The organism is Nocardioides pelophilus (assembly GCF_014180685.1).
Classification (GTDB): domain Bacteria; phylum Actinomycetota; class Actinomycetes; order Propionibacteriales; family Nocardioidaceae; genus Nocardioides; species Nocardioides pelophilus.
Map to the genome: position 1 here is coordinate 1 of NZ_JACEHF010000007.1, position 57,671 is coordinate 57,671.

The following is a 57,671-nucleotide window of genomic DNA, read 5'->3' on the forward strand; positions in this document are numbered from 1 at the left end:
CGACATCGCCCACCAGATCGGCGCCGTCACCCTCAGCGAGGTACACCGCTTCCGCAACCCCGACGGCAGCCTCAACCACGCCGAAGCGGCCGCCACCCTCGCGCTGCGCGAGGGCGACCCGTCGGCGATCGCGTTCTACGCCGACCGCGGCCGCATCCACGTCGGCGACCTCGGCGCCTGCGCCGACCAGGCCTACGCCGCCTGGGCCACCGACCGGGCCGACGGCACCGACTCAGTCCTGATCGCACCCACCCGAGACCTCGTCGCCGAGCTCAACACCCGCGCCCGCAACGACCGCCTCGCCGGACTCGACGACGCGGAGATCGGGCGCGTCTTGACGCTGGCCGACGGCACCAAGGTGTCCGAAGGCGACCGGATCATCACCCGCGAGAACGACCGCCGCCTGCGCATCAGCCGAACCAACTGGGTCAAGAACGGCGACCGCTGGCACGTCACGAAAGTCAACGCCGACGGCTCCCTGCTCGTCGTCCACGACCACCTCGGCAACACCATCACCCTGCCCGCCGACTACGTCTCCAAGACCGTCCAGCTCGGGTACGCCACCACCGTTCACGGCGCACAGGGCATCACCACCGGCACCTGCCATGTCGTCCTCACCGGTGACGAAGACCGGAACCTGCTCTACGTCGCGCTCTCGCGTGGCAAGTTCGCCAACCACCTCTACCTCAACGTCGCCAGCGACGGCGACCCGCACAACCTCATCAGGCCGGAGGCACTCATCCCGCCCACCGCACTCGACCGGATCGCCCAGATGCTGCGCCGCGACGGCTCGCCGGTCTCCACGACCACCGCGCTGCGTGAGCAGACCAACCCGCACCAGCTGCTCGGCGACATGGCCGCCCGCTACCACGACGCCGTCACGACCGGCGCCGAGACCCTCATCGGTCCCGTCGGCATGGACAAGATCGACGCCCACGCCGAAGCACTCCTCACCGGGCTCACCGAGGCCCCCGCCTGGCCGACACTCCGCTCCCACCTCGCGCTCATCGCACTCGACGAACACAGCCCTCTCAAGCTCCTGACCGCAGCAGTCGGCGTCGGGTCGCTCGCCGACGCCCGCGACCCCGCCGCCGTGCTCGACGCCCGCATCGACGACCTCGTCGCCGAACTCACGGCCGCCCGGCCACACGATCCCGACACTCCTCCGCCCACCGACGGGCCACTGCCCTGGCTGCCAGCCATCCCCGCCCGGCTGGCCGAGGCCCACGACTGGGGTCCGTTCGCAGCCACCTACCACCAGCTCGTCCGCGAACAGATCGACGCAGTACGAGCACAGGCCCACGGATGGACCGGCGCTACCGCGCCCGTGTGGGCACAGCCCTTCCTCGAGGACGAGGACGCCGAACTGCGGGCCGACCTCGCCGTGTGGCGGGCAGTGGCCGGGACCGATGAGAACGACCTGCGCCCCACCGGCGATCGCACCATCGGCGCCCCCGGCGCCCACCAGACCAAGCTCAACCGGGCCGTCCGCTCGGCACGTCCGAGCTACCCCTTCTCCCAGCGCACCTGGTACCAGGTGCTGCCCGAGGCTGTCCACGCAGACCCGTGGATCACCCCGCTGTGCCAGCGACTCGCCCGTCTCGAGCGCGCCGGGCTGCCCGTGACCGACTACATCAAGCAGGCGCTCGCCACCGATCCATCGCTCTCCGGCTGCCACTCCGCCACCGACACGGACACCTCCGTCGCCGCGCGGCCCCTCCCCGACGAGCAGCAGGCCGCCGCGCTGTGGTGGCGTCTGGTTCCTCACCTCGGCCCGGCCGCACTCGGAGCCGACGAGCATTCCGCGAACCTGCTGCAGCCCACATGGCGCACCGCGCTGGCCGAACTCGTCGGCACAACCAAGGCCGACTACCTGCAGAACGCGCCCGCGTGGCCCGCGCTCGTGGCCGCGGTCGACGAAGCCTGCGAACACCACGGCTGGACCCCGACCGAGATCCTCTCCAGCGCCCTGGCCGGCCTCCCCCAAGACGGCAGCCTCACCGGCGTCGAGGTCGCCGACGCACTCGTGCTGCGCATCGCCATGCTCACCGACCAGCCCACAGAACCCCCTATCCACGGCGCCCAGCCAGCGCCGTACGGCGACGACGACGTTCCCCCGGACCCGGACATGCTGCCCCCCGAGGACGCCGACGCATTCATGGCCGCCTTCTACCGCGACCTACCCGACGACGACAACACACCTGCCCTCCACTCCCCCGGCCCGGGCGAGTACCGCGACCTCGCGACCGAGCCGAGCGACTGGGAGCCGCCCATCGACGCCAACGAGCCACCGGCGTACGACGACGTTGCCGTCAGCGGCTACCCGTACGTTGACGACCCGTACGCAACGCCGCTGCCGTGGGAGCAGGCCGCCAACGTCACCCCCGAGAACGCCTTCCCAGACCCGAACCAGCTCCCGGCCGAGCGGATCCACGAGCTCAACCAGCAGGCTATGGCCTACTTCGAATCCTGCTCCCCGCGCTCCTGGGCGCCGGGCTATCTGCGGGAGCGGCTGGGAACCGACCTCGCCGACGACCCGAACTACGCCGTCGGATACGCCCCCGGCGGTGGCCGCAGCCTAATGCGCCACCTCACCGACCAAGGCGCCACCCTCGACGAGCTCGAGCACGCCGGCCTCATCTCCCGGCGCGAACGCGACGACGGCACGACCTACTACCGCGACTTCTTCCGCGACCGACTCATCATGCCCATCCGCGACCCCCACGACCCGAGCGGGCAGGCCATCCTGGGCTTCGTCGGCCGCCGCAACCCCACCAAGACCGACGACGACTACGCCGGACCGAAGTACCTCAACACCCGCACCACCTCGGTCTTCACCAAGGGCGAGGCACTGTTCGGCTACGCCGAAGCGCGCGACCTGCTCGCAGCCAGGGCGCTCCCGGTCATCGTCGAAGGCCCCATGGACGCGCTGGCAATCACCCTAGGAAGCAACGGCGACGCCGTCGGCATCGCGCCGATGGGCACCGCGCTCACCGTCAACCAGATCCGGCTCCTACGTGCCCACATCGACACGGTCAACGGCCGCGACCGCATCGCCGTCGCCACCGACTCCGACCCCGCCGGATGGACGTCGGCACAGAAGGCCTTCTGGCACCTCACCGCCGCAGACCTCGACCCCACCCACCTCGACCTACCCGACGGACTGGACCCCGCCAACCTGTTCGAGACCCAGGGAGCCGCCGCGATCACTGCTGCCCTCGAGAATCGAGCCCCGCTCGGCGACGCGATGATCGACCACCTGCTCCGCACCGCCGGGCACTGGACGGAGACCGACGTCCGTCAGCAGGTCATCCACCAGGCTGCCCGCATCCTCGCCTCCCGCGGGTCCGAACACTGGCTCGACGGGTTCGAGCATCTGCGCTGCAAGCTCCACTTCGCCCCGGGCATCCTCGAGCACCAGACCGTCACCGAAAGCATCGAACGCGACCGCAACCGCCCGACCTACGCCCAAGCCCGGATCGACGAGATCAACGCCGAAGAGCGCAAGAGGACCGCCAAGACCAGCCCGATGTCACGGCGCCGGGCAGCCGAGAAACGGCTCGCAACCACAGCCAGCACGCCCCGACCCGCACCCGATGAAACACCGACTTCCAGTACCGATCACCAAGGCCCGGCGCGTTGACGCGACGTCGCTCAGAATCGCTCTGAGCGAAGGAACAACACCCGCGTGTCGCAATTTGCCCGATCGAAGGCTCCCAGGGTTCGCCAGAAGGCGTTCTGAGAGCCCGCGTGGACCATCCGGCCCTCCTGCAGGGGTGCGCGCGGCCCCATTCCCGCTCCCCCGATGATGCTGTCGAGATGCAGCGAATATGAGGCGATCGAAACTTCGCCTCAAGAAGACTGAATCGGTAGACATTGACGCGTCGGGCGTCCGCGGGAGAGTCCACCGGATCCGAACTGAGCCGAGCTCGGACGGTGGCATCTGCGCGGGCGCAACGAGTTGTGTCGGATGGTGGGCGGAGTGTCCTCGGAGGAGGTGACCACGATGACGGTCAGGCAGCACAGACCCTGCGGCAAGGTGCGCTACACCAGCGAGCGCACGGCGATCCGGAGGGCGATCGCCTCGTCGCGGCACGCGGGCCTGGCGCTCCGCGTCTACCGGTGTCCTGATTGCAAGGGATGGCACCTGACCAAGAAGCCGACGTGGACCGCCACACATCGACCGCAGCCGGCGGAGTCGAGCCGGGGACGCAACGCGCTCGGGCACCGGACCGGGTGCTCGTGTGGCCAGTGCGCCTGGCTCGACGTCGAACTCATCGCCTGACCGACGCAGACCCACTGGCGTTCCCTCGCTGAGAGCCGCAACCCGCATGGGGAGCGGCGGAGAACCTGGGATGCTTCAGTGGACGATCCGGTCGTCGGTGGCAAGAATTCCTGGGAGATGGTGTTAAGGGTGTCCAACTACAAGTCGGCGGCCACGGAGAGGACCTCCAACGCCCTGCTGATCGTCATTCTTGTCATGGTTGTGGTGTTTGCGGGTTGGCTCGCGAGCACCTCGAGCAAGGGTGTCGGCGGGGGCGTCGTGCTCTTCATTTGCGGTCTGGTGGGAGGCGCGATCCCCGGTACACTCATCTTCGCCGGGCTCGATCATGTCCTCGGCGCCAGCGGGCAAGGCGCGAAACCCGATGCTTCAAGGAAGTCGGGCTCGCCGACATCAGGCATTGCATTGGCAAAGCGAATCCCTCAGACGAACCCGCGCGTCTGCCCGCACTGCGGACGCGCATCGGCTCGGCGGCTCTCTGGCTTCTGCGAAGGCTGCGGGAGCCTCCTCTACGAGGATGGAATCTGGGTAGCAGGAGACATGCGGGACCCAGTAGCGACCTACGTGTGGGACAAGCAGAAGAGGGAGTGGTGGATCCTCACGACCCGAGAGAGGCGGGTCGAGGACGAGCGCAAGGCAGCCGAGGCGCAGCGCGTGGCGGCCGAGGCCGAACGCGCGAAGTTGGCATCGCGACCTGCCATCCCCACACCTCGCCTCATCAGCAGGGCCGCCGAGGCTGAGGAACTCGCTGCCGAGTGGATCCGCTGGATGGGGTTCCCAGGGGCGGCGGTGACACCGGCAGGGACAGATGGCGGAATCGACGTGATCGGTCCCGGCGCGAACGGGGTGATCGCCGCACAGGTGAAGTTCGAGGCGGTGCCGGCCGGCCGTCCCAAGCTGCAGGAGCTCTATGGGGCGGGCCTTGCCGCTGGCGCAACGGTCACTGCGTTCTTCTCCTCGGCGGGGTTCAGCGCGCAAGCGCAGGCGTGGGCGGATCAGGTCGGGATGGCGCTATTCGAGTTCGCCGTCGACGGCTCCGTCGTGCCCGTCAATCAACGCGGCAGGGGAATCTTCGAAGCGTGAGTGCTGTCGCCGAGGCCGACTACAGCGAGGGATCGTCCGCCGAACGCTGGCCCGAGGAGGGAGGCCTGATCGTGAAGCGGCCCGGAAGCAACGTGCCGATCCATGAGTCCCGCCGAACCTGCGCCGCGGGAACTTGACCAGCACCGAACTCATCACCGTCACGGCCACGGGCGCCGGCAAGGGCGATCCGTCACAAACGCACAGGGAGAGAAGTCCCTGCCGCTTATGGCTGCTGCGACCATCCTGGCCAGTTGTCGAACCACCGGAACTCCATCGGCGTGAGTTCCTGTTGGGCATGCTCGGCTTTCGCGCCGCCGCGGTCCAACAGGTCGAGAAGAGAGTCCAGGCGGTCGCTATGCGACGCGATCACCTGGTCAGGGCCGAGTTGCTCCACGGTCACTCGTGCAGTCGACCAGATCGCGGCGACGAACTGGTGGGAGAAGAGGGCGAGCGGCACCACGTCCATGCCGCTGAAGTGGAACTGCAGCGAGTCGTTCCCACGCGAATCCCTAAAGGTGAGCTCATCGTCGCCGCTGAAGAACCACTGTTCGGCGAGGTCAAGCTCATCAGTTTGCATGGACGCGCGACGGACCCGCACAGCGAGGAGGCACTTGCTGATGTCCGCACTCTCACCCTTGTAGAGCGACGGCCGATCCTGACCGCCGGTCACGAATGCCAGCAAGTCTGCGAACTGCCCGAAATCGTTCGCCCTGATCCTCCAGCCCTGGTTCATCAGGTCGAACAACTGCCACGCGCCGCAGATGGTCGTCAGCCGGACGATCGGGTTCAGACCGAAGGACGCGCCGGTCGCGCCCGGACCGAGGTCAATCAGCCGACCGAGCGTGTCATAGCGGTATCGCGGCGGCAGACGGTCGATGACCCCGGGCGCGGACGGGGCGTGAGGCGACAACCTCATGCGCTCCTTGAGTTCGAGCGCCCACGCAAGTGTGAAGCCAGCGACGAGGTCCGATGGCGTCTGCCAGCCTCTCGGATGGTCTGAGAACACGGGCGAACCAAAGATGCCGTCGGCCTTGCGCGTCAAAGGGCCGGTCTGCGCCAGCTTGGCCGGGGGCGGCGCTGCCGCTTGGGTGGACCGCTCGGCGCGACGGGGAGCAAGATCGTGAAGCGCCTTCGCGAGGTCGCTGCCCGGTTGGATCGAGAACGTCTCGTGCTCGCCGGTCTTGAGTTTGATCGACAGCTCATCCGAAACGACGCCGCCTGACACCTCGACGAGATCAGCCAGCCAGAGTTGAAGCTCAGTGCGCCGGCTGAAGATCCCGCTCGGAGTGAACGTCAGTGTCCGAGCAGGCCAACTCGTCAGCGCAAGCGTTCCGCGGATGGTGCGCCCGTTGGCAACGTGACTGGCCGCGACCCTGTGCACGGGCTGGTTACTCGACGTCACGACGCAGAACCCTATTCTCGCGGGGCGGTTACCGCGGGGGATTTGGCTGACACCGTTCGTAAGAGTCCCCGGGAGTGGTGGGGTTTGAGGGGACCACGGCGGGGCTGCCTAACGTAGGCGGCCATCGGCGGGATCTTCGGTGTGTACAGCGGAGCCGCCGGATGGGCAAACTCGTCGGATCGAACCGGCAGACTGAGTCTCGTGGCCGAGTACTTCGACGGATGGTTCCGCCCGACCGAGGTGAACCCGCTGCCGGCGGTCGCGTCGAAGCGCACACTTACCGCTGCGATCTGCGACGCGCTGATCCAGCGTTATACCCGGGTCGCGTTGGAGTCTGTCCTCCCTGAGGAGCTCCGACTGGAATGGCGGCGCGCTGGTGCAGAGCCCGGCCAGGCCGACACGAAGCGCGACCTCATCACGGGCTACATCGAGGACTGGTCGATCGCTCAGTTGGCATCCCTCGCGCAACAACTCAGCACCTACGCCGACATCTACAAGCTCAATCAGGAGCAGTTGGCTTCGCTGGTGGAGGCGTACGAGCAAGGGGACGGCGTACAGGGCAGAACGAAGAACCTGATCTTCGCCAGCACCGGCCCGAAGCCTGACCTGGTGCTCAGGGATGCGGTCAGCAACGACATCGAGGTCGTCGCGAACGGCGACGCCTGTCTGATCTACGACCCGCTCCATCGAGTCGGGGCCGAGCTGCCACTGGGCGTAGTGGACCAGCGAGCCAGCAAGGCCGGCGTGAACCACGATGCGGTCGGCGTCGCGCTCGACAACGCCACGCCACGCCCGGCCGGCCGCGGGCGCGATGTAGCTGATCGCGACCAGGACGCCGCTCGCAACCCCGAGTGCGGGGTCGCCGCCGGGCTGGAAGCCCTGCACGACCACGATCACGCCAACCACGGCCCGCAGATGCCAGGCGAACCCCGCCGCCGGCACCCACGAGAAGGCGTGCGCGATCTGCCGAACGACGACGTACAGGAGCGTCCAGGGAAACGCCCACAGCCGCGCCGCGAGGTCGAACCGGGCCGGCCCGACGCGCTGGCTGGCCACCGCGTGACCGATCGCCGCAGCAGCGTCCTCGCGGGTGAGCCGCCGCTCGTAGAGCCCCTGGACCACGTTCGGCTCCACGATCACGGTGCGGCGCCCGCTGGGGGAGGCGACCAGACCGCCGGTGTCGATCCCGCGCATCAGCACCCGGCCCGGGGCCAGGTCGAGAGCCTTGAGCAGGGCCAGCGTCGGCGCGAGGGTTGCGCGCTCTCCGGGGCGTAGACCGCGGGCGAACCCGAAGACCCGCGCAGCGGGGGGCTCCCACAGCCCTGTCGCCAAGACAAGTGAGACGACGAGCGTGGCCGCGAACGCGGCAACCAGGCCGGCGCCGGGCAGGAAGCCAAGGCCGATGATCGCGAGGAAGCTTCCGGCGAGCGCGGCCGGGACGACCGCGAAGAGGCGGAGGATCTTGGTCGACGTTCGCATCCGTCCTCACCTCCCTTTCCGTTGGGGGAGCCCCTGTCGTTTGAAGCTCGGCCCCTGGTCGGCAGCACCCGATCGTGCCGACACCTCAGTCCTGAGTGTGCGCCGATCCACCGACAGCGCAACCGAACCGCCCCGATCCTGTGGATAGCCGCTCGCTATCCACAGGCAGTGGGTCGGATGCTTGACAAACAGCGGCCGCCGCTACTGGCGGACGGTGTCGTCGAGCCGGTCTTGGTCCGCCCCGGTGAGGTAGACGAAGTCGACCTTCGCCCTGGGCTGCAACGGGTTGCGGCCGACCGTGGGTGGGGGAGTGGTGGGGAGGAGCCGCGCCAGGTGCTGCTCCAGCCGCGACGGCGTGCTGTTCATGTGATTCACCTCCAGTCCTTGGGTCAGCGGCCCGGCGCCGACGATGCTGGGCCGGTTTCTTCGATGCCCGGCCCCCGCCGGCGGTGGTCGTGACTGCTGCGCTCGTGTGCGGTGGTGTCGCGCAGCGCCGCGTGCTGCATGAGCGCCTGTGCTGCGACTGGGGCTGCCTTGTCCCATACGGCCGGGTCGATGGCCTGCTCCAGGGCCGTGGCGACCATGTCGGCCAGCCGGTCGCCCTCAGTCATCTGGTCGAGCGCGGTCCAAGCCTTGGCCCCCTTGCCGTCCAGGAACGAGCTCAGCGCGAGCATCGTCGCCGGGCTGTCGCGAACCTCCTCGGGGGCCCGACGTACGAGGTCTTGCCAGAAGTCGGAGAACGCGGGCGCGTTCTCTCGGCTCATCCTGAACACGGCGGCGTCGCGGGCGCCGCTGTCGTGGATGATCGCCAGTACGCGAGCAGCAGCATCGTCCTCGAGGTACTTCCCGGTCTCGAGGAACCCGTCGAGGCACGACCTCAGCCACCTGACCTCCGCGACGTTGGCGGAGGTGTCCATGTCGAGAACCCGCGCCTCCGCTGCGACCAGGTGTTCGGCTACTCCCGACGGATCACCTTGCATCGCGGCCGCGAGGTCCTCCCGGCGGCCGGTGGGGATCGCTCGGCCCATGAGCGCGAACTCCGCGTCCACGCGGTCACGCACGACCGGATCCACGGTTCCGCGGGAGTCGTTGAGGACGTCGTACCACTGGTCGCCCTTGACCCACAGCATCGGACCGATCTCCGGCCCACCGCCGCCGTAGTTCAGAGTCGCGCTCAGCGACGTCAGTGCCTCGAGGCAGTCATAGCCCTTCTCGCCGTAGGCGACCAACGCGAGGCGGCGGACCGGGTGGCGGTGGAGGTAGACGTCGGAGAGCTGCTGGAGAAGCTGCTCCATCCCCTCGGGCGAGTGCGGGAGGTCGATCCGGGAGTGCGGACCGCCGCCGACGCTCACGCAGACCAGGCTGGATTCCGGATGGAACCCCATGAGGTGACGGATGTAGGAGATCAGCTCGTCGTGCGAGCGGATCGTGCGCGTGTCAGTCATCGAAGAACCACCTACTCACGGTTGGGAAGGGACTGACCCAAGAAGCAACCGCGCATCCGGCGAATCGGACACCTTGTCTGTGACTGATCTGGCGTTGTGGTCGACCGTGCCTGTCCGGGCGCGTCCTCGGCCATCCACCGTGCGGGCCCGCCGGCGAGGTGACCCAGTGCGAGCGCCTGCAGGGTGCTGAGGCCGGGCGAGCCTCGGCCTTCAGGACGATCCCCCTGTTGGCCTGGTCGAGTTGTTCGAGCGCGATCTCCCAGGTGCGGCCAGTGAGGTGCACGAGTTCGCCCCGGCCTGGGCCGGTGCGCTCGACAAGCGCGTCGACGCACCGTGCGGAAGAAGTTCGGCTCCAGATGTCCGATCCACCCGCCGGTCGGTTGCCTCTTCGGTCATCAGAACATCTGCATTCACAACCACCAGGAAAGGAGGTCGGACGATGACCACCGCTCCGATCGATATCCCCACCGAGTGGGACGACAACGACATCGTCCTCTTCGAGGAGTTTTGCTCCTTGATCCGCACTCCCCAGCGAACGGTCAGGTGCTGGCGCGTCGAGGAGCACGGCCCACAGTGGTGGCGCTTCAACGGGACCGGGCGCCTCTACACGACCGTCGCCGAGATCAGGCGCTTCATCCGGGCCGGTGAGTGACGTGACCTCTGCCCACCCGCAGACGTCCGGCACCGAGACCATCTGGATGACCCTCCAGCAGGCCGCCGTCTACATCGCCGCGTCCGTCAAGACGATCCGCCGGCTGATCGCCGCAGGCGACCTGCCGGCGTACTTGTGCGGCAAGCGGGGCCTGCGCGTACGCCGCGAGGACCTCGACAATCTGATGAGGCCACTCTGATCGGCAGCGTCTTCCCCCCACCAATTCCCGTGACAGCGTCACGACAATCCCGATAGTGATTGGCGGGGCGCTGTCGCCCTACACAATCCGTTCGCCCCTGGCGGCTACGCACCTGTGGCAGCTGCGGCACGCACACCAAACCCCTGCTCGAAGGCGATCCGCTGTCTTTGCGACGGCCGCTGGCACCCCCGGCCGGCGGGGTTCTCGCACCTCGCCGGGCCTGCGGATTTCTGCGCGACGCTTCCGCTGGGCGTAGGCCAGGAGGACGATCTCGGTCTCGCGGACCAGGTAGGCGATCCGATACGGATACCCCTTGACCAGCACGAAAAGGTCTCGTCGCCTGTCCAGCCTGGGAATGGCCTGTGCGACCGCCGGCCAGGCACTGATGTCAGCGCGCGCCGCTTCCGCCCGGTCGATCAGGGCCGGACCAAGACCCGTCTCGAGGTCCTCTCACCAGCGCACAGCCGCGTCGAACTCCGCGCCCGCCTCCGGGTGCTCACGTTGCGGAAGACTCACGCGGGCCGAGCGGCCAGTTCGCTTCGGAGCCGTGCGTAGTGCTTCGTCAGCGTCGATCAGCTCGCCACGATCGGCCAGCACGTCATCAACGTGCCGCGCGATCTCAGTCGCCCAGGCGCCATAGATCGCTGTCTGGTCCTCGGCTGATCCCGGCAGACTGGCGGGCAGGGCGCGCGCAGCAGCGGCTCGATCGTCCAGATCGAGAGCACGACCCGCCTCGAGGGATCGCGGCTGCGTCCGTTGCCATGCGTCCCAATGTACGGCTCGCCCGGAGCCGCGGAACTCTGACATTCCCACCGTCAATCTGGCACCAATCTGGCACCACGGCTCCGTTCTGGCACCACCGATCGCCACTCAAAACGAAAGAAACCGCAGTCTGACCTGCGATTTCTCGTGGTGGAGCCTAGGGGACTCGAACCCCTAACCCCCTGCTTGCAAAGCAGGTGCGCTACCAATTGCGCCAAGGCCCCGAGAGGGAAGCTTCAGGACTCGGGCAGCTGGTCGGTGGCCTCGGCCCAGAGGGCCTGCTCGGCCTTGCTTTCCTGCAGCTTCTTGACCGCGAACGCGACGCCGGCCGTGGCGAGTGCGGTGAGCACGAGCTTCTTGATCACGCGGTCCTCCGTCAGTGGTGGCATGCCCGATCGGGCGTGTGCGTGGAGTGGGCCTAACAGGACTTGAACCTGTGACCTCTTCCTTATCAGGGAAGCGCTCTAACCGTCTGAGCTATAGGCCCGGGTGGCCTGCGGCAGGGTGGAAGCCCCGAACCGCAGACCGAGGAGGAGGTTACCCGACCGCAGCCGGGCCCAACAAAACGGTGACCGGTCGGCTCAGGCGTCCTCGGCCAGCGTCACTTCGACGCCTCCGAGCAGTGCCGCGGCCATGTTGTAGAGGAACGCCGTCAGGGTGGCGCTCGCGGTCATCAAGATGACGTCGATCGCGGCCACGAGCATGGTGAACCCGAGCACCCGGCTGGTGCCGACGTAGTCCTCGATCTGGAAGGTGGAGACGTCCTCGCCGCCGATGCCCTCCTGGATCGTGCTGTTGATCGACTCCCACACGCCGGCGGCGCCGAGCACCTGCCACACCATCGCCACCGACACGACGGTGACGACGGCGAACGCGATCGACAGCAGGAACGCGGTCTTCATGACCGACCAGGGGTCGATCCGGGTGAGACGCAGGCGCGCGCGGCGCGGGCCGCGCGGCCGGCCGGCGAGCGCCTGGGCAGTCGCCGCTGTGGGGGCAGCAGGGGTCGGTGCGTTCGCCGGGGGCGGCGGCAGGTCGGGCAGCGCCTGGGCGGGCTTCTTGCCGAACCGCGGCCGATGGGCCTTGTCGGCCTTGTCGGCCTTGCTCACGGGCGCGCCCGAGGGGGCTGGCCCCGGCCCAGCGGGCCCCTGGTCGACGGGCCCCTGGTCGACGGGAACAGTGGTCGGCTCCCTGGTGCGGTCCGACATCAACTCTCACTCTCCCCGAGGCCTTGGGCGTCCCCGCTGTCGCCCGACTCGCCGGGCGCTTCCGCGTCGATTGTTACATCCGGTTCCCCAACCGACCCATTGCTCGGCCCATCATCCGGCCCAGCATCCGGCTCACCGCCGTCGTCGGGAGCGGTGGTTGCCGCGTCGTCGTCGTCGACCTTCGACTCGACCGACCGGGCCACCACGGCGACCATGTCGCCGGCCTTGGGCGACACGAACTTCACGCCCTGGGTCGACCGACCGACCGACGGCTTGAAGTTGCCGTCGATGGGGCTCCGGACGACCTGGCCCGCCTGGGTGATCGCGAGCACCTCGTCGCCGTCCTCGACGATGAAGGCGCCGACGAGCCCGCCGCGCTCCTCGTTGGTCAGCTTCATGGTGGTGATGCCGACGCCGCCGCGGCCGGTGAGGCGGTACTCGTTGATGCGGGTGCGCTTGGCGTAGCCGGCGTCGGTCATCGTGAAGACGTACTGCGCCTGCACCGCGCTGACCTGCTCGTCGGTCGCCTCGACCGCGGCCGCCTCGTCGTCGTGCTCGGCGAGACCTGCGGCCTCCTCCGCGGCGACCTGGGCGGCCCGGATCACCGACATCGACAGCACCGCGTCGTCGTCGTACTTGAACCGCATGCCGGTGACGCCGGACGTCGCGCGACCCATCGGCCGCAGCTGGTCGTCGCCGGCGCGGAACCGGATCGCCTGTCCCTTGCGCGACACCAGCAGGATGTCGTCCTCGGCGTTGACCAGCTCGGCGCCGATCAGCTCGTCGTCGTCCTCGCGGAAGTTGATGGCGATGACACCGGCCTGCCGCGGGCTGTTGTAGTCGCCGAGCCGGGTCTTCTTCACCAGGCCGTTGCGGGTCGCGAGCACGAGGTAGGGAGCTTGCTCGTAGTCGCGGATCGCGAGCACCTGGGCGATCGACTCGTCCGGCTGGAAGCTGAGCAGCCCTGCGACGTGGCCGCCCTTCGCGTCGCGCTGCGCCTCGGGCAGGTTGTAGGCCTTCGTCCGATAGACGCGGCCGGCCGTCGTGAAGAACAGCAGCCAGTGGTGGTTGGTGGTCGCGATGAAGTGCTCCACCACGTCGTCGCCGCGCAGGGTCGCGCCGCGCACGCCCTTGCCGCCGCGCTTCTGGCTGCGGTACTGGGTGGCGAGGGTGCGCTTGGCGTAGCCACCCCGCGTGATCGAGACGACCAGCTCGTCGTCGGGGATCAGGTCCTCCATCGAGAGGTCCCCGTCGGCCGCGATGATCTGGGTGCGCCGGTCGTTGCCGTACTTCTCGACGATCTCGGTGAGCTCCTCGGAGATGATCGAGCGCTGCCGGGTCTCGTTGGCGAGGATGTCCTCGAGGTCGGCGATGAGCTCCTCGAGCTCGGCCAACCGGTCCATGATCTTCTGCCGCTCGAGCGCCGCGAGCCGCCGCAGCTGCATGTCGAGGATCGCGTTGGCCTGGATCTCGTCGATCTCCAGCAGCGCGATGAGGCCCTGGCGGGCGTCGTCGACCTCGGGCGAGCGCCGGATCAGCGCGATCACCTCGTCGAGCATGTCGAGGGCCTTCACCAGGCCACGGAAGACGTGAGCCTGACGCTCCGCCTCCGCCAGCCGGTAGCGGGTGCGCCGCTGGATGACGTCGACCTGGTGGGCGATCCAGTTGCTGATGAACTGGTCGATGCTCAGGGTGCGCGGCACGCCGTCGACGAGGGCGAGCATGTTGGCGGAGAAGTTGGTCTGCAGCTCGGTGTGCTTCAGCAGGTTGTTGAGTACGACGCGCGCGACCGCATCGCGCTTCAGCACGACCACCAGTCGCTGGCCGGTGCGCCCGGAGGAGTCGTCGCGCACGTCGGAGATCCCCTGGACCTTGCCGGAGTCGGCGAGCTCGGCGATCTTCAGCGCGAGGTTGTCGGGGTTGACCATGTAGGGAAGCTCGGTGATCGACAGGCAGGTGCGTCCGCGCGCGTCCTCGTCGACCTCGATCACGGCCCGCTGGGTGACCGAGCCGCGGCCGGTGCGGTAGGCCTGCTCGATGCCCTCCCGTCCGACGATCAGTGCGCCGTTGGGGAAGTCGGGGCCCTTGATCCGCTCGATCAGCGCGTCCTGCAGCTCCTCGCGGGTCGCGTCGGGGTGCTCGAGCGCCCACTGCGCGCCGTCGGCCACCTCGCGCAGGTTGTGGGGCGGGATGTTGGTGGCCATGCCGACCGCGATGCCGGCCGACCCGTTGACGAGCAGGTTCGGGTAGCGCGCCGGGAGGACCGTCGGCTCCTCCGAGCGACCGTCGTAGTTGGGCTGGAAGTCGACGGTCTCCTGCTCGATGTCGCGGACCATCTCGAGCGCGAGCGGCGCCATCCGGCACTCGGTGTAACGCATCGCGGCCGCGGAGTCGTTGCCCGGCGAGCCGAAGTTGCCCTGGCCGTGCACCAGCGGGGCGCGCATCACCCACGGCTGGGCGAGCCGGACCAGGGTGTCGTAGATCGCGGTGTCGCCGTGGGGGTGGTACTGACCCATCACGTCACCGACGACGCGCGAGCACTTGGAGAACCCGCGGTCGGGGCGGTAGCCCCCGTCGTACATCGCGTAGAGCACCCGGCGGTGCACCGGCTTCAGACCGTCGCGCACGTCGGGGAGCGCGCGCCCCACGATCACGGCCATCGCGTAGTCGATGTAGGCGCGCTGCATGGAGGTCTGCAGCTCGATCGGCTCGATCCGGCCGCCGGGCCCCGGCGTTGCGGTGCTGTCCGTGGGAGTCTCAGTCACGATTGCTCTCTCTGGCGTTGTCTATTGAAATCTCTAGATTCCTGGATACTGGCCTTGGTCTCGAGGCTCGCTGCACTCGGACCTCGACCAGCGGCGAGCTAGATATCGAGGAATCGGACGTCCTTGGCGTTGCGCTGGATGAAGGAGCGTCGCTGCTCGACGTCCTCCCCCATCAGGATCGAGAAGATCTCGTCGGCCTGGGCGGCGTCGTCGAGGGTCACCTGCAGCATCAGCCGCTGCTCGGGGTTCATCGTGGTCTCCCACAGCTCCTCGGCGTTCATCTCACCGAGACCCTTGTAGCGCTGGACCGGGTTCTCCTTCGGCAGCTTCTTGCCCTCGGAGAGGCCGTGGTTGGTGAGCGCCTCGCGCTCGGCGTCGGAGTAGACGAACTCGTGCTCGTGCGGCTTGTTCCAGCGGATCCGGTAGAGCGGCGGCTGGGCCATGTAGACGAAGCCGTGCTCGATGAGCGGCTTCATGAACCGGAAGAGCAGGGTCAGCAGCAGGGTGTTGATGTGGTGGCCGTCGACGTCGGCGTCGGCCATCAGCACCACCTTGTGGTAGCGCAGCTTGTCGAGGTCGAACTCCTCCTGGATGCCCGTGCCCAGCGCGGAGATGATCGCCTGCACCTCGGTGTTGGCGAGCACCTTGTCGATGCGGGCCTTCTCGACGTTGAGGATCTTGCCGCGGATCGGGAGGATCGCCTGGACCCGCGGGTCGCGGCCCTGCCGGGCGGAGCCGCCGGCCGAGTCGCCCTCGACGATGAAGACCTCGCACTCCTCCGGGTTGGTCGACTGGCAGTCGGACAGCTTGCCCGGCAGGCTGCCGCTGCCCAGCAGTCCCTTGCGGGAGCGGGCCAGCTCGCGCGCCTTGCGCGCTGCGTTGCGCGCGGTGGCTGCCGCCTGCGACTTGCGGATGATCTCCTTGCCCTCGCTGGGGTTCTGCTCCAGCCAGGCGCCGAGCTGATCGTTGACGACCCGCTGCACGAAGCCCTTGGCCTCGGTGTTGCCGAGCTTGGTCTTCGTCTGACCCTCGAACTGCGGCTCGCCCAGCTTGATGGAGATGATCGCGGTCAGGCCCTCACGGATGTCCTCGCCGCTGACCCGGTCCTCGCGCTTCTTGATCAGGCCCCACTGCTCGCCCCACCCGTTGACCAGCGAGGTCAGCGCCGAGCGGAAGCCCTCCTCGTGAGTGCCCCCCTCATGGGTGTTGATCGTGTTGGCGAAGGTGTGGACCGACTCGTTGTAGCCGGTGTTCCACTGCATCGCGACCTCGAGGCTCATGTTGCCGGCGTCCTCGGGAGCGTCCGCCTCGAACGAGATGATCGTCGGGTTGGCCGCGGTCTTGGTGCGGTTGATGTGCTCGACGTAGTCGACCAGGCCGCGCTCGTACTTGAACACCTGCTTGAGGCCCTGCCCGGAGCGCTCGATCGCGCCGGCGGTGGCCTGGTCCACGCTGCTGCCGACCGTGTCGTCGGCGACCGCCTCGGCGAGCTCGCTGGCCGCCGGACGCTCGTCGTAGACGACGATCTCGAGGCCCTTGTTGAGGAAGGCCATCTCGCGGAAGCGGTTGGTGATCGTCTCCAGGGAGTACGTCGTGGTCTCGAAGATGTCCGGCGAGGCGTACCAGGTCACCGTCGTGCCGGTGCCCTCGCCCTCCTCGAGGTCGCGCACCTCGCGCAGGTCGTAGTCGGGGTCGCCGAGCGAGAACTCCTGCTCCCACAGCTTGCCGCGGTTGCGCACCTCGACCTTGAGGTTGCGGGAGAGCGCGTTCACGACCGACACACCCACGCCGTGCAGACCACCGGAGACCTTGTAGCCGGAGCCGCCGAACTTGCCGCCGGCGTGGAGCACGGTCAGCGCGAGCGTTACGGCCGGGAGCTCCTGCCCGGGGGCGGTGCCGGTCGGGATGCCGCGGCCGTTGTCCTCGACCCGCACCCCGCCGTCGGCCTGGAGAGTGATCACGATCCGGTCGCAGTAGCCGGCCAGCGCCTCGTCGACCGCGTTGTCCACGATCTCCCAGATCAGGTGGTGGAGTCCGCGCTCACCGGTCGAGCCGATGTACATGCCGGGGCGCTTGCGGACCGCCTCGAGGCCCTCGAGGACCTGGATCGAGGAGGCGTCGTAGTCGCCGGCCTGGCCCGTGGGGGCCGCCGCGTCGGTCGGGGTCGAGGTCGGCTCTTCGGCGGTCACGGCACCTCATCGGTCGGAGCGGGTGGGGCATGAAGTCGCTTTCCGCGCGCACGCGCGCGGGCAAGCAGAAGGCCGACGCTCACGCTTGTGGGGCGTGCGCCCGGCCTGAGGGCCATGATACCGCCCAGAGGGCCCCAGAACACGTCAGCGTCCCCTCCGGCAGGGGGTCTGTGGACGAAAAGTGGCCCTGAGCGCCCCGTTAAGGCCATTTCCAGCGCCGAACAGGGGGTCCGCCAAGGGCCGGTACGACGGGCGGGGCCTGATCGGGTCAGCCGTAGGTGTCGCGCGGCCCGCGTCCGTCGCGGAGACCGCGGTTGCCGTGCTTCCAGCTCGGGGCGTGCGGTCCGAGCACCTCGACCACCGTCACCGTGTCGGCGCCGAGCTCGGTGTTGAGGCGCTTGACCAGGGTGGGAGCGAGCATCTTCAGCTGCGTCGCCCAGGCGCTGGAGTCGGTCCGCACGACCAGCGTGCCGTCGGTCAACGACTCCGGTTCGCAGTGCGCGCCGATCTCGTCGCCGACCACCTCGACCCAGCGCGCGAACACGCCGCGCACCTGGAGGTCGAGCCCCCACCCTCGCTGGTCGACCAGCCGACCGACCTCGCCGCCGAGCAGCTGCGGGTCGCGGTCGTCGGGGTACGCGCCGCTCATGCCGCCCCCGCTGTTGCGCCGGGCGCGCGCGGCCGGCGAGCCGGACCGGCGGCGCTTGCGCGCGGCCGGTGCCCCCGGGGCGACTGCGCCGCGCATCATCGCCCGGGCGAGGTCGAGGCCGTCGGCGCGGTAGGCCTCGTCCCCGCCGGAATCGTCGGCGGGGTCGACAGCAGGGTCGACAGCAGGGCCGTCACTCGGCGTCGGATCGTCCGGCACGGGTCACCTCCCCTGCGGCGACGGTATAGGTGGCCCCCGCCAGCAACGCGGGCACGTCCGCCTCGACCGCGGCGGTCACCAGGACCTGCTCGGCTCCCGCGACCAGCTCGGCGAGCTGGGTGCGCCGGTCGACGTCGAGCTCGGCGAAGACGTCGTCGAGGATCAGGATCGGGTCGTCGCCGTCGGCGCGCAGCAGGTCGTACGACGCCAACCGCAGCGCCAGCCCGAAGGACCACGACTCCCCGTGGGAGGCGTAGCCCTTGACCGGCAGCCGGCTCTCCTCCCCCGGCCCGAGGGTCAGTACCAGGTCGTCGCGATGGGGACCGACCAGGGTGAGGCCGCGACCGACCTCCTCGTCCTGGCGGCGCGCCAGCTCGGCCCGGAAGGCGTCGGCGAGCTGGTCTCGTGGCGGTCGCTGCGCGACCTCCTCGACCAACGGCGTGTTGTAGACGGCCCGCGCGTCGTCGCGGGACGCCCCGCGGGCCACCGCTTCGTACGCCTTGCCGAGGTACGGCGCCAGGTCGGCGACCAGCGTCATCCGGGTGTCGAGCAGCTCGGTGCCGGTGGCGACCAGGTGGTCGTCCCAGACGGCGAGGGTGGCCAGCGCCGCGTCGCGGCTGCCCCCGCGCGCGGCGTAGATCGTCTTCAGCAGGCTGTTGCGTTGCTTGAGCACCCGGTCGTAGTCAGCCCGCACCCCCGCCAGCCGCGGTGTCCGCAGCACCAGCAGGTCGTCGAGGAAGCGCCGCCGCTCCGACGGGTCGCCCTTGACCAGCGCCAGGTCCTCGGGGCTGAACACCACCGTGCGCAGCACCCCGACCAGGTCGCGGGCGCGCGGCAGCGGCGACCGGTTGATGCGGGCCCGGTTGGCGCGACCCGGGTTGATCTCGACCTCGAGCACCGCCGTGCGGCCGTCGCGCTCGACCGCGGCCCGCACCAGTGCCTGGTCGGCCCCCGCCCGGATCAGGGGGGCGTCGGTCGCGACCCGGTGCGAGGAGAGGCGGGAGAGGTAGTCGATCGCCTCGACCAGATTGGTCTTGCCCTGCCCGTTGCGCCCCACGAACGACGTGACGCCGGCGTCGAGCGCGACGTCGACGTCGGCGTACGACCGGAAGTCGTGGAGGGTGAGGTGCGAGACGTGCACGCCCCCATCATCCCCCGCGGCACCACGCCGGAGCCGCGGGAGGTGTGGCGATTTAACGAACCCATCCCGGGGATGATGTTTCAAGGGTGCCCCGGGGACCTAGGCTGCACTCCATGACTCAACCTCCAGTTCCCCCGCCCCCGGGCGGCTACGACTACGGCTCCCCCTCCCCTGCTCCGATGTCCGGCGGCCCGTTCTACGTCAACGTGCTCGGCCAGGAGCAGGGGCCGCTCGACTTCAACACCCTCGCCCAGATGGCGGTGTCCAACCAGATCAAGGCCGACACCCCGGTCCGCACCGGCGACAGCCAGCAGTACGTCGCGGCCAAGGACGTCCCCGGTCTCTACTCCGACAAGGAGTGGCTGACCGTCGTCCTGCTGTCGTGGCTGCTGGGCAGCTTCGGCGTCGACCGCTTCTACCTCGGCCAGACCGGGCTCGGCCTCGGCAAGCTGTTCACCTGCGGCGGCTGCGGCATCTGGGCGATCTACGACCTGATCATGTTCGCGCTGCGCAAGCAGCACGACGTCGACGGCCGCCCCTTCCGCTGAGCACCGATTCCCCATGACGACGACGACCCCGCCAACCCACGAGGAGCCCCGCACGAAGCGGTTCCTCGGACGCGTCCGCATCTCGACTGCGGACGTCGTCGCGGCTGGCGGGGTCGCCGGCATCGGGGTGTCGTTCCTGCTCTCCCCCGATCACATCGAGGACGGGCCGGTCATCTGCCCGTTCCGTGCTCTCACCGGGCTGCCGTGCCCCGGTTGCGGCTTGACCCGTTCCTGGGTCTACGCCGCGCACGGCTGGTGGCGCGAGTCGTTCGCGGCCAACGCGTTCGGCATGGTCGTGGTCGCTGCGATCGTCGCGCTCGCCGTACTCGTCGTGGTGCGGAGGGTACGACGCGCCTCGCCACCCGACCTCGACACGTTCCTCAAGCACCCGGTCGCCATCGGCATCGGTGCCATCTGGCTCGTCTACGCCCTCGTGCGCCTGGCCTCCGCGCTCTAGCTGCGCCCCGCCGCTGGTTGAGGTGCGAGCGGCCGCGCCACCGCCGCCGGTTGAGGTGCGAGCGCAGCGAGCCTCGAAACCAAGGCGGCCCGGTTCAGCCCGGTCAGCCCTTCTTGGTCACGGCGTGACCGCCGAAACCGTTGCGCATCGCCGCGATCGCCTTCATCGCCACGTCGTCGTCCTGCCGTGACACGAAGCGGGCGAACAGGCTGGCGGCGATCGCCGGCATCGGGACGGCGTTCTCGATCGCGGCCTCGACCGTCCACCGGCCCTCGCCGGAGTCGTCGGCGTAGCCCTTGAGCGCGTCGAGGTGCTCGTCGGCGCGCAGCTGGTCGACGAACAGGTCGAGCAGCCACGAGCGGACCACGGTGCCGGTGCGCCAGGAGGCGAAGATCTCGGGCACGTTGTCGACGATGTCGACCTTCTCGAGCAGCTCCCAGCCCTCCGCGAAGGCCTGCATCATGGCGTACTCGATGCCGTTGTGGACCATCTTGGCGAAGTGGCCCGCGCCCGGAGTGGTCCCGCAGTGGACCAGGCCGTCGGTGGTGTCGGCCGGCTTGAGCGCCTCGAACGCCGGCATCACCTTGGCGGCGTCCTCCGCGGAGCCGCCGTACATCAGCGCGTAGCCGTTCTGGAGGCCCCAGACCCCGCCGGAGACGCCGCAGTCGACGAAGCCGATGCCCCTCTCGGCGAGCGAGGCGGCGTTGATCGCGTCGTCGGTGTACTTGGAGTTGCCGCCGTCGACGACCAGGTCGCCCTCGCTCAGCAGCTCCTTGAGGCGGGCGATGGTCGAGCGGGTCGGGTCGCCGGCCGGCACCATCACCCAGACCACCTTCGGGGCGGGCAGCGCCTCGACCAGGGCCTCGAGGCTCTCGGCGTCGGAGTCCTCCGGGGTGCGGGAGTAGCCCACGACCGTGAGGCCGGCGTTGCGCATCCGCGTGCGCATGGGGCCGCCCATCTTCCCGAGTCCGACGAGTCCGATGTGCATCGCGAGGGTTCCTATCCCAAGAGGCGGCGGGGCATGAGGAGGTAGCGGAACGAGCCCGCGGTGTCGGAGGCCGACTCGTCGGCCGTGCCGGTGATGACCACCGGCTTGGAGGCCTGCGTGAACGCGAGCTCGACCACGGCCTCGTCGATGGCGCCGAGGCCGTCGAGCAGGAACTGCGGGTTGAAGCCGGTGACCAGGTCGTCGCCCTCGATCTGAGCCTCGACCGACTCGGAGGCCTGCGCCTCGTCACCGGACCCGGCGTCGAGCGTCAGCACGCCGTCCTTGAACGCCAGCTGGACGGCGGTGTTGCGCTCGGCGACGAGCGAGACGCGCTTCAGCGACTCGATCAGCGCGGCCTTGTCGAGCTTGGCGATGGTGAGCCGCTCGCTCGGGAACAGGCTGCGGACCTTGGGGAACTCTCCGTCGAGCAGTCGCGTCGTCGTACGACGCATGCCGCCGGGGCCGCTGCCCTCGAAGCCGATCAGGCCGTCACCCGAACCGCTGGCCGAGAGCGCGATGGTGACCTCGGGGCCGGCGGTCAGCGACTTGGCCGTGTCGCCGAGCACCTTGGCCGGGACCAAGGCGGCCAGGCTCGCGTCGGGCTGGCCCGGGGTCCAGGCGAGCTCGCGCTGGGCGAGGCGGAACCGGTCGGTCGCGAGCAGCGCGATCGTGTCGCCCTCGATCTCGAGCCGGACGCCCGTGAGGACGGGCAGCATGTCGTCGCGACCCGCCGCGGTGACGGCCTGGGCGACCGCGTGGGCGAAGGCCTCGCTCGGCACCGTGCCGGTCGCGGCCGGCATCGACGGGATCGACGGGTAGTCCTCGACCGGCATCGTCTGCAGCGAGAACCGGGCGGAACCGCATGTCAGCGAGACGCGGGTGCCGTCGATCATCACGTCGACCGGCTTGGCGGGGAGGCTGCGGCAGATGTCGGCCAGCAGCCGGCCGCTGACGAGGGCAGAGCCCTCGTCACTCACCTCGGCGGTGAGGGTGGCGCGACACGACGTCTCGTAGTCGAACGTGGACAGGACCAGGCCCTCGTCCCCGGCCTCGATCAGGAGGCCGGCGAGGACGGGCGCGCTCGGACGGACGGGGAGGCTGCGGGCGGCCCAGGCGACGGCGTCGGCGAAGACATCGCGGTCGACACGGAACTTCACTTCATGCGTCCTTCACGTGGCGGAGGAGTAGGTGACTGACAAAGGAGCGGCGTCGCGTGGGGAATTACACGAATGTGCGCAGTGTGCATCCTGCCACGACTGGTTCAACGCGTGCAGTCCGGAGCCGATCCGAGGGCGTTCTCCACAGATCGGAGCCCGAGAGCTCGTTGGCGTCGCATCGATACGTAGGGAATTCGGGAGTAGTCATAGCGTCGGTGGAATCTGTGGAGAAGTCGCATAGATGCAGGTGAGCGGCTGTTTCGACATGTGTACGACGGTGTGGAGCAACAGCGCTCGGCGTACGGGTGCCTGTGGAACCCGGGCGACCTGTGGAGTGAGGCGCCCCGTGGAACCACAGAATCCTCCCCGTGTAGTTCGTACCCGTCATGGCGTGTCGTCCACAGGCAGCCGGACCGTTCGGCGGCACCACGCGTCGTGTCACTAGCTCTGCCGCGCCTGCATCTTGACCCGGTTGGTGAGCTCGCTGACCTGGTTGAACACGGCCCGCCGCTCACCGAGGAGCTGGTTGATCTTGCGCTCGGCGTACATCACCGTGGTGTGGTCGCGGTTGCCGAACTGGGCGCCGATCTTCGGCAGCGACAGTCCGGTGAGCTCGCGGCACAGGTACATCGCGATCTGGCGCGCCATCACCAGGTGCCGGCCGCGGCTGGGGCCGGTGAGCTCCTCGATCGAGAGCCCGAAGTACGCCGCGGTCTGGGCGATGATCAGCGGGGCGGTGATCTCGGGCTCGCCGCCCTCGGGGATCAGGTCCTTGAGGACGATCTCGGCGAGGGTGAGGTCGACGTCCTGGCGGTTCAGGTTGGCGAACGCGGTGACCCTGATCAGGGCACCCTCGAGCTCGCGGATGTTCGTCTGGATCTTGCTGGCGATGAACTCGAGCACGTCGGGCGGCGCGGTGAGCCTGTCCATCGCGGCCTTCTTGCGGAGGATCGCGATCCGGGTCTCGAGGTCCGGCGGCTGCACGTCGGTGATCAGGCCCCACTCGAACCGGTTGCGCAGCCGGTCCTCGAGCGCCTCGAGCCGCTTGGGCGCCTGGTCGGAGGTGAGGACGATCTGCTTCTGCGCGTTGTGGAGGTAGTTGAAGGTGTGGAAGAACTCCTCCTGCGTCTGGGTCTTGCCCTGCAGGAACTGGATGTCGTCGATCAGGAGTACGTCGACCTCGCGGTAGCGCCGCTTGAACCGGTCCTGCCGGTCGTCGCGGATCGAGTTGATGAACTCGTTGGTGAACTCCTCGGAGCTGACGTAGCGGACCTTCGCCCCCGCGTAGAGGCTGCGGACGTAGTGGCCGATGGCGTGCAGCAGGTGGGTCTTGCCGAGGCCGGAGTCGCCGTAGACGAGCAGCGGGTTGTAGGACTTGCCGGGAGCCTCCGACACCGCGACGGCGGCCGCGTGGGGGAACCTGTTGGACGACCCGATGACGAAGGTCTCGAAGGTGTACTTCGGGTTGAGCCGCGACTCGGCCGTGTGCGGGACGTTCTGTCCACCCGTCGGGACCCCGGCCGGCGGGAAGGTGCTGCGGATCGCGTCGAAGGTCGGGGTGCCCCCGTCCGAGTCGTAGGTCGACGTATCGAGAAGTCGATTTGTCGACATGTCGCCGAATCCGTTCGACGGGGCCGGCTCGGCGGGTGCCGACGGCGCCGCCGGTTCGACGGGGTGACCGGCGGGGGCCTGGTGGCGCAGGTTGGCATCCACCGTCACGGCCAGCTGCACGCCGTGACCGAACCGGTCGGTGAGGGCTTCCTCGAGGTAGCCCCGCACCCGACCCTCGAGCCGCTTGCGCGTGAACTCGTCGGGGACAGCGACGATCGCGGTCGTTCCGTGCAGGGTGACCGGCCGGCTGGCCTGCAGCCACGCCCGCTGCGGTGCCTGGAGGTCACCGATGACGGCGTCCCACGCCTCCTCCAGCTGGGTGAGCGCGGGGTCCGCCCCCTGGGTCTCCGGCTGGTCGTCCGCGTGCTCGTCGTTGCCGGTCACGGCTACCTCTCCCACATCTGTCGCACAATTTCGTCGCACCCGGTCGGGCGCTACCTCCACAACTTTGTCCACAGGCTGTGAACTCATGATCGCCGGGGTGTTGGCGCCATGCCGAGGCCGTCCGAGGTGAGGGTGATCCACCCGTTTGCGCAGGTCAGCCGCCAGTTCTTCGATCTGCGGCCGACGTTCACGTCGACGCGTGGGCCACGATGCTGCCCGAACCGGCGGGGAATCCCGGAGAGGCCGAACCTAGTCCTGCTCGGCCTGTGGATCAACCCGTTCTCCACAGGATCTCAGGATCGTCTCCACATATCATCGGCGGGGTGCGGGCTGCTGTCCGGCTTTCCGGCATAAGGTCGTGAGTTTCGTCGGTTTGACCGGTCTGTCGCCTCGCGCGTACCGTTGTGCGGTCATCCGGTGTCGACCGGTGCCGCATGTCCGTGGCCGCTTGCCCTTCCGCTTCTGGAGGGTCCGGCATCCACGGACGCGCGGTGCCAGCCGAAGCTGCACCAACGCATCGGGCCGAGCGCGCACTCCTGCGCTCTGCTGCCGGGCCGTACCGGGTGGCCCTTCCCCAAGACGTACATCGATAGCCAGCCGAGAGGTCGATCGTGAGCAAGCGGACGTACCAGCCGAACAACCGTCGTCGCCACAAGGTGCACGGGTTCCGACTGCGGATGCGCACCCGCGCCGGTCGCGCCATCCTGGCGAACCGTCGCCGGAAGGGTCGCAAGAGCCTGGCAGTCTGAGGCGACGGGCCGTGCCCCAGCCTCCGGGAGGGCTCCCGTGCTGCATGCTGACCACCGGCTGACCCGCCCCTCCACGTTCCGACACGCCGTCAAGGCGGGCCGGCGCTCAGGGGCGCGCACGCTCGTGACCCACCTGGCGGTCGCTGACCCGCAGTCCGGCAGTGCTCCGCGCGTCGGCTTCGTCGTGAGCAAGGCCGTCGGACCGGCGGTCGTGCGCAACCGCGTGAAGCGCCGACTCCGGCACGCTGCCGCAGCGCGGATCCCGCTGCTCCCCCGTGACACGCTGCTCGTCGTGCGTGCCCAGCCGGCCGCGGCCGCGGCGTCGTACGAGGAACTCGTCGGCGATCTCGACCGTTGCCTCGAGAGGAGCCTGATGACCGGCTCCGGACGGGTGGACCGGTGAAGTGGCTGCTGGTCGCGCTGCTGCGCGGCTATCGCTTGGTGATCAGCCCGCTCTACGGCGAGGTCTGCCGTTACTACCCCTCGTGCTCGGCCTACGCGCTGGAGGCCGTGCAGACCCACGGCAGCATCAAGGGCAGCTGGCTTGCCGCCCGACGGGTGGCCCGGTGCCACCCCTGGGCCGCCGGCGGCGTCGACCACGTACCCCCTGCATCTTCGCGCCACCGCGGCGCGGACCACATCGAACAAGGAGCCTGAGTGGGCATCTTCGGCGACATCGGCCACTTCATCATGGTGCCGCTCTACTACGCGATCTCGGCGGTGCTGATCGGCTGGCACAAGCTGTTCACGCTGATGGGTCTCGACCCCGCCGGCGGTCTGTCGTGGACGCTGTCCATCATCGGCCTGACGGTCGTGATCCGCGCCGCGCTGATCCCGCTGTTCGTGAAGCAGATCAAGTCGAGCCGCAACATGCAGCTGATCCAGCCCAAGGTGCGTGAGCTGCAGAAGAAGTACGGCCACGACCGGCAGAAGCTGGCCGAGGAGACGATGAAGCTCTACAAGGAGGCGGGCACCAACCCGTTCGCCTCCTGCCTCCCGATCCTGCTCCAGATGCCGATCTTCTTCGCGCTGTTCCGGCTGCTCGACCAGGCCGCCAAGAAGGGCAAGGCGCACGGCTTCCTCACCGAGAAGCTCGCCGAGCAGTTCGGTGACTCCGAGGTCTTCGGCGTGATCGGACTCGCGAAGTCCTTCTGGGGCGCGACCCCGTGGGGCGAGGGTGCGGACAGCGGTGCGGTCGTCGCCGTGGCCGCGGTGCTCGTGCTCGCGATGACCGCGACCACCTTCTTCACCCAGCGCCAGCTGATGGCCAAGAACATGCCGGCCGACGCGCTCACCGGCCCGTACGCGCAGCAGCAGAAGATGCTGCTCTACATCCTCCCGGTGGCCTTCGGCCTGGGTGGTGTCGCGTTCCCGATCGGCGTGCTCCTGTACTGGACCACCTCGAACCTGTGGACCATGGGCCAGCAGTTCTACGTGATCCGCAACAACCCCGCTCCGGGCACGCCGGCGTTCACGGCGAAGCAGGAGCGCGACAAGGCCAAGGCGGCCAAGCACCCCGAGAAGTACGCCGCGTACGAGCCGGTGCCCGAGGGCGAGTCCGTCGCGGAGCCGGAGCACCGGCCGACCCAGCGGGTGCAGCCCAAGCGGCAGACCCGCTCCCAGCGCAAGTCCGGCAAGCCGGGCACTGGAACCAACCCGAACAAGGGAGGCAGCAAATGAGCACCGAGACCGACGTCGAAGAGACCATGACCGACGCCACCGAGCAGGAGGTCGTCGAGGACGACCTGACCGAGGACGACCTGACCGAGGACGACGCGAGCGCGGACGAGGCGAGCGCCGATGACGTGAGCGAGGAGGAGGAGGCCGACGCCCCCTCTGAGAGCGGGGACGCGCTCGTCGACCGTCTCGAGCGGGAGGGCGACATCGCGGCCGACTACCTCGAGGAGCTGCTCGACATCGCCGACCTCGACGGCGACCTGGACATGGACGTCGAAGCAGATCGGGCCGCAGTCTCGATCGTCGGTGCCGACCTGGCCCAGCTCGTCGGTCCCGACGGCAAGGTGTTGGAGGCGCTCCAGGAGCTCACCCGCCTCGCCGTCTACCGCGAGACCGGCGAGCGGTCCCGGCTGATGCTCGACATCTCCGGCTTCCGGGCCGACAAGCGCTCGCGACTCACCAAGATCGGCGAGGAGACCGCGGCCGAGGTGAAGGCGTCCGGTGAGCCGGTGTCCCTCGAGCCGATGTCGCCGTTCGAGCGCAAGATCGTGCACGACGCGGTCGCCGCCGCCGGGCTCCGGTCGGAGTCCGAGGGCGTGGAGCCGCGACGCTACGTCGTCGTCCTCCCCGCCGACTGACGGCGGACGTTTCACGTGAAACCAACCGCTGGCGACGCCGGCGGTGCAGGGCCCGCGCCCGAGCTGGCGCGGGCCCTGTTCCCTGTTGACCGGCTTCCTCTGGTCGAGCGGTACTGCGAGCTGCTGGCGACCGACGGCGTCGTGCGAGGCCTGATCGGCCCTCGCGAGGTACCCCGTCTCTGGGACCGCCACCTCGTGAACTGCGGCTTGCTGGCCGCAGCGCTCCCCCGCGACGCGACGGTCGCCGATGTCGGCTCAGGAGCGGGTCTGCCGGGACTGGTGCTCGCGCTCGGCCGCCCGGACCTCTCGGTGACGCTGATCGAGCCGCTCCTGCGGCGGACCACCTTCCTGGAGGAGGTGGTGGCCGACCTGGGCCTCGACAACGTCGTCGTGCGGCGCGATCGGGCTGACGCGCTCCACGGGCGGTGGACCTACGACGTCGTGACCGCCCGCGCGGTGGCGCCCCTGGACCGCCTGCTCGGCTGGTGCATGCCGCTGGTCTCCCCGCACGGCGCTCTCGTCGCCATGAAGGGCGACTCCGCCGAGGAGGAGATCGAGGCCGCCCGTCCCGTGCTGCGGAAGCTGGGCTGTGCCGAGCCCGTCGTCGAGGTGTTGGCTGCTGACCCGTCGGGTTCGGAGCCGCTCGAGCCCGCTTCTGCACAGACCCGGGTGGTACGGGTTACCTGGTCCGATCCTTCCCGAGTATCGTTGCCGACTTCCGGGAAGCACGGCGGTTCGCGGCGTGGCAAGACCCGGGCGGCGCGTCACCAGAGGGGGACGTCGTGACCGGCCAGAACCATGGGGACACACCGGCTGGTAAGGGTCCCCTTCCTGAGTTTTCCACCGCTCCAAGCCCTCGTGCTGAGCCTGTTCGTCCACAGACAGCCCCGACTTTTCCACAGGAGGCCCCGGTGTCGGGTGATCCCACCGAGCACGCGCAGGACCCGCCGATGAGCGATGTTTCACGTGAAACGAAGGCACCCGAGGTTTCACGTGAAACCAGCTTCTCGGTGCGAACAGCCGCCGACCTGGCGGCGTACGACCCCGAGTTCGACGAGGACCAGACGCCGCTCGCCGCTGCGGCCCAGAGGTCGGTCTTCGTTCGTCAGGGCATCCAGCGTCAGCCCGCTCCCCGACCGGAAGCGACCCGCGTCTTCGTGGTCGCGAACCAGAAGGGCGGCGTCGGCAAGACGACGTCGACCGTGAACATCGCGGCGGCGCTCTGCGAGCTCGGGCAGCGAGTGCTCGTGGTCGACCTGGATCCGCAGGGCAACGCCTCGACCGCTCTCAACATCGAGCACCGCCAAGGCACCCTGGGAACCTACGAGGTCCTGGTCGACGGCATGGCTCTCGTCGACGTCATCCAGTCGTGCCCCGACAACGAGGGGCTCGACGTGGTGCCCGCCACGATCGACCTGGCCGGCGCGGAGATCGAGCTGGTCAGCGTCGTCGCGCGGGAGGGCCGGCTCAAGAAGGCGATCCAGGCGCACCCGCTGGTCGGCTCCGCGGAGAGCATCGGCGACGAGCGCTACGACTACGTGCTCATCGACTGCCCGCCGTCGCTCGGTCTGCTGACCCTGAACGCGCTGGTGGCCGGAGCCGAGATGATGATCCCGATCCAGGCGGAGTACTACGCCCTCGAGGGTCTCGGACAGCTGTTGGCGACCGTCGACATGGTGCGCGCCCACCTCAACCCCGACCTGGCCGTCTCCACCATCGTCCTCACGATGTACGACGCCCGCACCCGCCTCGCCGCCGGTGTCGCTCAGGAGGTGCGCGAGCACTTCGGCGACCAGGTGCTCAAGACCGCGATCCCCCGCTCGGTGCGGGTGTCGGAGGCCCCGTCGTACGGCCAGACGGTGATGACCTACGATCCGGCTTCGCCGGGCGCGCTCAGCTATCTGGAGGCCGCTCGGGAGATCGCGACCCGAGGGAGGCTGTCATGAGCAGCAACGCGCCGCGCCGCGGCCTTGGCCGGGGGCTGGGCTCGCTCATCCCGACCGCGCCTCCCGAGCCCGCACAGCCGTCGACGCAGGCGACGACATCGACGTCGACCGAGACGGGTCCGTCGAGCCCTGTGACGGACGGGACCAGCGGGACCGCTGGGGCCAGTGCGCCTGGCGGCCGCGAGCTCCTGCCCGTCGACGGCGCCTACTTCGTCGAGCTCGAGCCGACCTCGATCAAGCCGAACGCCGTGCAGCCCCGCCAGGTCTTCGACGAGGAGGCGATGGCCGAGCTGGTCCACAGCGTCCGTGAGATCGGCCTGCTGCAGCCGATCGTCGTCCGCGAGCTCTCCCCCGGCTCCTACGAGCTGATCATGGGCGAGCGCCGCTGGCGCGCCGCCCAGCAGGCCGGCCTCGAGAAGATCCCGGCCATCGTGCGGCAGACCGAGGACTCCGACATGCTGCGCGACGCGCTGCTGGAGAACCTCCACCGCTCCCAGCTGAACCCGCTCGAGGAAGCGGCTGCCTACTCGCAGCTGCTCGAGGACTTCGGCTGCACCCACGACGTGCTCGCCCAGCGGATCGGCCGCTCCCGGCCGCAGATCAGCAACACCCTCCGGCTGCTGAAGCTGAGCCCGGCCGTGCAGCGGCGGGTGGCCGCCGGCGTGCTCTCCGCCGGTCACGCCCGGGCGCTGCTCGCGATCGAGGACGCCGACATCCAGGACCGGCTCGCGCAGCGGGTGATCGCCGAGGGGATCAGCGTCCGTGGCCTCGAGGAGATCGTCGCCGTCGGCGAGACCGGTACGACGAAGCCCCGCACCGCGCACGCCAAGCCGTTCGCCCCCGGCCTGGTCGACCTCTCCGACCGGCTGGCCGACCGGCTCGAGACCCGGGTCAAGATCGACCTCGGCAAGAGCAAGGGCAAGATCACCGTCGAGTTCGCGACGCTCGACGACCTGCGCCGAATTGTCGACATCATGGACCCCCGCAACCGAAATGACCGCCCGATCTGAGCGTGGATCCGGTGCTTTGTCGACAAAGCGACAAGTCGATTAGCCGACTTGTCGATGAGTCACTTCGTCGACGAGTCCTTCTTCTCGGCGGCCTTGGCGGCTCGCCGGGCGGCCCGCTCCTTGAGCTCCGCGGCGTCGAGCAGCTTCGCCTCTGCAGGCGTCGGGGCTGAGCCGCCCAGGCGCGCCGGCGTCCACCACGAGCCGGGCGCCTTCTCGTCCTCGGGATAGGCCGCGAGGGTCTCGTCGAGCAGTCGCTGCATCTCCGCGCGGAGCTCGGCGGTCTCGGCCGCCGGGTCCTCGCCGGTCGGGTACAGCGGCGCCCCGACGCGGACGGCGATCGTCTTGCGCGAGCGAGAGAAGTCCTTCGGGTGGTCCTTGGTCATCAGCCGGTGGGCGCCCCAGACGATCACCGGGATCAGCGGAACGCCCGCCTCGGCGGCGATCCGCACCGCGCCGGTCTTGAGCTCCTTGATCTCGAACGAGCGCGAGATCGTGGCCTCCGGATAGATGCCGACCACCTCGCCGGCCTTGAGGTACTCGGTGGCGTCGCGCATCGACTGGACGCCGGAGTCACGGTCGACCCGGATGTGGTGGAAGCTGCGGAGCAGGTGGCCGACGCCCGGCTTGTCCATCATCTCGCGCTTGATCATGAACCGGACCAACCGCTTCGACGGGTTGGCGCCGAGGCCGCCGTAGATGAAGTCGACGTACCCGGTGTGGTTGATCGCGAGCAGCGCGCCCCCCTTGCGCGGCACGTGCTCCGTGCCCGACAGCTGGAAGCGCTGGCCGAGGAGCCTGAAGAGCAGCTTCGCCGTGACGATGACCGGGGGGTAGGTGATGTCGCGCACCCGGCGAGTATGTCAGCGGTACGTCGCCAGGAATTCCGCGATCCGACCGATGGCCTCTTCGAGGACGTCGACGTCGGGGAGGGTCACCAGCCGGAAGTGGTCGGGCGCGGGCCAGTTGAAGCCGGACCCGTGCGTGACCAGGATCTTCTTGGCCCGGAGCAGGTCGATGACGAACTGCTCGTCGTCCTGGATGGGGTAGACCTCGGGGTCGAGCCGCGGGAAGCAGTAGAGCGCCCCCTGCGGCTTCACGGAGCTGACGCCGGGGATCTCGTTGAGCAACTTGTGGGCGAGCATGCTCTGCTCGTAGAACCGGCCGCCGGGCACGATCAGCTCGTTGATCGACTGGTAGCCGCCCAGAGCGGTCTGGATGGCGTGCTGGGCCGGCACGTTGGCGCACATGCGCATGTTCGCGATCAGGGTGAGGCCCTCGAGGAACTCCTCGGCGATCTCCTTGGGCCCGGAGATCATCACCCACCCGGCGCGGTAGCCGCAGACCCGGTAGGCCTTGGAGAGGCCGCTGAAGGTCAGGCAGAGGACGTCGTGGCCGGCGGGCGCCGCCCCGTGGGGGGGGGCCGCCGCCTNGCGTCGTCGAAGAGGATCTTCTCGTAGATCTCGTCGGCGAACACGACCAGCTGGTGGCGGCGCGCGATGTCGACGAGGGCCTCCACCATCTGCTTGCTGTAGACGGCACCAGTGGGGTTGTTGGGGTTGATGATGACGATGGCGTGCGTGTTCTCGGTGATCTTGGACTCGATGTCCTCGAGATCCGGCATCCAGTCGTTGTCCTCGTCGCACCGGTAGTGCACCGGCGTGCCGCCGGAGAGCGTGACGGCGCCGGTCCACAACGGGTAGTCGGGGGCGGGGATCAGGATCTCGTTGCCGTCGTCGACGAACGCCTGCAGCACCATCGAGATCAGCTCGGAGACGCCGTTGCCGATGAAGACGTCCTCGACGTCGGTCTCGCGCAGCCCGCGGGACTGGTAGTACTGCGCGACCGCCGTGCGGGCGGAGTAGATGCCCTGGGAGTCGCTGTAGCCCTGCGACTCCGGCAGGTGGTGCATCACGTCGGCCAGGATCGCCTCCGGTGCCTCGAAGCCGAACGGTGCCGGGTTGCCGATGTTCAGCTTGAGGATGCGGTGGCCCTCCGCCTCGAGGCGCTGCGCCTCGACGAGGATCGGGCCGCGCACGTCGTACCGGACGTTGCGGAGCTTCTGGCTCTGGCGGATCTTGCGCACAGGCGCATTCTCGCAGCCGGGTTCTCGCGACGCAGGTCGATATCGGCCCGTGGAGACTTACGCTAGGGGGGTGGCTCGCACCACAGTCCCGTTCACGCTCGACCACCTCGACGCGCTCGACGCGCTGGGGGTGCCGTGCCGCTCCTGCTTGTTCTGGGAGCTCGACCCGGTCCGCCGCGGCCGGGTGACCGACGCCGAGACCCGGGCCGAGGTCAAGGAGTCGTGGATGTCCGAGGTGCTCCGCGAGTGGGGTTCCTGCGGGCGGGTGGCACTGATCGACGGCGAGGCGGTCGGCTACCTGACCTACGCCCCTCCGTCGTACATCCCCGGAGCCGGCCTCTTCTCGACCGGCCCGCCGTCACCGGACGCCGTCCTGCTCTCGACCGCGTTCGTCGCCGAGCAGCACCGGGGCGGCATCGGGCGCCTGCTCGTGCAGGGGATGGCCCGCGACCTGGTCGCCCGCGGCGGGATCAGGGCCGTCGAGGCCTTCGCGTACGGCGGGAGCCGGCTGGCGCCGGACGGCGGGTGCCTGCTCCCGGCGGAGTTCCTGGCCCGCGTGGGCTTCAAGACCCACCGCCCCCACCCGCGCACGCCCCGGATGCGGATGGAGCTGCGCTCCCTGGTGACCTGGCGCGACGAGGTCGAGGCGGCCCTCGAGCGCCTGGTCGGCGCCGTCAACCCGCGCACGCGGCCCACGCCCGCCCACCGCGACCTGAACTAGGGGAGAAACGACGACGCCCGCCCCACGAGGGGACGGGCGTCGTGCGCGACGGTGCTCAGGCGATGAAGTCAGCGAGCTCGTTGAGGATCGCGGCCTTCGGGCGGGCGCCGACGATGGTCTTCACGACCTCGCCGTTCTGGTAGACGTTGATCGTCGGGATGCCGGTGACCCGGTACGACGCCGGGGTGACCGGGTTCTCGTCGACGTTCATCTTGAGGAACGTGATCTTGTCGCCGTGGGCGGCATTGATCTCGTCGAGGATCGGCGCGACCTGACGGCACGGTCCGCACCACTCGGCCCAGAAGTCCACCAGGACCGGCTTGTCGGACTTGAGGACCTGTGCGTCGAACTCGGAGTCGGTCACAGCTGCGATGTTGCCCACGGTTCATCCCTTTCGTGGTGGATCAGTTGGAGGTCTTGGAGTTCCTAGTGAACACGAGGTGCGGGGGTGTTGTTCCCGCGCTCCGGCTGTCGGGCGCGGTCAGGCCGGCTGTCCGACCGTCGACGACACCTCGGCCTCCGTGGCCTCGGCCGAGCCGGCCGACGAGGCGGCGTGGTCGAGCATCGCGATGTAGCGCTCGGCGTCGAGCGCGGCGGCGCAGCCGGTGCCGGCCGCGGTGATCGCCTGCCGGTAGTGGTGGTCGACCAGGTCGCCCGCGGCGAACACGCCGGCCAGGTTCGTGGCCGTGCTGGGCTGCTTCACGAGGACGTAGCCGCTCTCGTCGAGGTCGACCTGGCCCTTCAGCAGCTCGGAGCGCGGCTCGTGGCCGATCGCGATGAACAGGCCGGTCGCGGCGAGGTCGCGGGTCTCGCCGGTCACCGTGTCGCGCAGCGTGATCGACTCGAGCGAGTCGGTGCCGTTGATCGAGGCGACGTCGGCGTTCCAGATGATCTCCAGCTTGGGGTCGGCGAAGGCCCGCTCCTGCATGATCTTCGAGGCCCGCAGCGAGTCGCGCCGGTGGATGAGCGAGACCTTGCTGCCGAACCGGGTCAGGAAGGTGGCCTCCTCGACCGCCGAGTCACCGCCACCGATGACGGCGATGTGCTGCTCCTTGAAGAAGAACCCGTCGCAGGTCGCGCAGTACGAGACCCCGCGCCCGGCAAGGGTTTCCTCCTCCGGCAGACCGAGCTTGCGGTAGCCCGAGCCGGTCGCGAGGATCACCGACCGCGCGGTGTAGGTGTCGGTGGCGGTCTTGACGATCTTGATGTCGCCGGTGAGGTCGACCTCGACCACGTCGTCGGCGATCAGCTCGGCGCCGAACCGCTCGGCCTGGGCGCGCATCTCCTCCATCAGCTCGGGGCCCTGGATGCCCTCCCGGAAGCCCGGGAAGTTCTCGACCTCGGTGGTGTTCATCAGCGCGCCGCCGGCGGTCACCGAGCCCTCGAACACGAGCGGAGCCAGCTGGGCCCGCGCAGCGTAGATCGCGGCGGTGTAGCCGGAGGGGCCGGAGCCGATGACGATGACGTTGCGCGGCTGCTCGGTCGACTGGGTGTCGGACATGGTGGTGGACCTCATCGCTGGTGGTCCGCATGACTGCGGAGGGATCAGGGGGTGCAACCCCGATGGTAGGGGGGATCATTCCCTGGGTCTCGTGACGGTCGCGAGAGCGGCCTCCTCGACCGCCGAGGCCGGTCAGTCGCGGGTGGGCAGCGTCGTCGACCGCAGCACGTCGCCGGTGCCGCACTGCAGCACCTCGACGACCTGGGAGGTGCCCATCGGGTCGCGGAACGCGACGAAGGCGGGCGCGTCGTCGTACTGCACCCCGACCAGGACTCCGCTGCCCCAGGCAGCGGTCCGGCAGGAGAAGCCCTCGGGCGCGGTGATGCTCACCAGGTCGTAGTCGGCGGCGTTCGGGTCGGGGAGCACGGCCTCCTGGAGGAGGGAGAGGTCGCGGACCAGGTGGCGGGACCGGACCGTGAACTCGCCGATGATGTCGTTGGGCTCGACCGAGCCCTCGGTGCGGCTGAGCGTCCCGTCGTCGTCCGTCGGACCGGCCTGCTCGAACTCGCCCTCGTCCGCGTCCTCCAACGCCACGTCGCCGCGATCCACGGCGCCGCTGTTGGCCGAGTCTCCGGCCGCCCCGTCGTCCTGGCCGCCGTCGAAGAAGGTCCCGACGGCGAGCCCGAAGACGGCGACCGCGGCGGCGGCGCCGAGCACGGCGACGACCCGGTGGCGGCGGGTCCGCACGATCGGCACCACGGTGGCATCGGCTGCGACCGGCTCGGCCGTCGCGCGCTCGGCCGCCAGTCCGACCACGGTCTCGTCGAGCCGGGCGGCCACCGCAGCAGGCAGCGGGCCGGTCGCGCGGGCACCGGCCAGCAGCGCACGGATCTTCGCCTCGTCCTCGGGCGAGACGGGATCGAGCTGCTCGGCGGGCTCGTCGGTGGTCATGCGGGTCCTTGCGTCGTTCGCGGTCAGGCGGTGTCGTTGAGCGGGCCGTTCAGCGGGCCGTTCACTGGTGCGGCGGGATCGGGTGGTCCCCGCCGGGACACCGATCCGACGTCCGGCACCGCGTCCGGGTTCCCGAGCGTCGTCGGCGGCCGGCTCTCGTCGGCGTCGGTCGGGGCGTCGAGCAGCGGCCGCAGGAGTACGGCGAGCCGGGCCCGCCCGCGCGCACAGCGGCTCTTCACCGTGCCTTCCGCGCAGTCGAGGATCTGGGCGACCTCGGCGACGGGATAGCCCTCCATGTCGACGAGCACGAGCGCGGCCCGCTGCTCGGCCGGGAGCTGCTGGAGCGCCGCGAGCACCTGGGCCCGTCGCTCGCTGCGGATACCGTGCTCGGCCGGGTCGAGCAGCTCGTCGGAGCCGTCGTTGGCGGTCAGCGTCGAGCCGCGACCGGACTCGTCCAGGTCGTCGGGCAGCGGTTCGGCCCGGCGTACCTTCGCCGCCCGCAGCCGGTCCAGGCAGGCGTTGACGATCACCCGGTGCAGCCAGGTCGTCACCGCCGCGTCGCCGCGGAAGCTTCCGGCCCGACGAAAGGCGGCCACCAAGCCGTCCTGGAGGCCGTCGGCGGGCGTCTCCGGGGCGCCGGTCGTGCGCAGCGCGACCGCCCAGAGCCGGTCGCGGTGGCGGGCGAACAGGGCGCCGAAGGCCTCGGCGTCTCCTGCCACGTGCGCTGCGAGCAGGTCGGCGTCGGTGCGCCCAGAACCGGACGCCAGGTCAGACGCCGATTCAGCGTCCACGCACGACCACCTCCGCCAGCCCGGCCCGGAAGCCGTCCGGGACCACCGGGAGCGAAGTGAACCACACCAGGACGTAGCGCCCGGTGACGGCCGCACCCGCGCCCTGGGGCGACACCGGTTCGAGGGTGAGCTCGGCGTCGTCGGCGGTGTCGGTGGCGAGCGGCCGACCGGTCGGTGCGGCCTCCGGTGCGTCGCGGGTGACGTAGAGCTGGACCTCGGCGGGCGACCCCACCAGGTCGAGGTCGACGGCCGCGACCTCGCGGACCACGCCGAGGTCGAGGTAGAGGCCGACGCCGGACTTGAGCGCGGGCAAGGTGGTGCCGAGCTGGTCGCGATAGGTCGACGTCGTCCACGCCGTGGTCCGGTCGCCGTCGACGGCCAGGGCGACCTCGTCGTCGTTCTCGGCCCCGTCGTCGGTGCCGAGCGGGTCGAAGGCGTCGGCGACCACGTCGGGCAGGGGACTCGCCGTCGGCTCGGCCGGCGTCGTCAGTGACGGCGTGGAGGACGGGTCGTCCCGCTCCGCGCCGAGCGGCGTCCGTCCGCGACCGAGGTTGAACGCCACCGCCACCCCGATCAGCAGCGCGAGACAGGCCGCGATCACCATCGCGAGCCGCAGCCAGTTGCGGCCCGGCACCGCGTCCGACTCGGCCGTCTGCTCGCCCGGCGAGCCGGGACCGGCGCCGGTGTCCCACGGCCAGAAGCCGGCTGCCGCGAGCGAGGCCTCGCCGGTGGACGAAGGGACGAGGTCGGCGCGGCGCCGCCGCGGCGGCGCCCCCTCCGGCGGTTCCGGGGCGAACAGCGGCCGCTCGGGAGGCTCGGCGAAGGGCGGCGGTGGCGGTGGCGGCGTACTCCTCGCCCGCAGCCAGGAGACCTCGTCCTCCTCGTCGTCGAAGACCGGCATGCCGGCCTCGGTCGGGAGGTCGACGATGTCGGAGACCGACGGGATCGGGCGTTCCTCGCGTACGGCGACCTCCGGCTCCTCCACCACCTCCGGCTGCGCCGGTTCCGCCGGTTCCGCCGGCTCCGCGGTGCGCTCGAAGTCCCGGACCGTCATCTCCGGCACCTGCGGCAGCACCACCTGCCGGACCTCGTTGATCGGAGGGATCGAGTCGGCCAGCGCCTCCGACAGCCCGCCGGGGTCGCCGATGAACTCGAGCAGGCGGTCGCGCACGGCGTTGGCCGTCCCGACGTCGATGCCGGGCTGGTGGTGATGGGGCCAGCGGCGCTTGTGGTGTCCGGAGTCGGCGATCTCGGTCCAGAGCTGGTCGAGCGGCCGGGGTACGCCGGCTCGCACCCGTCGGGGCGAGAGCACCGCGTCGTGGTCGTGCGGGGCCGCGGGCACGATCGACGCCGACGGGCCGGGCCAGGTCGCGGTGAGCGCGCAATAGAGGAGCCCGCCGAGGTCGTGGCGGTCCTGGTCGAGCCGGCCGGCCGGCAGCCCGTGCAGCGCGGCGTCGACGCAGAGCCCGATCAGCCGGACCGCGCCGAGCCGGTCGATCAGCACGTTCTCCGGGTTCAGCCGCCCGTGGGCGACCCCGCGCGAGTGGGCGGTCGCGATCGCGCCGGCGACCTCGGCCGTCAACCAGGCCGAGCGGCGCGGGCCGAGCGGTCCGCCGTGCGTCACCAGGATGTCGAGCGAGGTGCCGGTGCCCCACTCGTTCACCACGAAGCAGAGACCGTCGCGCATCTCGGCGTCGAGCACCCGGAGGATCCGGGAGTCGAGGACGGTCGCCGACTCGCGCGCGGCTGCGAGCAGGAGCGGGGCGCGGGGGTCGTCCTCGTTGATGACGTGGAGGGCCACGAACCGCTCGAGGACGTTGTCATGGGCACGCCAGAACCGCCCGCCGCCACTCTCGGTCAACAGGTCGATCAACCGGTAGCGGCCCGCCAGTACTTCGCCTGGCCGCGTCGACGTCGCCAACCCCAGTCCTTCTCGTTCGGACAGCTCGTTCGGACAGCTCGTTCGGACTGCTCGTTCGCTCGAGGCGTCTGCAGATCCATCGTAGGGCGCCGAGGGCCCCTCCACAGGGACTACGAGCCGACCGGGCCGATGCGGTCAGCCCCGTCGCAGCCGGGCGGTGACGGTGTCGATCACCGAGGTGACCTCCTGCAGCCGGAGGGCGCGCGCCAGCAGCACCAGCACGCCGAGCGCGACGGCGCCCATGACGCCGGCCTCGACCGCCGCCCACCACCACCCGCCGGCGGCGGGCGCCTCCTCCAGCAGCTCGGACAGGCCGAGGTCGACCGTCCAGGCGGCAGCCGTGCCGACCACCGCCGCGACGAGCAGCCGCCCGGCGAAGCCGAGCAGCGACCCGATCGGCAGGCCGCCCAGCCGGCGCGCCAGCACCGCGAAGGAGAGCATCGAGCCGACGGCGTACGCGCCGGTGTAGGCGAGCACCAGCATCGGGGCGGTGTGCTCCTCGTCGGTGCGGCCGACGAGCAGGATCGCGAGCGAGATGTTCACCGCGGCGATCACGCACTGGATCAGGAAGACGGTGCGGTTCTGCTCGAGCGCGTAGAAGCCGCGCAGGGTCAGGTAGTGGATGGTGAAGAACACGATCCCGGCGCCGAACAACGCCAGCGTCGACTCGAACCGGGGGAAGTTGTCGGCCGTCGCGCCGTGTCCCCACAGCACCTGGGCGACCGGCAGCGCGATGAACGGCAGCAGCAGGGCGAACGGCACGACGACGACGAGCGCCGTGCGGATCGTGCTGACCAGCGTCCGGCCGAGGGCGGCCGCGTCCTGCGCCGCGGCCTGGGCGGAGAGGCGCGGCAGGATCGCCGTCGCCAGCGACACCGTGATGATGGAGTGCGGGACCATCACGACCAGGAAGGCCGAGGAGTAGATCGTGATGCCGGTGCCCTCGGCCGACGCGGCGGTTCCGCCGGACGCGAGGCGGACGACGACGACGTACGCCGCCTGGTTGACGACGACGAACAGGACCGTCCACACCGCCAGCCGCAGGGTGTGCCCGAGACCGGTGCCGCGGAAGTCGAACCGTGGCCGGATCCGCACCCCGGCCGAGCGCAGGTAGGGCATCAGGATCACGAACTGCGCGACGATGCCGAGCGTCGAGCCGATGCCGAGCACGGCCTCCTGCGAGGGCGTGAACGCGCCGTACTGCTCCGACGCCGAGGCTGCGCCGAACCCGAGCAGGTAGCCGGCGAGCACCGCCACGGCGATCACGTTGTTGGCGATCGGCGCCCACATCATCGGCCCGAACCGCCCGCGCGCGTTGAGGATCTGGCCGACGAGCACGAACATCCCGTAGAAGAAGACCTGCGGCAGGCAGAACCGCGCGAAGTCGATCGCCGACTGGCGTTGCTCGGCGAGCTCCGGGTCGCCGAACCGGGGATCGAGCATCAGGTCCATCACCCACGGCGCCGCGACGACCAGCAGCACGGTGACGATGCCGAGGAAGAGCACGGCCAGGGTGACGATCCGGTCGACGTACGCCGTACCGCCGTCGGCGTCGTTCTTCATCGACCGCACCAGCTGTGGCACCAGCACCGCGTTGAAGACGCCGCCCGCCAGCAGGATGTAGAGCATGTTCGGGACCGTGTTCGCGATCGTGAACAGGTCCGCGTGCAGGCCGACGCCGAGCGCGGCGACCAGCATCGTGGAGCGGATGAAGCCGCTGAAGCGCGAGACGACGGTGCCGGCCGCCATCACCGCGCTGTTGGCGAGGATGCCGCGCTGCTCGCCGGTGGGGTCGGGCGCGGCGCTCGGTGCGGGGTCGACCGGATCGGCGGGGTTGCTCACGCGACCACCTCCCGGCGGTGCCGGCGGACCCGCCGGACCAGGCGCAGCACGATCGCGAGGAACAGGATGCCGCCGCCGATGCCGAGGATCACCCAGATCACCTCGCTGACCTGGCCGGACCGGATCGGCACCTCCACCGTCGACCCGAGCCGGTTGCCGTCGAGGTCGGTGACGGCCAGGGTGACGTTGTGCACGCCGGCGCGGTCGGCGTGCGCGTCGAGCACGATCGTGGTGCGGCTGTTGGCGTCCAGCACGACGGGTTCGCCGACGTCGACGCTGACCTCGTCGTCGACACTGTCGGCCGCGATCTGCACGGTCACCGTGCGGTTCAGCCGGTTGGTGACCGAGACGGCGAAGCTGCCGTCGTCGCTGGACAGGGTGACCCCCTTGGGCCCGTCGATCCCGACCCTCCCCAGCTGACGCTCGATCCAGCGCCGCGAGCGCGCCAGCCGGTCCGCGACGTCCGTCGGCTCCGTGCGGAAGTGGTAGGACGCCCCGGTCAGCGCCTCGTCGCGCACCTCGGCCGCGAGTCCGTGGGGGCCGGCGTCGGCGTCGGCGAGCACGCTCTGGAGGCTGCGGCCGGCGGAGATCAGCCGCTGCACCTCGTAGAACACCGTCGAGTCGAGCTCGGCGATCTCCTGGTCGGGCGGGTAGGACAGGGCGTCCGGGTCGACCGCGCTCGCCGGCCGGTCGGTGGCCTCGTCGAGCGACGTCAGGTCGAGCCAGTCGGTGTTGAGGCCCGACCAGAACGACGACGCGCCCTCGCTCTCGACCGTCCGGGGGACGACGACGACCAACGGATGCCGCCGCCCGGGCGCGGTCATCCGCAACGCCGCCTCGGCGAGCACCCGCTGCCGGAAGGCGATCGGGGCGAGCCGGGCGTCCGGGCCGGGACCGCCGCGGATCGCGCCGTACGACGTCGGCGCGATCGCGTGGTCGTCATACTCCCCGACCACGGGCGGGCCGCGGCGGAAGGTCGTCGTCGGAAACATGCGGTCGGTGAGCAGCAGCGTGCTGTCGTCGTCGATCGTCGCCAGCGCGGACGGGTCGAGGTAACCGCCGGGGGAGGCGATCACCGGGCGGGTCGGGGTCCCCCAGGAGGACAGCACGTCGCCCTCCCGGTCGCGCGCCGCCGCGTAGAGCTCGGGCATCCACTCGGGCGTGGCCGACATGTCGAGGTCGCCGTACGGCAGCGACAGCACCTCCGCGCCGCGCAGCTGGACCTCGAGCGCGTCCAGCCAGCGCTGGGCCGCCAGCGCCCAGGACGCGTCGGAGACCGGCTCGGCCTCCTCGTCGGTCTGATCGGGCTGGTCGCTCGGCTCGTCGCTCGGGCTCTCGTCGTCGGCTGGCTCCTCCTCGTCGGAGGCGCTCGGCCCGAGGTCGCGCGGCAGGTTGCCCCGCCGGAGCAGCCGCGCCGCGTCGGGGACCGCCGGGTCCACCAGCCAGGTCACCGGCTGCCCGACCGCGGCCGCCCCGAAGGCCAGGGGACCGCCGAGCTCGCCCGTCGGCTGGAAGGCCTCCTCCCACTCGTCGACGCGGGCCAGGGTCCCCCGCTGGAGATGCCGGATCGGGTAGCGCAGGGGCACCACGATCACGGCATCGACCTCGCCCCTGACTCCCCCCTCGCCGCGCGGGATGTAGGGGAGGAAGGTGCGCGCCCGGCCGTCGGCGAACTGGTCGTCGGCCGTGGTCTCGCTCGCCCCGAGGGCGTGGACGCCGAACCAGTAGACACCGGGCGTCGTCACCGGGAGCAGGCTGCGCGGAACCCGGATGGAGTACGGCGCGACCTCGCCCGGCGCCAGCGAGTCGACGCTGTCGCTCACCTCGACGATCCGGTTGCCCACCAGGTCGGTCGGATCGGTCTCCGCGGCCTCGACGAGCTCGGCCGGGGTCGTCAGGGGCACGGGGCAGCCGGGGCAGTCGCCGGCGTTGATGAACGGGTACAGGCTGATGCCGGTCCACGTCTCCACGTCCCGGTTGATCACGGTGCCGGAGACGACCACGGGGCCGCGCTCGGGCACCTCGCCCGGCGTCAGCTCGTCGATCGTGACCAGCAGCGGGGCGTCGTACGCCTCGGAGAGGGGGTGGACCGCGTTGTCGCGCGCCGGGTCGGGGACGGCAGCGTTCGCCGGCGGCGTCGTCAGGAGCCCGGCCACCATCGCCGTGGCCGCCCCCAGGGCAGCGCGCAGCAGAAGAGGGCGGAGGACCACGCCCCGAGGGTAGTGCCGCTGGCTGTGAGCGTTGGGACGGGCGTCCGTAGACTCCGGCCCGTGTCCGAGCCGCATGCACCGTCGTCCGAACCGATCCGGTTGGTCGACGTCCAGCAGGCGGTGGAGGCGGAGCTGACCCGGATCGGGCCCGTGATCGACCCGTTGGGCGAGCTGTTCGCGGCGGCGGGGCACGAGTTGGCGCTGGTCGGCGGGCCGGTGCGCGACGGGATGCTCGGGCGCCACTCCAACGACCTCGACTTCACGACCTCGGCCCGGCCGGAGCAGACCGAGCGGATCCTGCGGGCATGGGGCGACGCCTGGTGGGACATGGGCCGCGACTTCGGCACGATCGGCTGCCGCAAGGGCGACTGGGTCGTCGAGGTGACGACCTACCGGTCCGAGGCCTACGACCCGGCGTCGCGCAAGCCCGAGGTGCAGTACGGCGACACCCTGGCCGGCGACCTGGGCCGCCGCGACTTCACGGTCAACGCGATGGCGGTGCGGCTGCCCGGCCAGCAGGTGGAGGACCCGTACGGCGGGGTCGTCGACCTCGCCAACAAGGTGCTGCGCACACCCGGACGCCCCGAGGACTCCTTCTCCGACGACCCGTTGCGGATGATGCGAGCCGCCCGGTTCGCCGCACAGCTGGGTTTCACCGTCGACCAGCCGGTGGTCGACGCGATGCGCGACATGGCGGAGAGGGTCACCATCGTGTCCGCCGAGCGGGTGCGCGACGAGCTGGTGAAGCTGGTCTGCGCGCCCTACCCGCGGCTCGGGCTGACCCTGCTCGTCGACACCGGGCTCGCCGACCACGTGCTGCCCGAGCTGCCGCGGCTGAAGCTGGAGCGCGACGAGCACCACCGCCACAAGGACGTCTACGAGCACTCGCTGACCGTGCTCGAGCAGGCGATCGACCTCGAGGACCGGCTCGGCGGGCAACCCGACTTCATCTCGCGGTTCGCCGCGCTGATGCACGATGTCGGCAAGCCCAAGACCCGGCGGTTCCTCGACGACGGCACGGTGACCTTCCACCACCACGACGTGGTCGGCGCCAAGATCACCCGCAAGCGGATGCAGGCGCTGCGCTTCTCCGGCGACGAGATCGACGCGGTCTGCCACCTGGTCGAGCTGCACCTGCGGTTCCACGGCTACGGCTCGGGCGAGTGGACCGACTCGGCCGTCCGCCGCTACGTCCGCGACGCCGGCGACCAGCTGGCCCGGCTGCACGTGCTCACCCGCGCCGACTGCACGACCCGCAACCAGCGCAAGGCCGACCGGCTGCGTCGTACCTATGACGACCTGGAGGCCCGGATCGCGCGGTTGTCGGAGGAGGAGGAGCTGGCCTCGCTCCGGCCCGCCCTCGACGGCAACCAGATCATGGAGATCCTCGGGATCCCGCCGGGCCGCGACGTCGGCGAGGCCTACAAGTTCCTGCTCGAGCTGCGCCTCGACAACGGGCCGATGGCCACCGACGACGCGAAGGCCGCGCTGCTGGCGTGGTGGGCCGCGCGCGAACAGTCGTGAACAACTCGAGGAATCCTCCGTCCGGCTGACGCGCCGAACCCGCTTCCGGTGGCACCATCAGGGGCACACGCCAGCCTCGGAGGCCGTCATGAAGAGATTCGTCGTCGCCCTGCTGACCGGAGTGGTCAGCACCCTCCTCGTCGGGGTCGGGCCCGCGCCCGCCGTCCATGCCGCGGGCGAGAGCTACTCGGCCCCGCTCACCACCGCGATCGCGAGCCTCACCGTCGCGACCGAGGTGCGCACCGGCTACGAGCGGTCCAAGTTCAAGCACTGGGTCGACGCGGACGGCGACGGCTGCAGCACCCGGACCGAGGTGCTCGACATCGAGTCGGAGACCTCGGTGACCTGCAGCAACCTGGCGGGCGGCCGCTGGTTCTCCTACTACGACCGGGTCTCCTGGACCGACCCGTCGCGGATCGACATCGACCACATGGTCCCCCTCGCCGAGGCCTGGGACTCCGGCGCGCGGAACTGGACCGCCGCCCAGCGCGAGGCCTACGCCAACGACCTCGGCGACTACCGCACCCTGGTCGGCGTCACCGACTCGGTGAACTCCGCCAAGGGCGACCAGGACATCGCCGAGTGGAAGCCGACCTACGACAAGTGCCGCTACCTGCGCGAGTACGTCGCCGTGAAGATCCGCTGGCGGCTGAGCGTCAACAGCGGCGAGAAGACGGCCATGCAGAATCTCGCCGCCGGCTGCACCAACACCACGATCACCGTGACGCGCGCCATCTGAGTCTTGCTACCAGGGTCGGATGCCCGACCTCGGTGGTCCGCCTAGGGTCGCCGACATGACAACGATCGAGGCGAAGACGCTCGAAGCGACCATCGACATGGCGGCGACCCCCGAGGAGATCTGGCCGCTGGTGTCGGACCTCCCGCGGATGGCTTCGTGGAGCCCGCAGGTGGTGAGGTCCATCCAGCGCGGCCACGGCGGGCTGGGCGCGACCACCGTCAACATCAACCGCAGCGGCTGGAAGGTGTGGCCGACCCGGTCGAAGGTGATCCGGTTCGAGCCGCCGCGGGAGCTCGCGTTCCGGGTCAAGGACAACAAGACGATCTGGTCCTACGCGCTCGAGCCGCTGGCGGACGGCGGCACCCGCGTCGTCGTACGGCGGGAGGCGCCGGACGGGCTGGCGCCGATCTCCGTCCGCCTGCAGGACGCCGTACTCGGTGGCGTCGAGAAGTTCGACGCGGAGGTCCTCGCCGGCATGAAGCAGACCCTGGAGCGGCTCAAGGCCGAGGTCGAGGCCTGACGCACAACCACGGGACGGGGGAGCCCGGCGGAGGCTAACCTCCACCATGCGGTTCTGGGACCTCTCGTCTCCCGAGGTCGTCGCCGCGGACGCCGAGCCGTGGGACGGTCCGCTGGCGGGCGCCATGCGGCCGCTCTCGATGCGGTCGATGGTGCGCCTGTACCTCGGCGGGGTGGTGCTCTGCGTCCAGGCCGCCGCCGTGGCCTTCACCTTCGTGAACGTGGCCGGCGAGCGCGCGGCGCATCCGGACGCCGTCCGGCTCGTCGGCGTCTTCACCCTCTTCGCCGCGCTGCTGATCCTGGGCTTGATGGCCGCACTTCCCGCCGTGCTCGCTCGGCGGCTGACGCCCCTCGTCGGGACCACGATCATGCTCAGCATGGGGCTGGCCTCCACGGCCGCGACCTGGGCCTGTGGTCCCGAGTTCGGCATCGTGGTGGTCTTCTACTTCGAGGCACTTCCGTTCGCCTTCTACACCCTCCGGCTCCGATGGGCGTTGGCGGCGACCGCCAACGTGGTCGTCGGCTGCGGCCTGGTGATGCTCCTCCAGCCGGGGTGGTCGCTGCCGGTCCTGCAATGGTTCATCGTCGGCACCACCCTCGTCGGAGTCGCGTGGATCGTCGGCCAGCTCGCCGAGAAGGCCGAGCGGCTCGCTTCGTCGGAGCGGGATGCGCGGGTCGAGCTGGCCGAGGTCAACCGGACGCTGGAGGACCGGGTGGCGGCCCAGGTGACGGAGATCGAGCGGCTGGGGGAGCTGCGACGGTTCCTGACCCCGCAGGTCGCGGACGCGGTGCTGTCCGCCGACGCGGAGGCGATGACGCGGCCACACCGGCGGCGGATCGCGGTGTTCTTCTGCGACCTCCGCGGCTTCACGGCGTTCACCCAGTCCTCCGAGCCGGAGGAGGTCGTGGCGAACATCGACCAGTACTACCGGACCGCCGGCGAGGTGCTGCAGCGCTACGGCGCGACGATCGGCGGGTACGCCGGCGACGGGATCATGGCCTACCTCGGTGACCCGGTGCCCCATCCCGAGCCCGCGCGGGGCGCGGTGCAGATGGTGACCGAGCTGCGGGGCGAGCTCGACGGGCTCGTCGCCGAGTGGCAGCGCCGGGGTCACGACCTCGGCTACGGCATCGGCCTCGCCTACGGCTACGCCACCTTGGGCGTCGTGGGTTTCGACGGCCGCTACGACTACACGCCGATGGGTGGGGTGGTGAACCTCGCGGCGCGGCTGTGCGGCGCGGCGACGGCCGGTCAGGTGCTGATGGACCACGCGACGTACGCCGAGCTCGAGGGTGTGGCCGGCGGCGAGCCCGTCGACGGGCTCGAGCTCAAGGGCCTCGGCGCGCAGCGCGCCTACGCCCTCACCTGACCCGGCTCGAACTCCGCTCAAAAACACGCCGACCCGTCGCCAAGTTGGCGACGGGTCGACGGGATTTCAGCGGTAGTTGGTGACGGCTCGGTCGTGCCTCACGCGCCCTCTTCGCCTGGTTTCGACGCGCCCGTCGCGGCTTCGTTCCTCAGCCGCGGGGCTTGCTCAACCTGCGGGCGAGACGAGGGCACGTTCGTGCCTCACGCGCCCTCTTCGCCCTTGATGAACTTCTCGAGGGCGATGCGGCCCTCGGAGTCCTCGATCTGCACCGGCGGGGACTTCATGAGGTACGCCGACGCGGAGATGATCGGGCCGCCGATGCCGCGGTCCTTCGCGATCTTCGCCGCACGCACGGCGTCGATGATGATGCCGGCGGAGTTCGGGGAGTCCCAGACCTCGAGCTTGTACTCCAGGTTGAGCGGGACGTCGCCGAACGCGCGACCCTCGAGGCGGACGTAGGCCCACTTGCGGTCGTCGAGCCACGCGACGTAGTCGGACGGGCCGATGTGCACGTTCTTGCTGTCGACCAGGCCGGCCAGCGGGCCGGTCAGGTTGGACGTGACGGCCTGGGTCTTGGAAACCTTCTTGGACTCCAGGCGCTCGCGCTCGAGCATGTTCTTGAAGTCCATGTTGCCGCCGACGTTGAGCTGGTAGGTGCGGTCCAGCACCACGCCGCGGTCCTCGAACAGCTTGGCCATCACGCGGTGCGTGATGGTCGCGCCGACCTGGGACTTGATGTCGTCGCCGACGATCGGGACGCCCGCGTCCTCGAATTTCTTGGCCCACTCGGGGTCGGAGGCGATGAACACCGGGAGCGCGTTGACGAAGGCGACGCCGGCGTCGATCGCGCACTGGGCGTAGAACTTGTCGGCCTGCTCGGAGCCCACCGGCAGGTAGGACACGAGGACGTCGGCCTCGCTGTCCTTCAGCGCCTGGACGACGTCGACCGGCTCGGCGGTCGACTCGTCGATGGTCATCCGGTAGTACTTGCCGAGACCGTCGAGCGTCGGGCCGCGCTGGACCTCGACACCGAGCGTCGGGACGTCGGCGATCTTGATGGTGTTGTTCTCCGACGCGTTGATGGCCTCGGAGAGGTCCTTGCCGACCTTCTTGTCGTCGACGTCGAACGCGGCGACGAACTTGACGTCGCTCACGTGGTAGTCGCCGAAGGTCACGTGCATCAGACCGGGGACCGTGCCGCTGGGGTCGGCGTCCCGGTAGTAGTGCACGCCCTGGATGAGCGACGTGGCGCAGTTGCCGACGCCGACGATCGCTACTCGTACCGAACCCATGAGAGTCCCTTCTTTGGTCATGTTCGTCATTCGTTGTCAGTTGCGGCTGCTGCGGGCGGGCCGACGGTGCCCCGCTCTGCGTTGATGAGGTCGGAGAGCCACCGGACCTCACGCTCGACGGACTCGACCCCGTGCCGTTGGAGCTCGGTGGCGTAGCGGTCGACTTCCTTCTGGGTCATCGCGAGCTCGCGCTGGACCCGGTCGAGGCGCTCCTGGAGGCGGGAGCGGCGGCCCTCGAGCACGCGCAGCCGGATCTCCATGTCGGTCGAGGAGAAGAACCGGAAGCGGATGTCGAAGTTGTCGTCCTCCCAGGCGGCAGGACCGACCTCGGACATCAGCCGGTGGAACTCGGCTGTGCCCTTCTCCGTCACTTCGTAGGTGATCCGCGGCCGACGGGAGATCGGGGCGCCCGGTGTGAGCGGCCCGGTGACCTCCTTGATCAGATTGCCGCGGAGCATCTTCTTCAGCGCCGGGTAGAGCGAACCGTAGGAGAGCAGCCGCCCCCACCCGAGCATCAGGTTCAGCCGCTTGCGCAGCTCGTAGCCGTGCATGGGTCCCTCGTGCAGCAGTCCGAGGACCGCCAACTCGATGGTTTCACCACGCCGCGCCATGCGACCTATCGTAGCGATATATCCGCGGAATCGAAATGCGCGATGGATCGCGAGGCGGAAAATGGGTAGAAACGGGAGAGGTCTCGGCGGGGCCGCGCCGGATTGGGGCACAGCCGCGCCCCCCGTACCCTGATCTGCGGCATGTCGGACGCACCCGACGCACCCATGCGACTGAGTGAGGCAAGACCTTGGCGGACGGCAAGCGGAAGAGCGGCACGACTTCTCGATCCAAGAAGCCGGCGGCGGACGCTTCCAACCCGTGGAAGAAGCGGCTCCTCAGGGTGGCCAAGTACGGCGCCATCGCCGGCCTGGTGATGACCCTGATCGGTGCTGGCCTGTTCTTCATCGCCTACCGCTCGATCGACATCCCCAGCGCCAACTCCGACTTCACCACCCAGACCACGCACGTCTACTACGCCGACGGCAAGACCGACCTCGGGCAGTTCGCGATCCAGGACCGCGACCCGATCTCCCTCGACGAGATGCCGGAGACCCTGAAGGACGCGGTCGTCGCCGCCGAGGACCAGTCGTTCTGGACCAACCAGGGCATCGACCCGAAGGGCATCATCCGCGCGGCCTTCCGCAACGCCTCCGGCAACGTCACCCAGGGTGCGTCCACGATCACCCAGCAGTACGTCAAGATCCTGTACCTGAGCCAGGAGCGCTCCTGGAAGCGCAAGATCAAGGAAGCGATCCTCTCGCTCAAGATCGAGAACCAGCTCTCGAAGGAGGAGGTGCTCGAGGGCTACCTCAACACCATCTACTTCGGGCGGGGCGCGTACGGCGTGCAGGCCGCGGCGAAGGCCTACTTCGAGGTCGACGCCAAGGACCTCACCCTCAAGCAGAGCGCCGTGCTCGCGGCCGTGCTGAACGACCCGAACGACCTCGACCCCGCCAACAGCAAGGCGGCGCGGCGGGAGCTCAAGGGGCGCTACCAGTACGTCATCGACTCGATGGCCGACATGGACGAGATCGACGGTGACGACGCGGACCGCGCCCGGCTGCGACTGCCGGACTTCCCGGAGGTCGAGACCGAGAGCGCGTACGGCGGCCAGAAGGGCCACGTGCTCCAGATGGTCAAGACCGAGCTGCTGCGCCTCGGCTTCAGCGAGCAGGAGATCTCCGGCGGCGGCCTCGAGGTGACCACCACCTTCACCCCGAAGGCGATGGACGCCGCGATGAACGGCATGAAGGAAGCCCGGCCGGAAGGCTTCGGCTACAAGGAGCTGCACGTCGCGGTCGCGACCGTCGAGCCCGGCACCGGGGCGGTGCGCGGCATCTACGCCGGCCAGGACTACCTCGAGTCCCAGCTCAACTGGGCGGTCTCGGGGGGCCAGGCTGGCTCGACCTTCAAGCCGTTCGCGCTGGCGGCCGGCATCAAGGCCGGGTTCTCGCTCAAGGACACCTTCGACGGCAACTCGCCCTACGAGCTGCCCGACGGCAGCGACGTCGAGAACCAGGGCAACGTCCCCTACGGACGGGTGAACCTGATCCGGGCGACCGAGGACTCGATCAACACCGCCTACATCGACCTGACGCTCGCGATGGAGAACGGTCCCGAGAAGATCATCGACACCGCGGTGGACATGGGGATCCCGCCGATCGAGCCGGCCAGCGACCCGTGGGGCTTCCCGACGTCCACCCCGGGCCTGCTGCCCAACACCGGTGTCGCCCTTGGTTCGCAGACGGTGAGCCCGATCAACATGGCCAACGGCTACGCGACCATCGCCAACGGCGGTGTCGCGGCCGAGCCGTTCATCATCGAGAAGGTCGTCGACCAGAACGGTGCCGAGCGCTACAACCACAAGGTGGTCGACCACCGGGCCCTCCCGGAGGACATCGCCGCCGACGTCTCCTACGCGATGCAGCAGGTCGTCGAGGTCGGGTCCGGTGCATCCGCGCTCTCCGGGTTCGCCTGGCCGGCGGCCGGCAAGACCGGAACGGCGACCAACGGCGAGGGCGAGGTGTCGTCGGCGTGGTTCTCCGGCTACACCGCGCAGTACGCCACCGCGGTGATGCTGGTGCGCGGCAAGGGCAACGAGCAGCTCAAGGACTGGCTGCCGGAGTACTTCGGCGGCGCCTATCCCGCCCGCACCTGGCGTGCGGTCATGCAGCGGGTGATGGAGGGCGAGGAGCCGATCGAGTTCCCGCCACCGGCGTACGTCGACGGCGAGGCGCCGACGGAGGGCCACGAGCCCTACACGCCGCCCCCGTCGCCGACCAAGACCAAGGAGACCGAGAGTGAGGAGACCTCCGAGCCGGTGGACTCCGATGGCGACGGCGTGGTCGACGACGAGGACCCGTGCCCCGAGAACGGTGAGATCCCGGGGGCCCCGGACGCCGACGGCGACTGCGAGGTGGACCAGGAGACCGTCGCCGACTCCGACGGTGACGGCGTGCCGGACGACCGGGACGCGTGCCCCGACAACCCGGACATCCCCGGCAACCCCGACAGCGACGGCGACTGCGTGGTCGACGACACCGGTCCGCCGACCGACAGCGACAACGACGGGCTCAGCGACGAGGCGGAGGCCGACCTCGGCACCAATCCGAACAACCCGGACACGGACGGCGACGGCTTCCCCGACGGCACCGACACGGACCCGACGAACCCGGACGTCCCGGGCAGGGGCAACCCCCGGCTGAGCACCGGCGTCGACGGCACCAGCCGCCGCACCGTGGGGCGCCGCGCCACGCGGGGTTGACCTGCCGATGACGTGGGTCCACCCGACCCGGGACGACCGGGTCGTCGCCGCGGTCAGCGAGGCCGTCGGCGGTCCGGTGGGCGAGCACGCCGGGCGTCACCGGTGGTGGACGCCCACCCGGGTGCTGCTGCTGCTGACCGCGATCGTCTTCGTGCTCGGCATGGTGCAGAAGGCGCCGTGCTCGCTGGCGGACGGCAAGGACCAGCCGTGGGTCTACTCCCACATGTGCTACACCGACCTGCGCCCGCTCTACGTCCCGCGCGGCTTGGCCGAGCTGGCGTGGCCCTACAGCGACGACGACCAGACCCGCGCCCGCTACGAGGTCATGGAGTATCCCGTCGGGATCTCCTACTGGGCCTACGGCACCGCATGGATCACCCAACAGCTCAACGGCAGACCCGACCTGGAGGCGCGCTCCGACCGGCCGGTCAACGACCTGTACGGCGACGAGGACGTCGATCGTGAGCTGACCATCTTCCTGCTCGTGAACGCGGTCGGCTTCGGCGCGCTGGCCCTGCTGTCGGTGTGGCTGCTCTCGCGGGTCGATCCACAGCGACCCTGGGACGCGGCGGCGTTCGCGCTCTCCCCGACGCTGCTGCTCACCGGGCTCATCAACTGGGACCTGATCGCGGTCGCGCTGGTGGCGGGCGCGCTGTGGTCGTGGTCCCGCGACCGACCGGTGCTCACCGGCGTACTGATCGGCCTGGGCACGGCGGCCAAGCTCTACCCGCTGTTCCTGCTCGGCGGGCTGCTGGTCATCTGCCTCCGGCAGCGGAGGTACGGCGCCTTCGGGCTGGCCACCGTCTGGGCGGCGGTGACCTGGGCGGTGGTCAACCTGCCCGCCTACCTCAGCGGCTCCGACGAGTGGAAGACGTTCTGGTCGTTCAACGCCGACCGGGGCGCCGACCTGGGATCGATCTGGCTGATCGTCGACCAGGTCCGCTCGAGCGGCGTCCACGTCGACACCATCAACCAGTGGTCCTGGATCTTCTTCGCCGCGTGGTGCGTCGGCGTGCTCGTCGTCGGGCTGCTGGCGGGGCGCCGCACCGGCTCGGTCCCGCGGCTGGCCCAGCTCGGCTTCCTGATCGTGGCCGGGTTCCTGCTCGTCAACAAGGTCTACTCGCCGCAGTACGTCCTGTGGCTGCTGCCGCTCGCGGTGCTGGCCCGGCCGCGCTGGCGCGACCAGCTGATCTGGCAGGCCGGCGAGGTCTTCTACTTCTGCACGGTGTGGTGGTACCTCGGCGGCTACCTGCACCCCGCCGGTGGCGGCGACGTCGGCTTCTACTGGGTCGGCATCGTGGTCCGGATTGCCTGCGAGCTCTACCTCGTGGCGATCGTCGTGCGCGACATGTTCTGGCCGCAGCACGACCCGACGAACGAGCGGCCCGAGCTAGGTGATGACGACCCGGTCGAACGTGGTCGCCGTGAACCGCACCCGCACGTCGATCGGGTCCCCCACGGCCGGCACGTCCGCACCACTCGGTAGGAACAGCATCGACGCCTGCATGTGCGGCGGCTCGGCGAACAGCCGCTGCTTGCCGTCGATGGAGTACGGCGACCGCACGAAGCCGACCGCGTCCAGACCGCCCCTCGCGAGCGTGGCCGCCCGCGCCTTGATCGAGGACTCACCGGTCGGTGCCTCGAGGCCGATGCCGTGCGCCGTACCGCCGCTGACGACGAGCAGGTGCCCGCTCTTGGGAGCGGTGCGGGCCCGGTAGCCGAAGATGTCGCCCCGCTCGACCGGGTGCACGTCGAGCACCGTCGCGGTCACCCGGAGCGCGCCGCGGTCGCCGAGCCAGAGCTGGGTGCCGATCCGGGGACGCACCACGAAGTCGCCGTACTGCTCGCGCAGCGTGGTCAGCTCGCGATCGGTGAGGTGGCTGACCCACACCGTGTCCGGGCCGCGGCGCGGCACGGCCGCGGCGACGTAGTCGTTGAGCAGCCGGCTCACCTCGCCGAGGTGGTTGCCCTGGGCCAGCGGCAGGTGGAGCGCCACGCCCTCGGCCCGTCCGTCGGGGAGGCTCCTCAGCAGCTCGCCGGCCTCCCACAGCTCACGGGCGGACATGCCGTGGCGCTGCATGCTGGTGGTGCGCTCGAGCACCACCCGGGCGCTCGGCTCCAGGGTGAGCAGCTGCTCCAGGTCGGACAGCCGGCTCACGGTGTGGACCACCCGCTTGGTCAGGGCCGGCTCGAGCGGATCGACGAACGGCCGCCACGGGGTGAGCACCAGGATGTCCCCGTGCCACCGGGAGGCGACCTCGGGGATCTCGTCGTACGTGCCGACCGCGAGCGTGGTCACGTCGTGGCCGCGGTCGCGCAGCCACTGCGCCTTGCGGGCCAGCCGGCCGAGCGTGAAGCCGTAGCCGTTGCCCTTCGCGACCGGGACGATGCCGGGATGGGCGTCGGCGACGGACTCGAGGTGCGCCCGCCAGCGCGGGCCGTCGACGGTCAGGGTCAGGCTCATCGGACCGCTCCTGTCAGCGCCGCGCCAGGTAGACCTGGAACGCCTTGTAGAGCACCCGGTTGATCGGGAGGTCCCACTCGCCGGCGTACTCGACCGCCTCGCCACCGGTGCCGACCTTGAACTGGATGAGCCCGACGTGCGCGTCGTCGGCGTCGAGGGTCTCGGTGATGCCGCGCAGGTCGTAGACGGTCGCGCCGGACGCGAGCGCGTCGCGGATCATGGCCCACTGCACGGCGTTGGAGCCGCGGACCTCGCGCTTCTCGGTGGAGGAGGCGCCGTAGGAGTACCAGGAGTGGGTGCCGACCCGGACCGCGAGCGTGGCGGCGACCAGGTCGCCCTGGTGGCGGGCCATCCACAGCTTCAACCGGTCGGGCGCGTCGGCGTTCAGCGCGTCGTACATGGTCTCGAAGTAGCTCAGCGGTCGCGGCGTGAAGTGGTCGCGCTCGGCCGTGTGCACGTAGAGGTCGTGGAAGGCCTTGAGGTCGCCCTTCACCTCCCCGGCTGCCGACGACGTCACCTCGACGCCCTCCTTGGCGGCCTTCTTGATGTTGCGGCGCCACAGCTGGTTCATCCCCTTGAGCAGGGACTCCTCGGTGTGGGGCTCGCCGTCGGCCTGGACCAGCGGGATCTGGTAGACGAACTGCGGCTGCCCGGCGGCGAAGCCGCCCTCGGTGCTCTGGTGGCGCCAGCCGAGCTCGTGCAGCTGCGCGACGACCCGGGCGCCCGCTGCGGACCGGTCGAGCGGCGGCACCTGGCCGAGCCGGTGGACGCCGGGGTCGGCGATGCCCTCCTTGATCTGGGCGGCCGACCAGCGCCGGGTGACGACGGGAGGCCCGATCCGTACGGCGAACGCCCCCTCACCCTTGACGTGCCGCACCAGCGGACCCAACCAGTCGTCGAGCCGGTCGGACGACCAGTCGATGACCGGTCCCTCGGGCAGGTAGGCGAGGAAGCGGTTGAGCCTCGGGAGCTTGCGGTAGAGGACCAGCGCCGCGCCGACCAGCTGGCCGGCGTCGTCGACCCACCCGAGGTGCTCGGCCCGCCACTCCGCCTTCACCTTCGCCCAACCGGGCGTCTGGAGGAAGCTGGCCGTGGGAAGCGTGGCGAGGTAGTCGCGGTGCTCGTCGGCTGAGATCACCCGCATGCTCGGCATGGGGTTCAGGCTATCGGCCGCGCCCGGTGGTCGAGGAGGTCGCCCTGCGGCGCCGCTCCAGCTCGTCGGCCAGGTCGCGGCCGACCTGGAGCAGCAGCGCGCGCTCGGTCGCGGGGTCGAGGCCGGGCAGGCCGCCGATGCGCTGGACGACCACGAGCACGTTGGCGACGCGGACGACCAGCGCCTCGCCCCGCGCGCCGACGGCGGCCTGGTCGCCCAGGTCGTCGACCGGCTGCAGGTCGGGGAGGTCGTACGCGCCGCCGCCGGCCACGATCTCCGCGAACTCGTCCCCGGCCGCCTCGGTGGCCGTCAGCTGGTCCTCCCAGCTCGGCCGCACCGCCCAGGAGTCGACCTCGAGTGACACGTCGACACCGCGGACCTGGCGGAGGTCGCAGTCCGCGGCCACCTCGTGGTCGGGGAGCGCGAAGCCGAGGGCCTCGAGGGTGGCCGGCCTGATCGCCGGGCAGAGGTCGCCTCCCTCGGCCGGGGTGAGCTCACCGTCGGTGAGCCCCTCACCCGCGAGCACCTCGCTCGTGGCGGGGGCCTCGTCGGGCAGCTCGACCGCGACCAGCTCCTCGTCGAGCGGGACGACCAGCAGGTCGTCGACCACCGCGGCGGTGCGGGTGGCCAGCAGCACGCTCGACCGGTCGGCCGGCGCGGTGCCGAGGACCCATGGGTCGGCGGGGTCGGTCGGGTCGACGGCGCGCACCACCGACGTGTCGCCCGCGACCCGGCCGGTGGCGGGCGTCAGGGTGATCAGGCGACCGGCGTGCTGATCGACCACGATCTCCTCGGGGTCGAGCACGAACGACGCCGGCTCGAGCGGCCGGTCGGCGGTCCAGGTCTCGACGACCGGGCTGGCGCCGTACTGCACGGCCGCGGCCCCGCCCCCGTCGAGCGCGACGTACTGGGTCAGGTGCGGGTAGCCCGCGTTGATCCGGCGGCCGACCCGCCGCGGCCGGTCGCCCGACAGGTCGCGGAGGTAGGTGCCGTCGTCGCCCCACTCGTAGGCCGTCACCACCAGCGGCTCGCTGCTGACGATCACCTCGACCGCGGTGCTGGCCTCGGCGGGGAGGCTCCACAGCTGCTCACCGGAGTCCTGGTCGTAGACGTCGTACGACTCCGCGGCGCCGCCCCGTTCGGGCGTGACCACGACGAACCGGCCGTTGCTCGCGGCCTCGCCGCCGACCATCGCCGGCAGCGCCGCGCCGTCGTCGACGCGGAACCGCCAGGCACCGCGCACGCCCGTCACGGCGACGACCCGCGCGCCGGCGGAGACGTCGTTGAGGACGACCTCGTCGTCGAGCCGGACCTGCCACCGCACCCGGCCGGCCGTGGTGTCGACCGCGACGAGGGTGCGGCAGTCCTCGAGCGGACCCAGCGCGACGACCCCGATGCCGTCGTCGTTCACGTCGCGCGACGCGGCGCACACGCTCCCGTCGAGCGGCACCGTGCTGCGCACGGCACCGGTGGCGGCGTCGTACGTCGTCACCGCGTGCGCGGACACCGCGCTGATCATGTCCGGGGCCGGCCACAGCCCGTCGCCGCGCGCGTCGTCGAGGTCGTGCCAGAGGCCGGCGCCCGGCACCGGCGCCCGCCACGCCTCCTCGAGCCCGGACACCACGACCCGGCCCGAGCCGCGGTCCGCGTCGGGGTCGCCGGAGTCGCCCGAGCAGGCGGAGCCGAGGAGAGCGAGCGCGGCGGCGATCGCGAGCCCGAGCCGGACCCGTCCGGTGCCGCTCCCGGAGTCGATGGCTACAGCGTCGATGGCTACAGCCGCTCGCGCAGCCAGGCGAAGTCGGCGAGATGCTCCTCGGCGCCGCCCGGCGTCTCGCAGACCACCGGCGCGCCGGCGTCACGGACGACGGCGGCGAGCAGGTCGGGATCGATGCGGCCGGCACCGAAGTTGGCGTGGCGGTCGGCGCCGGAGTCGAAGTCGTCGCGGCTGTCGTTGCAGTGGACCAGGTCGATCCGGCCGGTGATCTTGAGGACGTCGTCGACGATCGTCTCGAGCGGGTTGCCGCCGGCGTGGGCGTGGCAGGTGTCGAGGCAGAAGCCCACCTGGTCGGCCCCCTCGGCGGAGCCGATCGCGTCCCAGACCCCGGCGATCCGGTCGAGGTAGCGGGTCATCGCGTTGGTGCCGCCGGCGGTGTTCTCGATCAGCAGCGGGACCTTGAGGTCGGTCGCGTCGACGGCCTTGCGCCAGTTGTCGAAGCCCTTGGCCGGGTCGTCGTCGTCGGTGACGTGGCCGCCGTGGACGATCAGCCCCTTGGCACCGATCTCGGCGGCGGCGTCGACGTGCTGCTGGAGCAGCTTGCGGCTCGGGATCCGCTGCCGGTTGTTCGTGGTCGCGACGTTGATGAGGTACGGCGCGTGGACGTAGAGGTCGACGCCCGCCGCCTCGGCGTCGGCGCGCAACTGGGCCGGCCCGCCCTCGTAGGCCAGCACGGGCCCCTTGTAGGACTGCGGGTTGCCGAGGAAGAACTGCACCAGGGGGGCCTGGCGCGCCCGCGCCTCGGCGATCGGGTCGGTCTGGTCGACGTGGGCACCGATGCGGAGGGCACTGGTCTCGCTCATGCGTCCAGACTAGAAGCGGGCTCCGACGTCCGTGACGTGGGACCAAGTGCCCGATGCCCGGCGATTTCCCCCCGCGGGCGCGGTTCGGCCCTTACGGTCCCTGCATGGCTCCCCTGCAGA

At 70.2% G+C, this 57,671-nt stretch carries 51 protein-coding genes, 2 tRNA genes and 1 pseudogene (1 of these 54 running past the window's edge); 23 read left to right on the forward strand and 31 right to left on the reverse strand.

What is annotated here, in order from left to right; translation table 11 throughout:
- On the forward strand, positions 1-3,643 hold a 3,643-nt coding region (locus H0488_RS03055; RefSeq protein WP_183097813.1), incomplete at its 5' end, for a toprim domain-containing protein.
- A gap of 720 nt (positions 3,644-4,363) precedes the next feature.
- Positions 4,364-5,365, forward strand: a complete 1,002-nt coding sequence (locus tag H0488_RS24895) for a restriction endonuclease (protein WP_183097814.1) — start codon at positions 4,364-4,366, stop codon at positions 5,363-5,365.
- Positions 5,366-5,588: 223 nt separating this feature from the next.
- Here H0488_RS24895 and H0488_RS03065 read toward each other — a convergent pair whose 3' ends face one another.
- Positions 5,589-6,767 carry a hypothetical protein gene (locus H0488_RS03065; RefSeq protein ID WP_183097815.1) on the reverse strand — a complete coding sequence of 393 codons (1,179 nt, stop codon included), beginning with the start codon at positions 6,765-6,767 and terminating at the stop codon, positions 5,589-5,591.
- 201 nt (positions 6,768-6,968) lie between these two features.
- On the opposite strand from H0488_RS03065, the gene H0488_RS03070 reads away from it, so the two are divergent.
- A complete protein-coding gene (locus H0488_RS03070; RefSeq protein WP_183097816.1) occupies positions 6,969-8,042 on the forward strand; it encodes a hypothetical protein in 1,074 nt (357 codons plus the stop codon).
- 405 nt (positions 8,043-8,447) lie between these two features.
- On the opposite strand, the gene H0488_RS03075 is transcribed toward H0488_RS03070, so the two are convergent.
- Positions 8,448-8,612 carry a hypothetical protein gene (locus tag H0488_RS03075; protein WP_183097817.1) on the reverse strand — a complete coding sequence of 55 codons (165 nt, stop codon included), beginning with the start codon at positions 8,610-8,612 and terminating at the stop codon, positions 8,448-8,450.
- 23 nt (positions 8,613-8,635) lie between these two features.
- Entirely contained in the window at positions 8,636-9,691 is a 1,056-nt protein-coding gene (locus H0488_RS03080; RefSeq protein WP_183097818.1) for a DUF4192 domain-containing protein, read from the reverse strand.
- 439 nt (positions 9,692-10,130) lie between these two features.
- Between H0488_RS03080 and H0488_RS03085 the strand changes: the two genes are divergently transcribed.
- Together H0488_RS03085 and H0488_RS03090 are read left to right on the forward strand one after the other, a co-directional pair.
- Complete coding sequence (locus tag H0488_RS03085; protein WP_183097819.1) at positions 10,131-10,343, forward strand: hypothetical protein; 213 nt, start codon at positions 10,131-10,133, stop codon at positions 10,341-10,343.
- 1 nt (position 10,344) lies between these two features.
- Positions 10,345-10,542 carry a helix-turn-helix domain-containing protein gene (locus tag H0488_RS03090; RefSeq protein WP_220794137.1) on the forward strand — a complete coding sequence of 66 codons (198 nt, stop codon included), beginning with the start codon at positions 10,345-10,347 and terminating at the stop codon, positions 10,540-10,542.
- 450 nt (positions 10,543-10,992) lie between these two features.
- On the opposite strand, the gene H0488_RS03095 is transcribed toward H0488_RS03090, so the two are convergent.
- The 9 genes from H0488_RS03095 to recF all read right to left on the reverse strand — a co-directional run bounded on the left by H0488_RS03095 (position 10,993) and on the right by recF (position 19,472).
- A complete protein-coding gene (locus H0488_RS03095) occupies positions 10,993-11,349 on the reverse strand; it encodes a hypothetical protein (RefSeq protein ID WP_183097820.1) in 357 nt (118 codons plus the stop codon).
- Positions 11,350-11,452: 103 nt separating this feature from the next.
- Positions 11,453-11,528: transfer RNA gene (locus tag H0488_RS03100), tRNA-Ala, on the reverse strand.
- 12 nt (positions 11,529-11,540) lie between these two features.
- Positions 11,541-11,669: a DLW-39 family protein gene (locus tag H0488_RS23590; RefSeq protein ID WP_312856187.1), complete on the reverse strand. Its 129-nt coding sequence runs from the start codon at positions 11,667-11,669 to the stop codon at positions 11,541-11,543.
- Between the two features lie 48 nt (positions 11,670-11,717).
- Positions 11,718-11,791, reverse strand: a tRNA-Ile gene (locus H0488_RS03105).
- A 94-nt stretch (positions 11,792-11,885) separates the two neighbouring features.
- Positions 11,886-12,413 (reverse strand): DUF3566 domain-containing protein, encoded by a 528-nt coding sequence (locus H0488_RS03110; protein WP_312856188.1) that lies wholly within the window; start codon positions 12,411-12,413, stop codon positions 11,886-11,888.
- Between the two features lie 98 nt (positions 12,414-12,511).
- A complete protein-coding gene (gene gyrA, locus H0488_RS03115; protein WP_246371393.1) occupies positions 12,512-15,199 on the reverse strand; it encodes a DNA gyrase subunit A in 2,688 nt (895 codons plus the stop codon).
- Positions 15,200-15,375: 176 nt separating this feature from the next.
- Entirely contained in the window at positions 15,376-17,466 is a 2,091-nt protein-coding gene (gyrB, locus tag H0488_RS03120; RefSeq protein ID WP_183097823.1) for a DNA topoisomerase (ATP-hydrolyzing) subunit B, read from the reverse strand.
- Positions 17,467-17,734: 268 nt separating this feature from the next.
- Complete coding sequence (locus H0488_RS03125; protein ID WP_312856189.1) at positions 17,735-18,331, reverse strand: DciA family protein; 597 nt, start codon at positions 18,329-18,331, stop codon at positions 17,735-17,737.
- Positions 18,306-19,472 (reverse strand): DNA replication/repair protein RecF, encoded by a 1,167-nt coding sequence (recF, locus tag H0488_RS03130; protein WP_183097824.1) that lies wholly within the window; start codon positions 19,470-19,472, stop codon positions 18,306-18,308. Before recF ends, H0488_RS03125 begins: the two co-directional genes overlap by 26 nt.
- Positions 19,473-19,585: 113 nt before the next feature.
- Between recF and H0488_RS03135 the strand changes: the two genes are divergently transcribed.
- Positions 19,586-20,020 carry an NINE protein gene (locus H0488_RS03135; protein WP_183097825.1) on the forward strand — a complete coding sequence of 145 codons (435 nt, stop codon included), beginning with the start codon at positions 19,586-19,588 and terminating at the stop codon, positions 20,018-20,020.
- Between the two features lie 13 nt (positions 20,021-20,033).
- A complete protein-coding gene (locus tag H0488_RS03140; protein ID WP_183097826.1) occupies positions 20,034-20,477 on the forward strand; it encodes a DUF2752 domain-containing protein in 444 nt (147 codons plus the stop codon).
- 103 nt (positions 20,478-20,580) lie between these two features.
- On the opposite strand, the gene gnd is transcribed toward H0488_RS03140, so the two are convergent.
- From gnd to dnaA, 3 genes are all read right to left on the reverse strand, one after another.
- On the reverse strand, positions 20,581-21,465 hold the full coding sequence (gene gnd, locus H0488_RS03145) for a phosphogluconate dehydrogenase (NAD(+)-dependent, decarboxylating) (protein WP_183097827.1): 885 nt from the start codon (positions 21,463-21,465) through the stop codon (positions 20,581-20,583).
- Positions 21,466-21,476: 11 nt separating this feature from the next.
- Positions 21,477-22,622 (reverse strand): DNA polymerase III subunit beta, encoded by a 1,146-nt coding sequence (gene dnaN, locus H0488_RS03150; RefSeq protein WP_183097828.1) that lies wholly within the window; start codon positions 22,620-22,622, stop codon positions 21,477-21,479.
- A gap of 441 nt (positions 22,623-23,063) precedes the next feature.
- Positions 23,064-24,617, reverse strand: coding sequence for a chromosomal replication initiator protein DnaA (gene dnaA / locus H0488_RS03155; RefSeq protein ID WP_312856190.1), 1,554 nt, complete (start codon positions 24,615-24,617; stop codon positions 23,064-23,066).
- Positions 24,618-25,228: 611 nt separating this feature from the next.
- Here dnaA and rpmH point away from each other — a divergent pair.
- From rpmH to H0488_RS03195, 8 genes are all read left to right on the forward strand, one after another.
- Positions 25,229-25,366, forward strand: coding sequence for a 50S ribosomal protein L34 (gene rpmH / locus H0488_RS03160; protein ID WP_183097830.1), 138 nt, complete (start codon positions 25,229-25,231; stop codon positions 25,364-25,366).
- Positions 25,367-25,403: 37 nt separating this feature from the next.
- Complete coding sequence (gene rnpA, locus H0488_RS03165; protein WP_183097831.1) at positions 25,404-25,769, forward strand: ribonuclease P protein component; 366 nt, start codon at positions 25,404-25,406, stop codon at positions 25,767-25,769.
- Positions 25,766-26,023, forward strand: coding sequence for a membrane protein insertion efficiency factor YidD (gene yidD / locus H0488_RS03170; RefSeq protein ID WP_183097832.1), 258 nt, complete (start codon positions 25,766-25,768; stop codon positions 26,021-26,023). Before rnpA ends, yidD begins: the two co-directional genes overlap by 4 nt.
- A 33-nt stretch (positions 26,024-26,056) precedes the next feature.
- Positions 26,057-27,046, forward strand: coding sequence for a membrane protein insertase YidC (gene yidC / locus H0488_RS03175; protein WP_220794145.1), 990 nt, complete (start codon positions 26,057-26,059; stop codon positions 27,044-27,046).
- 26 nt (positions 27,047-27,072) lie between these two features.
- Positions 27,073-27,681, forward strand: coding sequence for a Jag family protein (locus H0488_RS03180; protein ID WP_183097860.1), 609 nt, complete (start codon positions 27,073-27,075; stop codon positions 27,679-27,681).
- Between the two features lie 15 nt (positions 27,682-27,696).
- Positions 27,697-28,467, forward strand: a complete 771-nt coding sequence (gene rsmG, locus H0488_RS03185; RefSeq protein ID WP_312856191.1) for a 16S rRNA (guanine(527)-N(7))-methyltransferase RsmG — start codon at positions 27,697-27,699, stop codon at positions 28,465-28,467.
- A 224-nt stretch (positions 28,468-28,691) separates the two neighbouring features.
- Positions 28,692-29,627, forward strand: coding sequence for a ParA family protein (locus H0488_RS03190; RefSeq protein ID WP_312856192.1), 936 nt, complete (start codon positions 28,692-28,694; stop codon positions 29,625-29,627).
- The gene (locus tag H0488_RS03195) at positions 29,624-30,637 is read left to right on the forward strand and encodes a ParB/RepB/Spo0J family partition protein (RefSeq protein ID WP_183097835.1); all 1,014 of its coding nucleotides are present in this window, start codon (positions 29,624-29,626) and stop codon (positions 30,635-30,637) included. Before H0488_RS03190 ends, H0488_RS03195 begins: the two co-directional genes overlap by 4 nt.
- A 59-nt stretch (positions 30,638-30,696) precedes the next feature.
- On the opposite strand, the gene H0488_RS03200 is transcribed toward H0488_RS03195, so the two are convergent.
- The 3 genes from H0488_RS03200 to H0488_RS24545 are packed head-to-tail and all read right to left on the reverse strand — an operon-like array spanning position 30,697 to position 32,720.
- Complete coding sequence (locus H0488_RS03200) at positions 30,697-31,485, reverse strand: lysophospholipid acyltransferase family protein (protein WP_183097836.1); 789 nt, start codon at positions 31,483-31,485, stop codon at positions 30,697-30,699.
- Between the two features lie 12 nt (positions 31,486-31,497).
- Entirely contained in the window at positions 31,498-32,013 is a 516-nt protein-coding gene (locus tag H0488_RS24540) for an aminotransferase class I/II-fold pyridoxal phosphate-dependent enzyme (protein ID WP_281369494.1), read from the reverse strand.
- Positions 32,010-32,720, reverse strand: a complete 711-nt coding sequence (locus tag H0488_RS24545; protein WP_312856193.1) for an aminotransferase class I/II-fold pyridoxal phosphate-dependent enzyme — start codon at positions 32,718-32,720, stop codon at positions 32,010-32,012. The genes H0488_RS24540 and H0488_RS24545 overlap by 4 nt, the downstream gene beginning before the upstream one ends.
- Before the next feature lie 70 nt (positions 32,721-32,790).
- On the opposite strand from H0488_RS24545, the gene H0488_RS03210 reads away from it, so the two are divergent.
- Positions 32,791-33,441, forward strand: coding sequence for a GNAT family N-acetyltransferase (locus H0488_RS03210; protein ID WP_312856194.1), 651 nt, complete (start codon positions 32,791-32,793; stop codon positions 33,439-33,441).
- A 55-nt stretch (positions 33,442-33,496) separates the two neighbouring features.
- On the opposite strand, the gene trxA is transcribed toward H0488_RS03210, so the two are convergent.
- The 7 genes and pseudogenes from trxA to H0488_RS24900 form a co-directional block, all read right to left on the reverse strand.
- Entirely contained in the window at positions 33,497-33,823 is a 327-nt protein-coding gene (gene trxA, locus H0488_RS03215) for a thioredoxin (RefSeq protein ID WP_183097837.1), read from the reverse strand.
- A 99-nt stretch (positions 33,824-33,922) separates the two neighbouring features.
- Positions 33,923-35,021, reverse strand: a pseudogene (trxB, locus tag H0488_RS03220) (thioredoxin-disulfide reductase).
- A gap of 53 nt (positions 35,022-35,074) precedes the next feature.
- A complete protein-coding gene (locus tag H0488_RS03225) occupies positions 35,075-35,833 on the reverse strand; it encodes a hypothetical protein (protein ID WP_183097839.1) in 759 nt (252 codons plus the stop codon).
- A 23-nt stretch (positions 35,834-35,856) separates the two neighbouring features.
- Positions 35,857-36,624 carry an RNA polymerase sigma factor SigM gene (gene sigM / locus H0488_RS03230; protein WP_183097840.1) on the reverse strand — a complete coding sequence of 256 codons (768 nt, stop codon included), beginning with the start codon at positions 36,622-36,624 and terminating at the stop codon, positions 35,857-35,859.
- On the reverse strand, positions 36,614-38,485 hold the full coding sequence (locus tag H0488_RS03235; RefSeq protein WP_183097841.1) for a protein kinase family protein: 1,872 nt from the start codon (positions 38,483-38,485) through the stop codon (positions 36,614-36,616). The genes sigM and H0488_RS03235 overlap by 11 nt, the downstream gene beginning before the upstream one ends.
- A 195-nt stretch (positions 38,486-38,680) precedes the next feature.
- Positions 38,681-40,387, reverse strand: a complete 1,707-nt coding sequence (gene murJ, locus H0488_RS03240; RefSeq protein WP_312856195.1) for a murein biosynthesis integral membrane protein MurJ — start codon at positions 40,385-40,387, stop codon at positions 38,681-38,683.
- Complete coding sequence (locus H0488_RS24900) at positions 40,384-42,597, reverse strand: DUF6049 family protein (protein ID WP_183097842.1); 2,214 nt, start codon at positions 42,595-42,597, stop codon at positions 40,384-40,386. The genes murJ and H0488_RS24900 overlap by 4 nt, the downstream gene beginning before the upstream one ends.
- 99 nt (positions 42,598-42,696) lie before the next feature.
- On the opposite strand from H0488_RS24900, the gene H0488_RS03250 reads away from it, so the two are divergent.
- The 4 genes from H0488_RS03250 to H0488_RS03265 all read left to right on the forward strand — a co-directional run bounded on the left by H0488_RS03250 (position 42,697) and on the right by H0488_RS03265 (position 46,749).
- Positions 42,697-44,121: a CCA tRNA nucleotidyltransferase gene (locus tag H0488_RS03250; RefSeq protein WP_246371403.1), complete on the forward strand. Its 1,425-nt coding sequence runs from the start codon at positions 42,697-42,699 to the stop codon at positions 44,119-44,121.
- A gap of 88 nt (positions 44,122-44,209) precedes the next feature.
- A complete protein-coding gene (locus H0488_RS03255; RefSeq protein WP_183097844.1) occupies positions 44,210-44,860 on the forward strand; it encodes an HNH endonuclease family protein in 651 nt (216 codons plus the stop codon).
- 55 nt (positions 44,861-44,915) lie between these two features.
- Positions 44,916-45,380 carry an SRPBCC family protein gene (locus H0488_RS03260; protein WP_183097845.1) on the forward strand — a complete coding sequence of 155 codons (465 nt, stop codon included), beginning with the start codon at positions 44,916-44,918 and terminating at the stop codon, positions 45,378-45,380.
- A 46-nt stretch (positions 45,381-45,426) separates the two neighbouring features.
- Positions 45,427-46,749, forward strand: coding sequence for an adenylate/guanylate cyclase domain-containing protein (locus H0488_RS03265; protein ID WP_183097846.1), 1,323 nt, complete (start codon positions 45,427-45,429; stop codon positions 46,747-46,749).
- A gap of 200 nt (positions 46,750-46,949) precedes the next feature.
- Here the strand turns inward: H0488_RS03265 and H0488_RS03270 are convergent, their stop codons facing one another.
- Together H0488_RS03270 and H0488_RS03275 are read right to left on the reverse strand one after the other, a co-directional pair.
- The gene (locus tag H0488_RS03270; RefSeq protein WP_183097847.1) at positions 46,950-48,041 is read right to left on the reverse strand and encodes an inositol-3-phosphate synthase; all 1,092 of its coding nucleotides are present in this window, start codon (positions 48,039-48,041) and stop codon (positions 46,950-46,952) included.
- Positions 48,042-48,067: 26 nt separating this feature from the next.
- Positions 48,068-48,652 (reverse strand): PadR family transcriptional regulator, encoded by a 585-nt coding sequence (locus H0488_RS03275; protein WP_183097848.1) that lies wholly within the window; start codon positions 48,650-48,652, stop codon positions 48,068-48,070.
- A 188-nt stretch (positions 48,653-48,840) separates the two neighbouring features.
- Here H0488_RS03275 and H0488_RS03280 point away from each other — a divergent pair, with 188 nt between their 5' ends.
- The gene (locus H0488_RS03280) at positions 48,841-51,357 is read left to right on the forward strand and encodes a transglycosylase domain-containing protein (RefSeq protein WP_220794141.1); all 2,517 of its coding nucleotides are present in this window, start codon (positions 48,841-48,843) and stop codon (positions 51,355-51,357) included.
- A 7-nt stretch (positions 51,358-51,364) separates the two neighbouring features.
- The gene (locus H0488_RS03285) at positions 51,365-52,843 is read left to right on the forward strand and encodes a glycosyltransferase family 87 protein (protein ID WP_183097849.1); all 1,479 of its coding nucleotides are present in this window, start codon (positions 51,365-51,367) and stop codon (positions 52,841-52,843) included.
- Here the strand turns inward: H0488_RS03285 and H0488_RS03290 are convergent.
- From H0488_RS03290 to H0488_RS03305, 4 genes are all read right to left on the reverse strand, one after another.
- Positions 52,748-53,821 carry an alanine racemase gene (locus tag H0488_RS03290; RefSeq protein ID WP_183097850.1) on the reverse strand — a complete coding sequence of 358 codons (1,074 nt, stop codon included), beginning with the start codon at positions 53,819-53,821 and terminating at the stop codon, positions 52,748-52,750. The genes H0488_RS03285 and H0488_RS03290 overlap by 96 nt on opposite strands.
- A 13-nt stretch (positions 53,822-53,834) precedes the next feature.
- Positions 53,835-54,974, reverse strand: a complete 1,140-nt coding sequence (locus tag H0488_RS03295; RefSeq protein ID WP_246371390.1) for a lipid II:glycine glycyltransferase FemX — start codon at positions 54,972-54,974, stop codon at positions 53,835-53,837.
- A 10-nt stretch (positions 54,975-54,984) separates the two neighbouring features.
- The gene (locus H0488_RS03300) at positions 54,985-56,598 is read right to left on the reverse strand and encodes an outer membrane protein assembly factor BamB family protein (RefSeq protein WP_183097851.1); all 1,614 of its coding nucleotides are present in this window, start codon (positions 56,596-56,598) and stop codon (positions 54,985-54,987) included.
- A 146-nt stretch (positions 56,599-56,744) separates the two neighbouring features.
- Positions 56,745-57,551, reverse strand: coding sequence for a deoxyribonuclease IV (locus H0488_RS03305; RefSeq protein ID WP_183097852.1), 807 nt, complete (start codon positions 57,549-57,551; stop codon positions 56,745-56,747).
- Positions 57,552-57,655: 104 nt separating this feature from the next.
- On the opposite strand from H0488_RS03305, the gene H0488_RS03310 reads away from it, so the two are divergent.
- Positions 57,656-57,671, forward strand: the 5' end (the start) of a protein-coding gene (locus H0488_RS03310) for an FHA domain-containing protein (protein ID WP_183097853.1). The gene runs 1,979 nt beyond the window's last position; the window shows 16 of its 1,995 coding nt (coding positions 1-16); its start codon is at positions 57,656-57,658; its stop codon lies beyond the right edge, outside the window.

Excerpts from the sequence above, each read along its gene's own strand:
- H0488_RS03305 (WP_183097852.1), bottom strand. The coding sequence starts at position 57,551 with ATGAGCGAGACCAGTGCCCTCCGCATCGGTGCCCACGTCGACCAGACC.
- H0488_RS03260 (WP_183097845.1), top strand. The coding sequence starts at position 44,916 with ATGACAACGATCGAGGCGAAGACGCTCGAAGCGACCATCGACATGGCG.
- H0488_RS03195 (WP_183097835.1), top strand. The coding sequence starts at position 29,624 with ATGAGCAGCAACGCGCCGCGCCGCGGCCTTGGCCGGGGGCTGGGCTCG.
- gnd (WP_183097827.1), bottom strand. The coding sequence starts at position 21,465 with ATGCACATCGGACTCGTCGGACTCGGGAAGATGGGCGGCCCCATGCGC.
- H0488_RS03135 (WP_183097825.1), top strand. The coding sequence starts at position 19,586 with ATGACTCAACCTCCAGTTCCCCCGCCCCCGGGCGGCTACGACTACGGC.
- H0488_RS03080 (WP_183097818.1), bottom strand. The coding sequence starts at position 9,691 with ATGACTGACACGCGCACGATCCGCTCGCACGACGAGCTGATCTCCTAC.
- H0488_RS03295 (WP_246371390.1), bottom strand. The coding sequence starts at position 54,974 with ATGCCGAGCATGCGGGTGATCTCAGCCGACGAGCACCGCGACTACCTC.
- gyrA (WP_246371393.1), bottom strand. The coding sequence starts at position 15,199 with ATGCAGCGCGCCTACATCGACTACGCGATGGCCGTGATCGTGGGGCGC.
- yidC (WP_220794145.1), top strand. The coding sequence starts at position 26,057 with ATGGTGCCGCTCTACTACGCGATCTCGGCGGTGCTGATCGGCTGGCAC.
- H0488_RS03270 (WP_183097847.1), bottom strand. The coding sequence starts at position 48,041 with ATGGGTTCGGTACGAGTAGCGATCGTCGGCGTCGGCAACTGCGCCACG.
- H0488_RS03255 (WP_183097844.1), top strand. The coding sequence starts at position 44,210 with ATGAAGAGATTCGTCGTCGCCCTGCTGACCGGAGTGGTCAGCACCCTC.
- H0488_RS03265 (WP_183097846.1), top strand. The coding sequence starts at position 45,427 with ATGCGGTTCTGGGACCTCTCGTCTCCCGAGGTCGTCGCCGCGGACGCC.
- H0488_RS03140 (WP_183097826.1), top strand. The coding sequence starts at position 20,034 with ATGACGACGACGACCCCGCCAACCCACGAGGAGCCCCGCACGAAGCGG.
- H0488_RS03275 (WP_183097848.1), bottom strand. The coding sequence starts at position 48,652 with ATGGCGCGGCGTGGTGAAACCATCGAGTTGGCGGTCCTCGGACTGCTG.
- H0488_RS03075 (WP_183097817.1), bottom strand. The coding sequence starts at position 8,612 with ATGAACAGCACGCCGTCGCGGCTGGAGCAGCACCTGGCGCGGCTCCTC.
- H0488_RS03290 (WP_183097850.1), bottom strand. The coding sequence starts at position 53,821 with ATGAGCCTGACCCTGACCGTCGACGGCCCGCGCTGGCGGGCGCACCTC.
- H0488_RS03180 (WP_183097860.1), top strand. The coding sequence starts at position 27,073 with ATGACCGACGCCACCGAGCAGGAGGTCGTCGAGGACGACCTGACCGAG.
- H0488_RS03225 (WP_183097839.1), bottom strand. The coding sequence starts at position 35,833 with ATGACCACCGACGAGCCCGCCGAGCAGCTCGATCCCGTCTCGCCCGAG.
- H0488_RS03285 (WP_183097849.1), top strand. The coding sequence starts at position 51,365 with ATGACGTGGGTCCACCCGACCCGGGACGACCGGGTCGTCGCCGCGGTC.
- H0488_RS03085 (WP_183097819.1), top strand. The coding sequence starts at position 10,131 with ATGACCACCGCTCCGATCGATATCCCCACCGAGTGGGACGACAACGAC.
- H0488_RS03095 (WP_183097820.1), bottom strand. The coding sequence starts at position 11,349 with ATGTCAGAGTTCCGCGGCTCCGGGCGAGCCGTACATTGGGACGCATGG.